Source organism: Kitasatospora sp. NPDC056076 (assembly GCF_042266305.1).
In the GTDB taxonomy this organism is placed as follows: domain Bacteria; phylum Actinomycetota; class Actinomycetes; order Streptomycetales; family Streptomycetaceae; genus Kitasatospora.
In genome coordinates, this window is the sequence record NZ_JBHJWG010000011.1 from 109776 (window position 1) to 165216 (window position 55441).

The 55441-nt window shown below is 75.1% G+C and carries 54 protein-coding genes (1 of these 54 running past the window's edge); 27 read left to right on the forward strand and 27 right to left on the reverse strand.

Translation table 11 applies throughout. From position 1 onward, the window contains the following. Positions 1-359: 359 nt before the first annotated feature. Entirely contained in the window at positions 360-1739 is a 1380-nt protein-coding gene (locus ACFC1T_RS11985) for a streptophobe family protein (RefSeq protein WP_375886888.1), read from the forward strand. A gap of 32 nt (positions 1740-1771) precedes the next feature. On the opposite strand, the gene ACFC1T_RS11990 is transcribed toward ACFC1T_RS11985, so the two are convergent. From ACFC1T_RS11990 to ACFC1T_RS12005, 4 genes are all read right to left on the reverse strand, one after another. Beyond that, positions 1772-2146 carry a DUF1304 family protein gene (locus tag ACFC1T_RS11990; protein WP_375886891.1) on the reverse strand — a complete coding sequence of 125 codons (375 nt, stop codon included), beginning with the start codon at positions 2144-2146 and terminating at the stop codon, positions 1772-1774. After that, on the reverse strand, positions 2143-3234 hold the full coding sequence (locus ACFC1T_RS11995) for a serine/threonine-protein kinase (protein WP_375886894.1): 1092 nt from the start codon (positions 3232-3234) through the stop codon (positions 2143-2145). The genes ACFC1T_RS11990 and ACFC1T_RS11995 overlap by 4 nt, the downstream gene beginning before the upstream one ends. Beyond that, a complete protein-coding gene (locus ACFC1T_RS12000) occupies positions 3231-3827 on the reverse strand; it encodes a hypothetical protein (RefSeq protein ID WP_375886896.1) in 597 nt (198 codons plus the stop codon). The genes ACFC1T_RS11995 and ACFC1T_RS12000 overlap by 4 nt, the downstream gene beginning before the upstream one ends. A 108-nt stretch (positions 3828-3935) precedes the next feature. Further along, entirely contained in the window at positions 3936-6329 is a 2394-nt protein-coding gene (locus ACFC1T_RS12005; RefSeq protein ID WP_375886898.1) for an FHA domain-containing protein, read from the reverse strand. Positions 6330-6466: 137 nt separating this feature from the next. Here ACFC1T_RS12005 and ACFC1T_RS12010 point away from each other — a divergent pair, with 137 nt between their 5' ends. Further along, on the forward strand, positions 6467-7816 hold the full coding sequence (locus tag ACFC1T_RS12010; RefSeq protein WP_375886901.1) for an acyltransferase: 1350 nt from the start codon (positions 6467-6469) through the stop codon (positions 7814-7816). Between the two features lie 184 nt (positions 7817-8000). Here ACFC1T_RS12010 and ACFC1T_RS12015 read toward each other — a convergent pair whose 3' ends face one another. The 11 genes from ACFC1T_RS12015 to ACFC1T_RS12065 all read right to left on the reverse strand — a co-directional run bounded on the left by ACFC1T_RS12015 (position 8001) and on the right by ACFC1T_RS12065 (position 18927). Further along, a complete protein-coding gene (locus ACFC1T_RS12015) occupies positions 8001-8969 on the reverse strand; it encodes an alpha-ketoacid dehydrogenase subunit beta (RefSeq protein WP_375886904.1) in 969 nt (322 codons plus the stop codon). Further along, entirely contained in the window at positions 8966-9955 is a 990-nt protein-coding gene (locus ACFC1T_RS12020) for a thiamine pyrophosphate-dependent dehydrogenase E1 component subunit alpha (protein WP_375887049.1), read from the reverse strand. Before ACFC1T_RS12020 ends, ACFC1T_RS12015 begins: the two co-directional genes overlap by 4 nt. Positions 9956-10011: 56 nt before the next feature. Then, positions 10012-10926 (reverse strand): phytanoyl-CoA dioxygenase family protein, encoded by a 915-nt coding sequence (locus ACFC1T_RS12025; RefSeq protein WP_375886906.1) that lies wholly within the window; start codon positions 10924-10926, stop codon positions 10012-10014. A 26-nt stretch (positions 10927-10952) separates the two neighbouring features. After that, positions 10953-11963, reverse strand: a complete 1011-nt coding sequence (hppD, locus tag ACFC1T_RS12030) for a 4-hydroxyphenylpyruvate dioxygenase (RefSeq protein WP_375886909.1) — start codon at positions 11961-11963, stop codon at positions 10953-10955. A gap of 80 nt (positions 11964-12043) precedes the next feature. Next, on the reverse strand, positions 12044-13309 hold the full coding sequence (locus ACFC1T_RS12035) for a beta-ketoacyl-[acyl-carrier-protein] synthase family protein (RefSeq protein WP_375886912.1): 1266 nt from the start codon (positions 13307-13309) through the stop codon (positions 12044-12046). Further along, complete coding sequence (locus ACFC1T_RS12040; RefSeq protein ID WP_375886914.1) at positions 13306-14937, reverse strand: class I adenylate-forming enzyme family protein; 1632 nt, start codon at positions 14935-14937, stop codon at positions 13306-13308. Before ACFC1T_RS12040 ends, ACFC1T_RS12035 begins: the two co-directional genes overlap by 4 nt. Before the next feature lie 217 nt (positions 14938-15154). After that, positions 15155-15673 carry a beta-ketoacyl synthase N-terminal-like domain-containing protein gene (locus ACFC1T_RS12045; protein WP_375886915.1) on the reverse strand — a complete coding sequence of 173 codons (519 nt, stop codon included), beginning with the start codon at positions 15671-15673 and terminating at the stop codon, positions 15155-15157. An 18-nt stretch (positions 15674-15691) separates the two neighbouring features. Then, on the reverse strand, positions 15692-16888 hold the full coding sequence (locus ACFC1T_RS12050) for a beta-ketoacyl synthase N-terminal-like domain-containing protein (RefSeq protein WP_375886918.1): 1197 nt from the start codon (positions 16886-16888) through the stop codon (positions 15692-15694). Further along, a complete protein-coding gene (locus ACFC1T_RS12055; RefSeq protein WP_375886919.1) occupies positions 16885-17166 on the reverse strand; it encodes an acyl carrier protein in 282 nt (93 codons plus the stop codon). Before ACFC1T_RS12055 ends, ACFC1T_RS12050 begins: the two co-directional genes overlap by 4 nt. Further along, positions 17163-17438 (reverse strand): acyl carrier protein, encoded by a 276-nt coding sequence (locus tag ACFC1T_RS12060; RefSeq protein WP_360243150.1) that lies wholly within the window; start codon positions 17436-17438, stop codon positions 17163-17165. The genes ACFC1T_RS12055 and ACFC1T_RS12060 overlap by 4 nt, the downstream gene beginning before the upstream one ends. Before the next feature lie 55 nt (positions 17439-17493). Next, positions 17494-18927 carry a class I adenylate-forming enzyme family protein gene (locus ACFC1T_RS12065; RefSeq protein ID WP_375886922.1) on the reverse strand — a complete coding sequence of 478 codons (1434 nt, stop codon included), beginning with the start codon at positions 18925-18927 and terminating at the stop codon, positions 17494-17496. Between the two features lie 188 nt (positions 18928-19115). On the opposite strand from ACFC1T_RS12065, the gene ACFC1T_RS12070 reads away from it, so the two are divergent. From ACFC1T_RS12070 to ACFC1T_RS12085, 4 genes are all read left to right on the forward strand, one after another. After that, the gene (locus tag ACFC1T_RS12070) at positions 19116-20216 is read left to right on the forward strand and encodes an alpha-hydroxy acid oxidase (RefSeq protein ID WP_375886925.1); all 1101 of its coding nucleotides are present in this window, start codon (positions 19116-19118) and stop codon (positions 20214-20216) included. A 42-nt stretch (positions 20217-20258) separates the two neighbouring features. Further along, positions 20259-21065: a methyltransferase domain-containing protein gene (locus ACFC1T_RS12075; protein ID WP_375886928.1), complete on the forward strand. Its 807-nt coding sequence runs from the start codon at positions 20259-20261 to the stop codon at positions 21063-21065. A gap of 107 nt (positions 21066-21172) precedes the next feature. Further along, positions 21173-22108, forward strand: coding sequence for an alpha/beta hydrolase (locus ACFC1T_RS12080; protein ID WP_375886930.1), 936 nt, complete (start codon positions 21173-21175; stop codon positions 22106-22108). Further along, the gene (locus ACFC1T_RS12085; protein ID WP_375886932.1) at positions 22105-23469 is read left to right on the forward strand and encodes a PLP-dependent aminotransferase family protein; all 1365 of its coding nucleotides are present in this window, start codon (positions 22105-22107) and stop codon (positions 23467-23469) included. The genes ACFC1T_RS12080 and ACFC1T_RS12085 overlap by 4 nt, the downstream gene beginning before the upstream one ends. An 80-nt stretch (positions 23470-23549) precedes the next feature. On the opposite strand, the gene ACFC1T_RS12090 is transcribed toward ACFC1T_RS12085, so the two are convergent. From ACFC1T_RS12090 to ACFC1T_RS12105, 4 genes are all read right to left on the reverse strand, one after another. Next, on the reverse strand, positions 23550-24314 hold the full coding sequence (locus ACFC1T_RS12090) for an ABC transporter permease (protein WP_375886935.1): 765 nt from the start codon (positions 24312-24314) through the stop codon (positions 23550-23552). Positions 24315-24356: 42 nt separating this feature from the next. Then, a complete protein-coding gene (locus ACFC1T_RS12095; RefSeq protein ID WP_375886937.1) occupies positions 24357-25331 on the reverse strand; it encodes an ATP-binding cassette domain-containing protein in 975 nt (324 codons plus the stop codon). Positions 25332-25492: 161 nt separating this feature from the next. Then, positions 25493-26677 (reverse strand): glycosyltransferase, encoded by a 1185-nt coding sequence (locus ACFC1T_RS12100; RefSeq protein ID WP_375886939.1) that lies wholly within the window; start codon positions 26675-26677, stop codon positions 25493-25495. Next, positions 26674-26973, reverse strand: coding sequence for a hypothetical protein (locus tag ACFC1T_RS12105; protein ID WP_375886941.1), 300 nt, complete (start codon positions 26971-26973; stop codon positions 26674-26676). The genes ACFC1T_RS12100 and ACFC1T_RS12105 overlap by 4 nt, the downstream gene beginning before the upstream one ends. 233 nt (positions 26974-27206) lie before the next feature. Here ACFC1T_RS12105 and ACFC1T_RS12110 point away from each other — a divergent pair, with 233 nt between their 5' ends. From ACFC1T_RS12110 to ACFC1T_RS12130, 5 genes are all read left to right on the forward strand, one after another. Next, positions 27207-28139, forward strand: coding sequence for a 3-oxoacyl-[acyl-carrier-protein] synthase III C-terminal domain-containing protein (locus ACFC1T_RS12110; RefSeq protein ID WP_375886944.1), 933 nt, complete (start codon positions 27207-27209; stop codon positions 28137-28139). A 94-nt stretch (positions 28140-28233) separates the two neighbouring features. Next, a complete protein-coding gene (locus ACFC1T_RS12115; RefSeq protein ID WP_375886946.1) occupies positions 28234-28524 on the forward strand; it encodes a phosphopantetheine-binding protein in 291 nt (96 codons plus the stop codon). A gap of 4 nt (positions 28525-28528) precedes the next feature. Beyond that, positions 28529-29359 (forward strand): hypothetical protein, encoded by an 831-nt coding sequence (locus ACFC1T_RS12120; RefSeq protein ID WP_375886947.1) that lies wholly within the window; start codon positions 28529-28531, stop codon positions 29357-29359. Beyond that, positions 29356-30033: a 4'-phosphopantetheinyl transferase family protein gene (locus ACFC1T_RS12125; RefSeq protein ID WP_375886950.1), complete on the forward strand. Its 678-nt coding sequence runs from the start codon at positions 29356-29358 to the stop codon at positions 30031-30033. Before ACFC1T_RS12120 ends, ACFC1T_RS12125 begins: the two co-directional genes overlap by 4 nt. Positions 30034-30133: 100 nt before the next feature. Further along, the gene (locus ACFC1T_RS12130; RefSeq protein WP_375886953.1) at positions 30134-32053 is read left to right on the forward strand and encodes a condensation domain-containing protein; all 1920 of its coding nucleotides are present in this window, start codon (positions 30134-30136) and stop codon (positions 32051-32053) included. A gap of 29 nt (positions 32054-32082) precedes the next feature. On the opposite strand, the gene ACFC1T_RS12135 is transcribed toward ACFC1T_RS12130, so the two are convergent. Beyond that, a complete protein-coding gene (locus ACFC1T_RS12135) occupies positions 32083-32751 on the reverse strand; it encodes a hypothetical protein (RefSeq protein WP_375886956.1) in 669 nt (222 codons plus the stop codon). Between the two features lie 95 nt (positions 32752-32846). Continuing rightward, positions 32847-33479 (reverse strand): RNA polymerase sigma factor, encoded by a 633-nt coding sequence (locus ACFC1T_RS12140; RefSeq protein WP_375886958.1) that lies wholly within the window; start codon positions 33477-33479, stop codon positions 32847-32849. A gap of 223 nt (positions 33480-33702) precedes the next feature. Here ACFC1T_RS12140 and ACFC1T_RS12145 point away from each other — a divergent pair, with 223 nt between their 5' ends. From ACFC1T_RS12145 to ACFC1T_RS12170, 6 genes are all read left to right on the forward strand, one after another. Beyond that, entirely contained in the window at positions 33703-34506 is an 804-nt protein-coding gene (locus tag ACFC1T_RS12145; protein WP_375886961.1) for an SAM-dependent methyltransferase, read from the forward strand. A 126-nt stretch (positions 34507-34632) separates the two neighbouring features. Beyond that, positions 34633-35520, forward strand: coding sequence for a hypothetical protein (locus ACFC1T_RS12150; RefSeq protein ID WP_375886963.1), 888 nt, complete (start codon positions 34633-34635; stop codon positions 35518-35520). A 79-nt stretch (positions 35521-35599) separates the two neighbouring features. Beyond that, the gene (locus tag ACFC1T_RS12155; RefSeq protein ID WP_375886965.1) at positions 35600-36406 is read left to right on the forward strand and encodes an SDR family NAD(P)-dependent oxidoreductase; all 807 of its coding nucleotides are present in this window, start codon (positions 35600-35602) and stop codon (positions 36404-36406) included. After that, complete coding sequence (locus tag ACFC1T_RS12160; protein WP_375886966.1) at positions 36403-37182, forward strand: polysaccharide deacetylase family protein; 780 nt, start codon at positions 36403-36405, stop codon at positions 37180-37182. Before ACFC1T_RS12155 ends, ACFC1T_RS12160 begins: the two co-directional genes overlap by 4 nt. 65 nt (positions 37183-37247) lie before the next feature. Beyond that, positions 37248-37445, forward strand: coding sequence for a hypothetical protein (locus ACFC1T_RS12165; protein ID WP_375886969.1), 198 nt, complete (start codon positions 37248-37250; stop codon positions 37443-37445). A gap of 206 nt (positions 37446-37651) precedes the next feature. After that, a complete protein-coding gene (locus tag ACFC1T_RS12170) occupies positions 37652-38155 on the forward strand; it encodes a hypothetical protein (protein ID WP_375886972.1) in 504 nt (167 codons plus the stop codon). Between the two features lie 7 nt (positions 38156-38162). Here ACFC1T_RS12170 and ACFC1T_RS12175 read toward each other — a convergent pair whose 3' ends face one another. The 3 genes from ACFC1T_RS12175 to ACFC1T_RS12185 form a co-directional block, all read right to left on the reverse strand. Continuing rightward, positions 38163-39242: a hypothetical protein gene (locus ACFC1T_RS12175; RefSeq protein ID WP_375886974.1), complete on the reverse strand. Its 1080-nt coding sequence runs from the start codon at positions 39240-39242 to the stop codon at positions 38163-38165. Positions 39243-39255: 13 nt separating this feature from the next. Next, positions 39256-40200 (reverse strand): NAD-dependent epimerase/dehydratase family protein, encoded by a 945-nt coding sequence (locus ACFC1T_RS12180; RefSeq protein WP_375886976.1) that lies wholly within the window; start codon positions 40198-40200, stop codon positions 39256-39258. A gap of 63 nt (positions 40201-40263) precedes the next feature. Further along, positions 40264-41388 carry a DegT/DnrJ/EryC1/StrS family aminotransferase gene (locus ACFC1T_RS12185; protein ID WP_375886979.1) on the reverse strand — a complete coding sequence of 375 codons (1125 nt, stop codon included), beginning with the start codon at positions 41386-41388 and terminating at the stop codon, positions 40264-40266. 391 nt (positions 41389-41779) lie between these two features. Here ACFC1T_RS12185 and ACFC1T_RS12190 point away from each other — a divergent pair, with 391 nt between their 5' ends. The 4 genes from ACFC1T_RS12190 (at position 41780) to ACFC1T_RS12205 (ending at position 47096) form a co-directional block, all read left to right on the forward strand. Beyond that, positions 41780-43996, forward strand: coding sequence for an MMPL family transporter (locus tag ACFC1T_RS12190; protein ID WP_375886981.1), 2217 nt, complete (start codon positions 41780-41782; stop codon positions 43994-43996). Between the two features lie 200 nt (positions 43997-44196). Then, on the forward strand, positions 44197-45660 hold the full coding sequence (locus ACFC1T_RS12195) for a sensor histidine kinase (RefSeq protein WP_375886982.1): 1464 nt from the start codon (positions 44197-44199) through the stop codon (positions 45658-45660). Further along, complete coding sequence (locus tag ACFC1T_RS12200; protein WP_375886984.1) at positions 45657-46331, forward strand: response regulator; 675 nt, start codon at positions 45657-45659, stop codon at positions 46329-46331. Before ACFC1T_RS12195 ends, ACFC1T_RS12200 begins: the two co-directional genes overlap by 4 nt. A 117-nt stretch (positions 46332-46448) precedes the next feature. Further along, on the forward strand, positions 46449-47096 hold the full coding sequence (locus tag ACFC1T_RS12205) for a hypothetical protein (protein WP_375886986.1): 648 nt from the start codon (positions 46449-46451) through the stop codon (positions 47094-47096). Between the two features lie 86 nt (positions 47097-47182). Here the strand turns inward: ACFC1T_RS12205 and ACFC1T_RS12210 are convergent, their stop codons facing one another. Both ACFC1T_RS12210 and ACFC1T_RS12215 read right to left on the reverse strand, forming a co-directional pair. After that, positions 47183-47932 carry a DUF4097 family beta strand repeat-containing protein gene (locus tag ACFC1T_RS12210; protein ID WP_375886988.1) on the reverse strand — a complete coding sequence of 250 codons (750 nt, stop codon included), beginning with the start codon at positions 47930-47932 and terminating at the stop codon, positions 47183-47185. Positions 47933-48109: 177 nt separating this feature from the next. Then, positions 48110-48940 (reverse strand): SAM-dependent methyltransferase, encoded by an 831-nt coding sequence (locus ACFC1T_RS12215; protein ID WP_375886990.1) that lies wholly within the window; start codon positions 48938-48940, stop codon positions 48110-48112. Positions 48941-49184: 244 nt separating this feature from the next. On the opposite strand from ACFC1T_RS12215, the gene ACFC1T_RS12220 reads away from it, so the two are divergent. The 6 genes from ACFC1T_RS12220 to ACFC1T_RS12245 all read left to right on the forward strand — a co-directional run bounded on the left by ACFC1T_RS12220 (position 49185) and on the right by ACFC1T_RS12245 (position 54687). Then, positions 49185-49532: a PRC-barrel domain-containing protein gene (locus tag ACFC1T_RS12220; protein WP_375886992.1), complete on the forward strand. Its 348-nt coding sequence runs from the start codon at positions 49185-49187 to the stop codon at positions 49530-49532. Between the two features lie 99 nt (positions 49533-49631). Continuing rightward, positions 49632-49898, forward strand: coding sequence for a metal-sensitive transcriptional regulator (locus ACFC1T_RS12225; RefSeq protein ID WP_030553044.1), 267 nt, complete (start codon positions 49632-49634; stop codon positions 49896-49898). A 316-nt stretch (positions 49899-50214) separates the two neighbouring features. Further along, positions 50215-51648 carry an endonuclease/exonuclease/phosphatase family protein gene (locus tag ACFC1T_RS12230; protein WP_375886995.1) on the forward strand — a complete coding sequence of 478 codons (1434 nt, stop codon included), beginning with the start codon at positions 50215-50217 and terminating at the stop codon, positions 51646-51648. 14 nt (positions 51649-51662) lie between these two features. Next, entirely contained in the window at positions 51663-53663 is a 2001-nt protein-coding gene (locus tag ACFC1T_RS12235; protein ID WP_375886997.1) for a phosphocholine-specific phospholipase C, read from the forward strand. A gap of 96 nt (positions 53664-53759) precedes the next feature. Then, positions 53760-54233 carry a VOC family protein gene (locus ACFC1T_RS12240; protein WP_375887000.1) on the forward strand — a complete coding sequence of 158 codons (474 nt, stop codon included), beginning with the start codon at positions 53760-53762 and terminating at the stop codon, positions 54231-54233. 4 nt (positions 54234-54237) lie between these two features. Further along, complete coding sequence (locus ACFC1T_RS12245; RefSeq protein WP_375887002.1) at positions 54238-54687, forward strand: SRPBCC domain-containing protein; 450 nt, start codon at positions 54238-54240, stop codon at positions 54685-54687. A gap of 54 nt (positions 54688-54741) precedes the next feature. Here the strand turns inward: ACFC1T_RS12245 and ACFC1T_RS12250 are convergent, their stop codons facing one another. After that, positions 54742-55441, reverse strand: the 3' portion of a protein-coding gene (locus ACFC1T_RS12250) for an aromatic acid exporter family protein (protein WP_375887005.1). Its footprint extends 539 nt past the window's final position; only the last 700 of its 1239 coding nucleotides appear in the window; the start codon falls outside the window, past its right edge; its stop codon occupies positions 54742-54744.

The following is a 55441-nucleotide window of genomic DNA, read 5'->3' on the forward strand; positions in this document are numbered from 1 at the left end:
GCCCCCGCCGCCCCTGCGGCCCCCCACGGCCCCGCGGGGGTGGGGGCCCCGTACGCCCCCCCGCCCGTGCCGCCACCCGACGGGGGGCCGGCCAGCGGGCCGGACGGGGGACCGGAGGGCGGGCCGTAGGGCGGCTCGCTCGGCGGGCCGGACGGGGGCGGTTGGGAACTCATCGAGGCTCCGTTTCGCAGGCGGCCGACAGGAACGGTCGGCACGGGAAGCTCCTGCCACTGGGTTCCATTTCTCCCCCGGTGCCCCGTTCGCCGCAACAGCAGGTGGCCCCGCCGTCGCCGAGCGTGCCCCGCGGCGGTCGGTCACCCTGGGAACGGACCAGGCCCGTTCGAGCAGAGGGAGGCGGCATGCAGCAGCCCACCACCGGGGCCGCCGGCCCGCCCGGAGCCGTCCGCGGCTGGCTGGACGCGCTCGCCGTGGTGCTGGCCGGACTCGTCGCGATGGCGGCGGTGGCCGCGCTGGGCCTCTGGCTGGCCGGGGCGAGCGACCTCCCGGAGGGCGGCTTCCCGCCGGTGCTCGCCGCGACGCTGGCGCTGGCCGTCGGCGGCTCGGTCCAACTCGACGGCGGCGCGGGCAGTTTCGCGGCGGTGGACGCCGGGGTCAGCGCGATGCCGCTGAGCGTCTCGCTGGTCGGCGCGGTGGTGATCGCCGAGGTGTTCCTGCGTCAACTGCGCTTCCGCGCGGTCGCGGGAGGCGGTGAACTGCTGGGCCGGATCGCCCGGACGGTGGTGCTCTGGCTGATCGCCCTGGTGGTGATCACCGTCACCGCCAAGCACACCTTCGTGATCCAGCTCGGCGGCAGCCTGGTGGAGACCATCGGCGGCGCGCTCGGGCTCACCCCGGAGGTCGGCTTCCACGCGGACGGCGCCACCACCATCGGCGTCGGGCTGGCCTGGCTGCTGCTGGTGTTCGCCGCGGTCTTCGCGGTCTCCCGCCGGGCGCCGCTGCCGCGCGGCCTGTTGCGCTACCAACTCGCCGTCCGCCCGGCCGCGTTCGCGCTCTGGACGGTCCTGCTCGGGTACGTCGCGATCGGCGCGGTGGCCGGGGTCGTCACCGCGCTCGTGCACGGCAACGCCCGCTCGACCATGGCGGTGCTGCTGCTGGCCCTGCCCGACCTGGTCTGGCTGGCCTTCGGCCTCGGCCTCGGGGCCGTCTGGCACGGCCGGCTGGTCGGCGCGCTCGGCCTGCCCGTGCCCCAACCGCTCAGCGCGGTGCTGCGCGCCCCCGGTGGGGGGTCGGCGACCATCGACCTCGGCACCCTGGCCGAGCACGACGCGCGCAGCTGGTGGCTGCTGCCGGTGGCCGCCGTGCTGCTGACCGCCGCCGCCTTCCTCGCCGCCCGCCGCTCACCGCGCCGCGTCCGGCTCTGGCAGCACTCCGTCCGCTTCGCGCTGGCCACCGCCGTCACCGTGCTGCTGGTGGGCCTGTGGACCCGGATGGACGCCGACTACGGGCTGTCCGTGCTGGGTGTCGGCCTCGGCCAGGGCGGACTGGGGGACCTGCTCGGCGCGGTGCTCGGCGGGGACAACCCGGTGTCGGCGCTGGGCAGCGGCAGCCTGACGCTGCGCCCGGAGCTGTGGACGGCGGTGCCGCTGGCGGCCGGTTGGGGACTGCTGACCGGACTGCTCGGGGCGCTGTTGGCGGCCCGGGTGCGGCACCCCGGGGAGGTCACCGGGGAGCTCGCCGGGGAGGGCGCGGAGAGTACCGGAGCGGGCACCGGCGGCTGAACCCGGAGCGGATACCCGTACCCGCCCCGGCCTCAGAGCAGTTCGGCGAGCAGGACGGCTGCCGCCGGGACGGCCTGGGCGAGCGCGCCGCGCCACAGCTTCGGCTCCGAGACGAACAGGGTGGTCCCGCCGGCCACCATGAAGGCCGCGATGTAGAGGATCACCGGCCGCCCCGCCCCGGAGTGCCCGGTGTGCAGCAGGACCAGCCCGGCGACCAGCCCGAGGGCCAGGAACAGGTTGTAGAAACCGACGTTGAACCGCCACAGCCGGACCTCCGGGGCGTCCGCCGTGCTGCCGGTGAGCAGGTAGCGCACTCTCGGGTGCCCGTACAGGTAGCTCTCCAGCGGCCACACCACGAGGTGGATCGCGGCGGCGAGCATGGCGAAGACCTGGCTCACGGCGTTCATGGTCGACGGCTCTCCAGAGCTTCCTGGGACGGGCCCTGACGGCCCCGGTACGGCGGGTGGACGACCGGGCCGGCCCAGGCGGGCGGGTCCGGCACCGGGGTGGGGCCGGGGGCGCGGGCGACCGCCGGGACGACCCGGGTGGGCGGGCCGTCCGCCGTCCAGGGCGCGGGCCCGGTGGACGCGCGCAGCTCGGCGACGAACTGCAGGCAGCTGTCGTAGCGCTCCCCGGGCGTCTTGGCGAGCGAGCGGGCCACCACGGCGTCGACCGCCTCGGGGAGGTCGGGGCGGTGCCGGCGCAGTTCGGGCGGCGGGTCGTTGAGGTGGGCCCAGAGCAGTGCGAGGTCGCTCTCCCGGCGGAACGGCGGGGTGCCCGCGAGCATCTCGAAGACCACGCAGCCGAGCGCGTACTGGTCGCAGCGCCCGTCCAGCGGTCGGCCGGAGATCTGCTCGGGCGCGGCGTAGTCGAGGGTGCCGACGATCTGGCCGACGCTGGTCAGCCCGCTGAGCGAGAGGGACTTCTTGGTGAGGCCGAAGTCCGCCAGGTAGAGGTGCTCGGGGTGCTCGCTGTCGGTGCCGGCGGCGACCAGGACGTTGCCGGGCTTGACGTCCCGGTGCACCAGGTCGTGGTCGTGCGCGGCGTCCAGGGCGGAGGCGATCTGCAGGGCCAGCCGGGTGGCGCGCTCGATCGGGAGCGGGGCGTCCCGGTTGATCAGCGCGCGCAGGTCGCCGCCCTCGACGTAGCGCATCGCCAGGTAGAGGATGCCGTCGTGCTCCCCGGCCTCGAACACCGGGACGATGTGCGGGTGGTCGATGCCGGCGGCGGCCTCGGACTCGTGCATGAAGCGCTGCCGGAACACCTCGTTGCGGGCCAGCTCGGGGGCCAGCAGCTTGACCGCGACGGTCCGGCCGAGCCGCAGGTCCTTGGCCCGGTAGACCACGGCCATCCCGCCGCGCCCGATCTCCTGCTCCAGCCGGTAGCCCGCCACCCTCCGCCCGACCAGGCCGGCGGGCAGCCCGCCGGTCGAGGGCGAGGCCGAGTCGGAGGCCGGGGTGGAGGCCGGGGCCGGGGGTGGTTCGGCCGGGGTCACGGCTCACCCGTCCGGGTGGGCGCGTACGGGCCCTGCGTCTGCGGGTCGGGCACCGGTGCCGCTCCCGGCGCGTCCGCGGACCCGACGGCTGCCTGCCGGTCGGTGGCCGGTGGCCGGTCGGTGGCCGCGTACGTCTGCAACTGGAGCCCGTCGCAGTAGCACCAGCGGTCGTGCACCGGGTCGAACACCCAGAGCGCCTCGCCGTCCGCGACCAGGCCGATCCGCAGGCCGCGGGTCCGCTCCCGGAAGGACTCCAGGTCCAGGGCGCCCGTGGCGAGGTCCTCCAGCAGGGCGCGGTGCCGGGCGAGTGCGGCCCCGGCCTCGGCGAGGGCGGGCCGGGGGTCGGCGGTGCGGGCGGGCGGTCCGTCCGCGGCGGGGGGCGGCTGGGGGAGCACGACCAGCAGCCGGGCGTCCACCCAGGCGGTCCAGCCGTTGGAGCAGAGCACCTGGGCCCAGTCGCCCTGCCGGGCGATCAGCCGGACCGGGAGCAGCGGGTCGAGCCGGGCGGAGGGCCGTGCCGGGTCCGGCGCCGTCCAGGTCGCCAGGCCGTCCGGCGGGGCGACGTGGGTGGGGCGGAACGCGAACTCGTCCATGGGCGGGTACATTCCCTCCGCCGCGCCGACCGGTGCCGGGGGGCAGGGGTCGCGAGCGGCATTCGCACCGCAGTTCGTCTCCCACTCTACCGGCGGGGCCGGGGGCGGCTACTTGCGCATGACGCTCGGCTCGTGCCGCCGCAGCAGGGCGAGCACCGCCAGCCCGTACGCCGCCGCGAGGGCGGCCAGCGCGCCCATGGAGACCAGCCAGCCGGTGCGCTCGGGGCGGAACATCGGGTCCGCGGTGATCGGGCTCGGTACGGTGAGCCGGTTCAGGTCGACGGTGCGGGCCATCGCCGACAGGCCCCACCGGGACGGCACCAGCCAGGCGAACTGCTCCAGGCCGGGCACGCCGTGCAGCCGGAGCATCAGGCCGCTGAACACGACCTGGACGATCGCGAGGAGCACCAGCAGCGGCATGGTGGTCTCCTCCTTGGCGACCAGCGCGGACACCACCAGGCCGAGCATCATCGAGGTGAACGCCAGCAGCGCGACCGCGATGATCAGCTCCGGCAGCTGGGGCATCAGCACACCGGTGGTCACCGGCGGCGGGGCGTTCGGGCGGGGCTGCGCGGTGAGCGCGACCCCGGCCAGGCCGACCACCGTCAGCACCGCGGCCTGCGCCACGGTGACCGCGCCGAGCACCACCACCTTCGACACCAGGTACGCCGACCGGGACAGGCCGACCACCCGCTCCCGCCGGTAGATCGCGCGCTCCTTGACCACCTCGCGCACCGCGTTGGCCGAGCCGGTGAGCACCCCGCCGAGACAGAGCGTGAGCAGGCAGTTGATGGCGTTCTCGTCGCTGAGGCGGCTGCCGGCCATCGCCCGGCACATCAGGCCGATGACGAACGGCAGCACGATCATCACGGTCAGGAACAGCCGGTCGGCGGCGAGCACCGCGGCGTAGCGGCGCACCAGCGTGCCCAGCTGGGAGAACCAGCCCTGCGGCTTCTCCCGGCCGACGGGCCGCGCGGCCGCCCCGGCCGCCCCGGCCGACTCCGGCGGGCGGGCCGGGGGCACCGGGTGCGCCGCCTCGGCCGCCACGTACCGCTGGTACTGCGGCGAGGCGCGGAAGCGCTGCCGGCAGAGCCCCTCGGCGTCGTTCTCGAAGGCCTCGAAGGCCTCCGGCCACTCCGCCTCGCCGAAGTACGCCAGCGCCTCGGTCGGCGGCCCGTAGTAGGCGGTCCGCCCGCCGGGGGCGAGCACCAGCAGGCGGTCGCACACGTTGAGGCTCAGCACGCTGTGCGTCACCACGACCACCGTGCGGCCGTCGTCGGCCAGCCCGCGCAGCAACTGCATCACCGAGCGCTCCATGCCCGGGTCCAGGCCGGAGGTCGGCTCGTCCAGGAAGAGCAGCGAGGGCTTGGTGAGCAGCTCCAGCGCGATGCTGACCCGCTTGCGCTGGCCGCCGGAGAGGCTGGCGATCACCTGCTGCTCCCGCGCCTCCAGGCCCAGTTCGCCGATCACCTCGGAGACCCTGCCCTCCCGCTCCTCCTTCGCGGTGTCCCCGGGGAAGCGCAGTTCGGCGGCGTACGACAGGGCGCGGCGGACGGTCAGCTGGGTGTGCAGGATGTCGTCCTGGGGGACGAGGCCGATCCGGCGGCGCAGCTCCGCGTAGTCGCGGTAGAGGTCGCGCCCGTCGTACAGCACGGTGCCCTCGTCGGCGGGGCGCAGCCCGGTGAGGGCGTTGAGCAGGGTGGACTTGCCGGCGCCGCTCGGGCCGGCCACCGCGAGCAGGGCCTTCTCGGCGAGCGGGAAGCCGACGTCGTCCAGCAGCACCCGGTGGTCCGGGCCGACCCGGACGACCAGGTGCTGGACGTCCAGCGAGACCTCGCCGGTGTCGGTGTACTCGACCAGCCGGCCGTCGGCCAGGCAGAGCGAGGAGTGGCCGATGCCCACCAGGTCGGCCGGGCCGACCGGGGCGCGGCGGACCGGTCGGCCGTTGAGGTAGGTGCCGTTGTGGCTGTCCAGGTCGACGATCTCGTGCCCGCCGTCGGGCAGTTCGCGCAGCTCGGCGTGGTGCCGGGAGACCACCAGGTCGTCCAGGACCAGGTCGTTGTCGGGGGCGCGGCCGATCCGCAGGGCGCGGCCGGGCAGTTCCAGCACGGCGCTCGGGCTGCGGAAGGTGCCGGAGCTGCGCGGGGCGAGCAGCACCGTGCGCTCGCCGGGGGCGGGGCCGGGCAGGCCGGCGAAGGTCGCGGACGGGCCGGTGGCCGGGTCGCCGAAGCGCAGCCGGGTGCCCGGGCCTACGTCCTCGTGGTCGATCCGGTGGCCCTGGTCGTAGGTGCCGTTGGTGCTGCCGACGTCCTCCAGCAGCCAGTGGCCGTCGGTGGCGCGCAGCACCGCGTGGTGCCAGGAGACCCGGGGGTCGTCCAGCACGATCTCGCTGGTCGGGTCCCGGCCCAGGTGGTAGGCCCGGGTGGGGTCGATCAGCCGGGATTCGCGGTCGGTGACCAGGACGAGGGGCGGCGCGGTGGGTGCGCCGGGGCGCTGTCCCATGCTCGGCATTCTATCGTCGGCGGGCCCGAACGGCCTTTCCGGATCCTGACATTGGACTGGACCACTGCCTCGGCACAGCACTATCGTTCGGCGTGCCCGCAGGCCGGACCACCGGCCGGACCACCGGATGGGAACCCATGACGATCTGGCCGCATCCGCGCAGCTCCCGGACCGTCCGCGCCGGCCGGGCCGACGGCCGGGTGCTGCGCCTGGGCCTGATGGACACCATGCTCGCCGACCTCGCCGTCTCCGTCGTGCTCTGCTTCGACCGGCCGCTGGACGAGGACCGGCTCGCCGCCGGACTCGCCCTCGCCCTGGAGCGGGTGCCGGTGTTCGCCGGACGGCTGCGCACCGAGGACGGCGCGCTCCGGGCGGTCTGCGACGACTCCGGGGTGCCGCTCGCGGTCTACACCGTGGACGGCACCCTCGCCGAGGCGATGGGCCGGGTGGTGGCGGCCGGCTCCGAACTGGTCGACCCGGTGGACGCCGTCGCCGCGCGCACCGGCGGTGCCCCGCTGTTCACCGTACGGATCACCCGGACCGCCGACGGCGGGACGGTGCTCGGCTGCTCCTGGCACCACGCGATCGGGGACCTGCACAGCTTCGTGCTGCTGCTGCGGATCTGGTCCGCGGCGGTCGAGGGCGAGCCGCTGCCGGAGGCCGAACTCGTCGACGACCAGGACGCGTTGCTGGCCGCCGTACTGCCGGCCGAGGACTGCGGACGCCCCGGCTTCCGGCTGCCGGAACCGGCGGAGGCGGAGCAGCTGGCCCGCGAGGTCGCGGCCGGACCGCGCGCCAACCGGACCGTCCAGATCGCCTTTACCGAGGCCGAGGTCGACCGGATGCGCGAGGAGTTCGGAGCGGCCGCCGGGCGCCGGCTCTCCGCCGGGGACGCGCTCTGCGCCCATGTGCTCGCCACCCTGCGGGAGTTGGACGGTGACCAGGCCGAGCGGATGCTCACCGTGCCGGTCAACGCCCGTCGCTGGCTGGGCCTTTCGCCCGCCCTGGTGGGCAACCTGCTGAGCGAGGTGCACGTGCCGCACCGGCCGAAGGACGGCCCGGCGGTGCTGGCGGCCGCGCTGCGGACGGCGGTCGAGGAGTTCCCGACCGCCCACCTCAACCTGCGCTCCAACCTGGACTTCCTGGCGGGGCTGGGTCGTTCACGGATGGGGGAGTGCGTGCCGCTGGGCTTCGACCCGCAGCAGCGCCGGTTCAGCTTCTCCAACTGGAGCCGCTTCGGCACCTATCGGGTGAACTTCCAGGGCTGCTCCCCGGTGTTCGTCAGTCCGGCCGCCAACTACCCGCTCCCCTGGGTGAGTTGGACCATCGAGGGGTACCGCGGCGAGGGATGGCTCAGCACCGTGGTGCTGCCCGCCCGGCTCGCCGCCCGGGTCCGCGGGGCGGACGGCCGGGCGGCGCTGCACCGGTTCCGGCTGGCGGGCGACGAGCCGCCCGTCTCGGCGGCGGTGCTGCCGAAGGTGCTGTGAGCCCCTCCGGTGCGGCCCGGCAGGCCTGCTCGATCGCCCGGCAGCGCCAGGAGGTCCGCCACCGGGCGGGGGTCGGCACCCGCCCGGCGCATGCCCTCGACCCGCCGTCACGGTGGTGGCCGGGGGGCCGTGACGGCGGGTCGGAGGTGTCGGGGCCGGGGGCCGGGGGTGTCGGGGGCGGCGGTCAGCGGGCCTTCACGACGGACCGCAGTGCGTGCCGCAGCTGCTCGCGGCCGGGCTGGACGGCCCGGTCGAGGGCGGGGGCGAAGGGCAGCACTGCGCCGTCCGGGCGGGTGATCCGGCGCGGCGGGGCGATCAGCCGCATCTCCTCGGCGGCGGTGGCGAGCACCTCGGCGCCGAAGCCGCAGCTGCGGTTGGAGTCGTCCACGACGACCAGCCGGCCGGTGCGCTCCAGCGACTCGGCGAGCGCCGGCCAGTCGAAGGGGTGGACGGTGCGCGGGTCGAGCACCTCGACCGAGAGCTCCGGTGCCAGCTCCTCGGCGACGGCCAGGGCGTCGTGCACCAGGTGCCCGAGGGCGACCAGGGTGACGTCCGTGCCGGGTCGGTGGATCCGGGCCCGGCCGAGCGGCACCGGGGCGAGTTCCCAGGTCACGGTCTCGCGCACCGCCAGGGCGGCCGCCGGGGCGAACACCACCACCGGGTCCGGGTCGCGGATCGCCGAGCGCAGCAGCCCGTAGGCGTCGGTCGGGGTGGCGGGCACCACGGTCTTCACCCCGGCGTGCGCGAACAGGCTGTAGGGGTGGTCGGAGTGCTGCCCGGCCCAGCCGTCCCGGGAGCCCGAGCCGGGCACCAGGCAGGTCAGCGGGACGGCCGCCTGGCCGCCGGTCATCAACGAGAACTTGTGGGCCTGGTTGACGAGTTGCTCGAAGACCAGGAAGAGCAGCGAGGGGATCTGGAACTCCAGCACCGGCCGCCGCCCGGCCAGGGCGGCGCCCATCGCCATCGCGGTGAAGGCCTGTTCGGAGAGCGGGGTGTCCACGATCCGCTCCGGGCCGAAGCGGTCCAGCAGGCCCAGGGTGGGGCCGGCCAGGCCGGCGCCGATGTCCTCGCCGAACACGCAGACCGCCGGGTCCTCGGCGAGTTCGTCGGCCAGGGCCCGGTTGAGCGCCTTGGTGTACGAGAGCCTGGTCACGCCGACACCCCCGCCCGGGGCCGCAGGCCGTCGGCGTACAGGTGGTCCAGCGCGCCGGCCGGGTCCGGGTGGGCCGATGCCAGGGCGAACTCCTCGGCGGCGGCGAGCTGTTCGGCCACCGAGCGGTCCAGTTCGGCGACCGCGGCCCGGTCCAGCGGGGCGGCGGCCCGGGCCAGCGGGTCGCGCTCGCGCCAGGCCGCGACCTCCTCGGGGGTGCGGTAGCGCAGTTTCATCCGGCGTTCCATGGTGTGGTGGCCTTCGTAGCGGTAGGTGCGGCACTCCAGGAAGCCGGGGCCGCCGCCCGCGCGGGCCCGCTCGACCGCGCGCAGGGCGGCGGCCCGGACGGCCTCGGTGTCCATGCCGTCCACCTGCTCGGCGGGGATGCCGAAGGCGGCGGCCCGGCCGGTGGCGGTGCCCGCGACGGCGGTCGCGGCGGGCAGGGTGGTGGCGTAGCCGTTGTTCTCGCAGACGAAGAGCACCGGCAGCCGCCACATCGCCGCGAGGTTGAGCGACTCCAGCAGCACGCCCTGGTTGAGCGCGCCGTCGCCGAAGAAGGACACCGCGACCGGGCTGCCCTCGGTCCCGCTCTCGGCGTGCGTGGCGTGCGTGGCGTGCGTGGCGTGCGTGCTGTGCTTGGCGGCCCAGGCGGCGCCCACCGCGATCGGCGCCCCGGCGCCGACGATGCCGTTGGCGCCGAGGATGCCCAGCGAGAGGTCGGCGGCGTGCATCGAGCCGCCCCGGCCGCCGTTCAACCCGTCGACCCGGCCCGCGAGTTCGGCGAGCAGCCGGTCCGGGGCGGCGCCCCGGGCGAGCACGTGGCCGTGGCCGCGGTGGGTGCTGGTCAGCCGGTCGGCCGGGCCGAGCGCCGAGCAGACGCCGACCGCGACGGCCTCCTGCCCGATGTACGGGTGGATGCCGCCGGGGATCGCGCCGGACTTCACCAGGCCGAGCGCCAGCTCCTCGAAGCCGCGGATCAGCCGCAGCATCCGGTAGCGCTCGGCCGGGGCGGCCAGCGGGGCGATCGCGGCCGCGGGCGGTGCCGTCACAGCGTTCCCCGCCAGACCGTCGGGCAGAACGCCGGGTCGGCGTAGTCCGGTCGGCCGTCGGCGGTGCGGCGCACCAGCACGTCGTGGTTGTACACCACCGGGCCGCCGTCCGGCCCTTCGTGCCGCCGGTACTCGTTGGCGCCGTCCTGGAGGTGCAGCGAGACGGCCCGGCGGGGGAAGGAGGCCAGGTTGGGGCCGCTGCCGTGGTAGGTGCGGCAGTGGTGGAAGGACATGTGGCCGCGCGGGATCAGCATCGGGACCTTCCGCACCCGCTGCCCGTTGAACGCGGCGTTGGCGTCCAGGATGGCGTCCAGCTCGGAGTTGTCGCGGTCGGCGAAGTGCCGGGTGGAGTCCTCGCCGGAGGGCATCTCCCGCCAGCGGTGGCTGCCGTCGACCATGGTGATGGTCCCGTTCTCCTCCCGGCAGTCGTGGAACGGGATGAAGGCGGTGAGCATGGACTGGGAGGTCGAGGTCTGCCAGTAGTGCTTGTCGAAGTGCCAGGGCACGTGGTTGCTGGGCTCCCCGGGCACCGGGGGCTTGTAGATCAGGGTGGCCTGGAAGATCCGGATCTCCTCGGCCCCGGCGAGCAGTGCGGCGACCGCGCCGACCAGCGGCTTGCGCAGGATCGCGCCGATCGCGTCGCTCTCGTGGTGGACGTAGTCGTTGTGCCGCTGGACCGGCCCGTGCGAGGGCTCCCAGGCGGCCAACCGGGGCGGGCGGACGGGCAGTTCACGGTCCCGGTGGCCCGCGTAGTACAGCTCGGTGGCGGCCTGGAGGGTGTCCAGCTCCTCGTCGGTGAACAGCCGGCGGGAGAGGTACCAGCCGTGCTCGCGGTAGTGCGCCACCTCCTCGGGCGTGGGCAGCAGGGCGTGCTCGGCGTCGGTGAGGCGGAACTCGGTGGCAGTGGTCATCGGTGGTGCTTCCCTTCTGGGGGCGGTCAGCGGGCGGCGGCGGAGGTCTGTCGCTCGACCGCCTCGTAGAGCGCCTTGATGTTCGCGGTGCCGAACGTGCCCGCGCCCTGGCGCTCGATCAGTTCCAGGAAGGAGGTGCGCCGCGGGTGGGTCGAGCGGGCGAAGATCTGGAACAGCTGGCCGCCGTGGTCCTGGTCCACCAGGACGTGCAGGTCGCGCAGGGTCTCCACCGGGATGGCCGTCCCGCCGAGCCGCTCGGTGAGCGTGTCGAAGTAGGCGCCCGGAGTGGTCAGGAACTCCACGCCGCGGGAGCGGGCGGTGCGTACGGCGGTGGTGATGTCCTGGGTGCTGAACGCCAGGTGCTGCACCCCGGCGCCGCCGTGGGCGGACAGGAACTCGTCGATCTGGCCCGGGCGGCGGGCGGTGTCGGGCTCGATCAGGGTGAAGGTGACCAGGCCGGAGGAGCTCTGCACCACGGTGGAGTCCATGGCCTGCTCGCCGACCTCGATGTACTCCTCGAAGATCGCGTGGAAGCCGAGCGCGGCCTCGCAGAACCGTACGGCGTCGGCGAGTTCGCCGCCGGGCAGGCAGATCGCGACGTGGTCGAGGGCCTCCAGCAGCCCGGGCCCGGCGGTGCCGGTTGCCCCGTCGGCCCGGTCCGTCCCGGCCGCGTGCATCGAGGTGAACCGCAGGGCGGTGTCGCCGAATCCGGCGATCAGGCAGGCCTCCCGGTCCAGCACCCGGGCGCCGTGCCGTTCGGCCCGCTCCAGGGCGGCCCGCGGGTCGGTGCAGCCGAGGGCGAGCGCGGCGACGCCGTCGCCGTGCCGGGCGACGTAGGCGGACACCGGGTGGCCGGGGTCGGCGGCGGCGGTCAGGCGCAGCCGGATCGAGCCCTGGGTGAGGTCGACGGTGCGGGTGCCGTCCGCCGAGGTGGTCGGGGGTGCGGCGGTGAAGTCGTAGTCGGCGTGCAGTTCGGCGGCGGTCTTGTCGGCGTCCGCGCAGTGGAACTCGACGCGGGCGATGGTCTGGATGGACAACGGGATCTCCCCCCGGAGGGATGGTGGTTCGAGGAGCGGCGCGCTGCCGGGCGGCGCTGCCCGGCGAGGACCCGCGGGAGCTAGCGCGTGGCGTCGACGGGGCGGACGGAGGCCGGGCCGAGGATCAGGCTGAGGTTGTGGCCGCCGAAGGCGAAGGCGTTGCTCAGTGCGGCGCGCACCGGGGTGGACCGGGCGGCGCCCCGGACGTGGTCCAGGTCGCAGGCCGGGTCCGGGTCGACCAGGTTGAGCGTCGGCGGCAGCGTCCCCCTCGCCACCGCCAGGGCTGTCACCGCCGCCTCCAACGCGCCTGCGGCGCCCAGGAGATGGCCGGTGGAGCCCTTGGTGGAGCTGACCGCCGGCCGGTGCGCGCCGAAGACGGCGTGCAGGGCGGCGGTCTCCGCCACGTCACCGAGCTTGGTGCCGGTGCCGTGGGCGTTCACGTAGTCGATGTCCTCCGGGGCCAGGCCTGCGTTGGCGAGCGCGGCGCGCATCGCGTCGGCGGCGCCGGCGCCGTCCGGGCGGGGCATGGTCGGGTGGTGGGCGTCGGTGGAGGCGCCCCAGCCGAGCACGTCCGCGTAGCCGGTGGCGCCGCGCGCGGCGGCGTGGCTCGCGCTCTCCAGGACGAGGACGGCGCTGCCCTCGCCCAGCACGAAGCCGTTGCGGCGGCTGTCGAAGGGTCGGCTGGACTGTTCCGGATCCTCCCAGCCCTGCGCCAGGGCACGGGCGTTGGTGAAGGCGGCGGCGATGGTCGGGTGCAGCGAGGACTCGGTGCCGCCGCACACCACCACGTCGGCGTCGCCCGCGCGGATCAGCCGCAGCCCCTCCGCGATCGCCTGGGCGCCGGCCGCGCAGGCCGTCACCACGGCCGAACTGTAGCCCCGGATGCCGTACTTGATGGCGATCCGGGCCGCGGCCATGTTGGAGAGCATGCCGGGCAGCAGGTACGGGCTGACGCCGGGGCGGCCGCGCTCCAGCCGGCGGTGCGACTGCTGCTCGAAGGTCTCCAGGCCGCCGCCCCCGGTGGCCAGCACCACGGCGGTGCGGTGCGGGTCGGCGTCACGGCCGACCACCAGGGCGGCGTCGGCGAGCGCGTCGTCGGCGGCGGCCAGGGCGAGTAGCACGAAGCGGTCCACGCAGCGGGTCTCGGTGGGCGGCAGCACCTCGCGGCCGTCCACGGCGGGGGCGATCCCGGCGGCGGGCAGCCAGCCGTGCGCGGGGTGGTCCTCGGGGACGGCCCGAAGGCCGGAGTGGCCGGCGGCCAGCGCCTCGAACACCTCGGCGGGCCCCCGGCCGAGCGGGGAGACCAGGCCGATGCCGGTGATGACGGCGGCTTCGCGGTCGGTCATCGGGCGCTCACCGCCGCCAGGTGGCGCTCACGCAGCAGGACCTTGCGGACCTTGCCGGTCGGGCCGAGCGGGATGTCGTCCCCGGTGACCACCAGGACCTGGCGGACGGTCGCGGCGGTGGCCTCGTCCAGGGCGGCGACGACGGCCTCGGCGCGGTCGGCCTCGGCGGCGGCGCCCCGGTCGGCGTCCTCGCCGAGGAGCAGCAGTACGTCGGTGACCACCTGCTCGCCGTCCCGGACGGCGACCACCGTGCAGTCCAGCACCTCCGGGCGGGCGGCCAGCACCCGCTCCTCCGACATCGCGGTGAACAGCCGCTTGCCGTCGGCGAGTTCGAGCGAGTCCACGGCCCGGTCGACGTGGTAGTAGTAGCCCTCCTCGTCCCGGTACATCAGGTCCCCGGTGAGGAAGCGGCCGCGCAGCCGGGTGCGGAAGGTGGTGGCCGAGTCGTTCCAGTAGCCGAGGGCCAGGGTCGGTGAGGCGGTGGCGAGTTCGCCGACCTCGCCGGGGCCGAGCGGTTCGCCGTCCGGGCCGACCACCTCGCAGTCGACGAAGGCGTGCGGGCGGCCGACGCAGCGGCCGTAGCGGTCGGTGCCGGGGCCGTGGGTGATGAAGAAGTGCGAGTGGCCCATCTCGGTGGAGCCGAGGCCGTCCACGAACAGCGAGCCGGGCTGCCGGGTGCGGCCCTGCCGGGTGACGGTCTCCCGGCTGCCGGTGGCGATCAGTCGGCGGATGTGCACCTCGTGGGCGCAGTCGCCGGTGTTCCACCAGAGTGCGACGGAGGCCAGGTCCCGTGCGGCCAGGTCGTGGTGGGCGAGGTCGGCCCAGGTGGCGGCGAAGCCGATCACCCCGGTGGGGTGCCACTGCTCGATCGCGTCCAGCACGCCGGCGCCGGACTGGCCGGACAGGCAGGCCAGTTCGGTGTGCGAGCTGAGCGCGAGGTTGAGCGCGATCAGGGTCGCGGCGTGCGGGGCGGGCAGGGCGCTGAGCATCCGGTCCTGGCCCTGCGGGCGGGGCAGCCGCAGCCGGTGGCGGATCGCCGCGTACAGGCCGGCGTGGGAGTGCACGACGGCCTTCGGCATGCCGGTGGTGCCGGAGGAGTGGGTGATCGCCACCGGGTCGCCGGACCAGTGCCGGTAGGGCTCCGGGGCGGCGTCCGGGTCGCCCGCGCTGAGGGTGGAGATCTCCGGCAGCAGCGGTGCGCCCGGGTCGTACTCGGCCAGGGCGGCCAGGTGGGCCGGGTCGGCGAGCACCCCGACGGCGCCGAGCCGGGCGATGTAGCGCGCGGCGCGCTCGGCGTCCAGGTTGGGGTTGAGCAGCGCGGGGACGGCGCCGAGCCGGGCCAGGGCGAGGAAGGCGAGCACGTGCTCGGCGGCGTCGCTCGCGTGGACCACGACCGGGTCGCGCCGGGTGACGCCGAGGCCGTGCAGGGCGGCGGCGCGGGCCCGGACGGCGCGGTCGAGCTCGCGCAGGGTGAGCGGCTGCCAGGCGGGGTGGCCGTCCACCGGGGTGTCGAAGGTGAGCAGCGGCTCGTCGAGCTTCTGGCCGAGGGCGATCCGGGCGGTCAGCACGTTGCCGGCGCCCACGTCGGGGTCGTCCGCGAGCTGGGTGCGGAGACTGCGGATGGTCACGGGGGTGGATCCCTCCCTCGGGGCCGGGGCGGCCCGGGCGGCTGATCGGGTGTCGGGGTGCGGCCGGCGCGGACGGCGGCCGGGCAGGGGTGGGGCGTCGGCCGTGGCGGGGCGTCGGCGGTGCGAGGGCGGGCCGGGCGGGTCGCTGGTGTGCCGGGTACGGCTGCGTCAGGCGGCGGGCCTCATCGATGGCTACGGGCGCCGCCGGCCCGCGGGTTCAGTCGGCGGGCCCGGCGAGCAGCACGGCCACGGCGTGGTCACCGTCGGGGCCCTGCTCGGCGGCGATCACCAGGACGTGGTCGGCGTCCCCGTCGGCCAGCAGCAGTGCGGCCAGCTCGTAGGCGTCCGCGGGGACGGTGCCGGGTGCGGCCTCGGCCGGGCTGATCGCCACGACGGGGCCGGTCAGGCCCCAGCGGGCGGCGATGTGCCCGAGGACGGCGTTGGGGTTGGACTGGAAGAACAGCAGCGGGGCCGGGCGGTGTCCGGGCTCCGCGCTCCGGTCGATGGCGCGCGCGGTGGCGAGGTCGCCACCCGCGCTGGCGAGCAGCAGGGCGGTGCGCCCGGGGGCGGGCGGCGGGCCGTGGTGGGCCCGCAGGCAGTGGTCGGCGGTGTCGGCGATCAGCGGGGCCAGGCCGGCGGGGGTGAAGCCGGGCAGCGGTGGCGGGGGCCCGGGGAGGTCCGGGCCGGGGCGGCGGGCCTCGGCGAGGACGCGCGGGGCGGCGGCAGGGGTGGTCATGGTGTGTGGGTGTCCGGGTCAGGCGGCGGCCAGCAGCAGGGCGGTGTTGGCCCCACCGAAGGCCGAGTTGAGGGTGAGCGCGTAGTCGGGGCGGGTGGTGTGCGGGCCGTCCAGCACGAGGTCCAGCCGGACGTCGGGGTCGGGGCCCAGCCAACCGGCGTTGACCGGGGTCAGTCCGCTCTCCAACGCGCCGACCGTGACGGCGAGTTCGAGCAGGGCGGAGGCCTCCAGCGCGTGGCCGTGCACCGATTTGCTGGAGCTGACCGGCAGTCGGTCGGTGTGCGGGCCGAACACCGTGTGCAGGGCGGTGGCCTCGGCCCGGTCGGCGAGCTCGGAGCCGGTGCCGTTGGCGTTGACGTAGCCGACCTGGTCCGGGGTGATGCCCGCGCGGCCCAGTGCGGCCTCGATCGCCCGGGCGACCCCGGTGCCGTCCGGCTCCGGTCGGCAGACGTGGTGGGCGTCCCCGGTCCGGCCCCAGCCGGCCAGCCGGGCGAGTGCGGGAGCCGAGCGCCGTTCGGCGGCCGGGGCGGACTCGACCAGGACGGCGACGGCCGCGTCGCCGAGCAGGGTGCCGGTGCGGCCGGCGCTGAACGGGCGCAGTTCGCCGTCCCGGGCCAGGGCGCGTCCGGCGTCGAAGACGGCGAACACCCCGGGCTCTACCAGGTGGCCGGCCGCGACCAGGACCCGTTCGTGCCGACCGGCGGCGACCAGGGCGGCGGCGTCGGCGACCGCGGTGGCGGCCGCCACGCAGGCGCCGGTGTACACCCGGGTGACGCCCGGCGCGCCCCAGTGCGCCCGGACCCCGGCGGCCACCGCGTCGGCGGTGGCGCGGGTGCGCCCGTCGCTGTGCAGGGCGAGCAGGACGGGCAGCGCGGCGCCCTCGGCGGCGGTCAGCCCGGCCTGCCGGCCGGCCTGTCCGATCGCCTCCAGCACGGCCCTGGCCAGCGGGAAGGTGCTGGCCAGCGGTACCGTCCCGGGCAGCAGGGCGGCCCGGGTGGTGCGCCGGCCGGTCACGTCGAAGCGGGTCACCTCGGTGAACGCGGCCTTGCCGTGGGCGGCGGCCTCGGTCAGCGCGGTGAGCCCGCGTCCGGCGGCGCTGAGCACCCCGACGCCGGTGACGACCGGGCGGGCGGCGACCGCCACGGGCCCGGGTGCGGCGGGCCGGGGCGGCGGGCCGGGCGTGCCGGTGCCGGTGTCAGTGTCGGTGCCGGTCACGGCCGCGCTCCGGCGCGGGCGGCCAGCACCGTCGAGCGCAGCAGCTCGGTGGCGTCGTCGACCGTCCGCACGGCGCCGAAGTGCTCGTCGTCCAGGTCCAGCTGGATTCCGTAACGCTGCTCGAACTCGGCGATCAGCCAGGTCAGTTCGAGCGAGCCGAGTTCCTCGGGCACGGTGTCGGCGGCGCGCTGCCCGAACGCCGCCAGCATCGTCATGACCTCGGCCCGGTCGGGGAGCGCCCCGGGGGCGGAGTCCGCAGGGCGGGCGGAGTCGGTCACGCCGCGCTGCCGGTGGCGGCGGGGAGGGCGTCGATCCGCTTGACCACGTCGGCGGTGAACTCGTCCAGGGTCATCATCGCGGTGGTCTCCATCTCGTCCAGGTCGAACTTGATCCCGAACTCGTCCTCGACCTGCACCGAGAGTTCGGCCAGGGCGAGCGATTCGAGGTCCAGTCCGGCCGGGCCGAGGTCGGTGTCCCCGGTGACCTCGGAGACGTCGTACTGCATCTCGGTGAGGGCGGCCAGAACGAACGCGCGGATGCGGTCCTGCATGAGTGGGCTCCTTGTCGGGGTTGTCCGGAGGGTGTCCGGCGGGTGGTGCGTCCGGTCAGCGCACGGTGGCCGCGGCGGTGTCGCGCAGGGCGGCCGGGTCGCGCAGCAGCTTTCCGGTGGCGGTGCGGGGGAGGGCGGGCAGCAGGACGAGGCGGCGCGGCCGCTTGTAGGCGGCGAGCCGGCGGGCCAGCCCGTCCTGGACGAGGGCGGGTTCGGCCCCGGCCTCGACGGACAGGTACGCCTCGATCGCCCCGTCGTCGAAGACGACGACCGCCTCGCGGACCTCGGGCAGCGCGGCGAGGGTCTGCTCGACCTCGGTGAGGTCGACCTTCAACCCGCCGATCGAGACCTGGGAGTCGAGCCGGCCGTGCACGGTGACCAGGCCGGTCGCCTCGTCCAGGGCGGCGGCGTCGCGGGTGTGCAGCCAGCCGTCCGACCAGCGGCCCGGGTCGTCCAGCCCCGGGTACGGGGAGGTGGCGGCGCCGAGCTGCAGCTCGCCGGCGACGAGCCGCATCCGCATGCCGTGGACGGGGCGCTTGGCGGGGTGCAGCGTTCCGTCGAGGTCGGTGGCGATGACCCCGGTCTCGGTCATGCCGTACATGGTGCCGAGCGGTACGCCGTACCGTTCGGTGAACAGCGCGGGCAGGCCGGGGCGGACCAGTTCGCCCGCGACGACCATCCGGCGCAGCTGCGGCAGCGCCGGGGGAGTGACCGTCCCCGCCAGCAGCTCGGCGTGGAAGGGCACTCCGACGACGGTGGTCGGCCGCTGGTCGGCGGCGACCGCGGCGAGGATGCCGGCCGCCGTCATCCGCTCCGGGACAGTGAGCACGGCCCGGGCGTGCAGGGCGTTGAGCAGCCCGCCGACCAGCCCGAGCACGTGCACCACCGAGGACAGCAGGACGACCCGCTCGCCCTCGCCGGGGAACTCCACCAGCCTGCGGTAGCAGTCGAGTTCGCGCAGCAGGTCGGTGGCGGTGCGGGCGATGACCTTGGCCGGGCCGGTGGACCCGGAGCTGAGCTGGATCAGGGCGTGCCCGGTGCGGGCCGGGAGCCCGTCCGGCAGCGGGACGGCGACCGGCTCGACCTCGGAGAAGCCGCGCAGCGCCGCGGCGGGCCGGTGGGCGGAGCCTACCAGCACCTGCGGAGCCAGCCGGGCCACCGCCGCGTCCACTTCGTGGTCGGTCAACCGGTGGTCGAGCAGTGCGACTTGGGCGCCGAGCCGCCAGCAGGCCAGCAGTACGGCGACGAAGGCCACCGAGGGCGGCAGCCGCAGCGCGGCGGTGCCGCCCGGGCCGAGCCCGGCGGCGGTCAGTCGGTCGCACTGGTCCTCGACCAGGGCGCGCAGGGCGTCCCGGTCGAGGGGTGCGCCGAAGTGCAGGCACTCCTCGCCGCCCGGCCCGGCCAGCAGCGACCGTTCGACCCAGTCCTGCGGGGCGTCGGCGTGCGGCGGGGCGGAAAGCGGAAGGGAAAAGCGGGAAAAGCCGGTCAACGCGGCTCCACAACAAGTGAGGGGATTTGACATGGACGCAATGGGCGTCGTTCTCAACCAATACGGTCAATTCCGTTGCCAGACCTTGGCACAGACGTTTGGTCAAATCAAGGTCTATACCAATGTGCTCGTTGCTCCTACGCTGCCGAACCGGGACCGGCCCGCGCGTGGCCGTCCGGGAAACGAGGATGCCCGTGGGAGCACTCACGCTGGCCGGGATCGAGCACGCCGCACGCGACCGACTCCCCCCGGAAATCTGGGACTTCATCGAAGGCGGCAGCGGTGCGGAACGCACTCTGACGGCGAACCGGGAGGTGTTCGGGCACTATGCACTGCGCCCGCGCACCCTGGTCGACGTCTCGGCCTGCGACCCCGCGCTGACCCTGCTCGGCGCCCCGCTGCGGATCCCGCTGGGCATCGCCCCGATGGCCTACCACCGGCTGGTCGACCCGGAGGGCGAGACCGCCACCGCGCGCGCCGCCGGGGCGGCCGGCGCCCTGCTGGTCGCCGGGATGTTCGCCAGCCGCACCCTGGAGGAGATCGCCGCGGCCGCCACCGGTCCGCTCTGGCTCCAGCTCTACTGGCTGCGCCGCCGCGACGCCCTGGCCGCCCTGGTGGAACGCGCCGAGGCGGCCGGCTTCCGGGCCCTGGTGCTGACCGTGGACGCGCCCAGGATCGGCCGCCGGCTGCGCGACCTGCGCAACGGCTTCGCCGTCCCGCCCACCGTCCGCGCGGTCAACCTGGACGAGACCCTGATGTCCGCCAGCCACCGCGCCACCGAGGGCGGTTCCGGCATCGCCGAGCACGCCCGCGAGCAGTTCGACCCCACCCTGAGCTGGTCCGACCTGGCCTGGCTGCGCGAGCGCACCCGGCTGCCGCTGGTCCTCAAGGGCGTGCTGACCGCCGAGGACGCCCGGCTGGCCGTCGAGTACGGCGTGGACGCCCTCCTGGTGTCCAACCACGGCGGCCGCCAGCTCGACGGCGCGCTGCCCGCCCTGGCCGCCCTCCCCGAGGTGGTCGACGCGGTGCCCGCCGAGCTCCCGGTGCTCCTGGACGGCGGCGTGCGCACCGGCACCGACATCGCCGTCGCCCTCGCCCTCGGCGCCCGGGCCGTGCTGATCGGCCGCCCCGCCCTGTGGGGCCTCGCCGTCGACGGCGAGGCCGGGGTGCACCGGGTGCTCCGCCTGCTGCACGAGGAACTCGACCACACCCTGGCCCTGTTGGGCCGCCCCCGGCTCGCCGACCTGGGCCGCGACGCCCTCGCGCGCTGGCCCCGCCCGGTCGGCTGAACCGCGCCGTACCCGCAGCCCGTTCCTCCAGAAGGAGAACCGATGACCGAACCGACGAGCAGGACCGACGACCGCTTCCCCGGCTGGGACTGGGACGACCCGGACGGGCTGGAGACCCGCCTGGACGCCTTCAGCGCCCAGGTCGCCACCTGCAAGACCCTCGAAGCCCGCCCCGGCACCCTGCCGCACGACCACCACGACTTCCGCGAACTCGGCCTCACCGGGATCGAGTTCGCCGCCTTCCGGACCGCCCACCCGGAAGGCCTCGGCACCGACCTGGCCACCCTGCGCGGCGCCGCGGCCGACGGCGGGCCCGGCCCCGCCACCGAGCCCGGCACCCTCTACCGGGTCGACGGCGACCGCTGGTTCACCCAGCTGGACGTCTCCCGCCCGCTGCCCTTCGCCGACGCCAGCGTCGACTGGGTCTACGCCGAGCACCTGATCGAGCACGTCACCCTGCCGGTCGCGGTCGGCTGGCTGCGCGAGGCCCGCCGGATCCTGCGCCCCGGCGGCGTCCTGCGCCTCACCACCCCCGACCTCGCCCGCTACCTGGTCGGCTACGCCACCGGCGACGGCTTCCTCGGCAAGCACCGCCGCCGGCTCGGCACCCTGGGCTTCGGCCCGCCGATGCCCGCCCGGCCGGCCTTCCTGGTCAACCAGATCTTCCGGTACTACGGCCACCAGTGGATCTACGACCTGGACGAACTGCGGCACGTGCTGACCCTGGCCGGGTTCACCCCCGACCAGATCCGGCACTGCGCCTACCGCCAGGGCCTCCGTTCGGACGTCGCCGACCTCGACACGGCCTTCCGCACCGACGAGACCGTCTACGTCGAGGCCGACCGCTGAGCCACCGCCGGATTTCCACCCGCCCAGCACCCGCCTGCTGAGCCACCGCCGAACCCCCGCCGAGCCGCCGTCCGGCCCCGGCCGGGCCACCGAACGGACCGCCACCCATGCCCCTGCACCCCCAGGCCGAGGCCTACCGCGCCCACCGCGCGCGCAGCGGCGCACCGCCGCTCTACACCCTCACCCTCGCCGAGGCCCGCGCCGCCGACCTCGCCGACATCCGCGCCGCGTCCGGTACCCCCGAGCCGGTCGCCGCCGTCGAGGAGCACCGCATCCCCGGCCCCGGCGGCGAACTCGCCCTGCGGCTCTACCGGCCCGAGCCGCCCGGCCGCCCGCTGCCCGCCCTGCTCTACCTGTTCGGCGGCGGCTGGACGCTCGGCTCGGTCGACACCAGCGACGCGATCTGCCGCCGCCTCACCAACGCCGTCGGCTGCGTCACCGCCTCGGTCGGCTACCGCTCGGCCCCCGAGCACCCGTTCCCCGCCGCCCTGCACGACTGCCGCGCCGCCCTGGAGCAACTGGTCGCCGGGGCCGCGGACTTCGGCATCGACCCGGACCGCCTCGCGGTCGGCGGCGACAGCGCCGGCGGCAACCTCGCCGCCGCCCTGACCCTGCTGCTGCGCGCCGAGGGCGGCCCGGCGCTGCGCCACCAGCTGCTGGTCTACCCCAACACCGACCACGCCGCCGACACCCCCTCGCTGCGCGAGCACGACGACCCGTTGCTGTTCAACCGCCGCTCGGCCGCCTGGTACTGGGGCCACTACCTGGCCGACCCGGCCGACGGCGCCTCCTCGTACGCCTCCCCGCTGCGCGCCGCCGACCTGTCCGGCCTGCCGCCCGCGACCGTCCTCACCGCCGAGTACGACCCGCTGCGCGACGAGGGCGAGCGGTACGCCGAGGCGCTCCGCGCGGCCGGGGTCCCGGTGGACCTGCGCTGCTACCAGGGCATGCCGCACGGCTTCTTCGCCATGACCGGCACCCTGGACGCCGCCGCCGAGGCCCAGGCCCACGCGGCGGCCCGCCTCCGGGAGGCCCTGCGGTGACCGACCACGACCCGACCGACCACGACCCGACCGGCGTCGACCGGATCGCCGACGGCACGATCGCCGACGACCCGGCCGACCTGGCCCTCGCCGACCTGCACGGCTCGCTCGCCGACCCGCTGCTGGACGCGATGACCTTCCTCAACGAAGTCACCACCCGCTACCCCGGCGCCGTCTCCTTCGCCCCGGGCCGCCCCTACGAGGGCTTCTTCGAACCCGAGGACGTCCCCGCCTACCTGGACGGCTACCTCGACCACCTGGCCGACCGCGGCCTCGACCGCGACGCCGTGCGCACCGCGCTGTTCCAGTACGGCCCCACCAAGGGCATCATCGCCGACCTGGTCGCCCGCACCCTCGCCAACGACGAGGGCCTCACCGTCGACCCCGCGGCCGTGGTGCTCACCGTCGGCGCCCAGGAAGGCATGCTGCTGGCCCTGCGCGCCCTGTGCGCCGGCCCGCAGGACGTGCTGCTGGTCAGCTCGCCCTGCTACGTCGGCGTGACCGGGGCGGCCCGGCTGCTCGACCTGACCACCCGGCCGGTCCCCGAGGGCCCCGACGGCGGCCCCGACCCGGCGGCCGTCCGCGCCGCCGCCCGGGAGGTGCGGGCCGAGGGCCGCCGCCCGCGCGCCCTGTACGTTGTCCCGGACTTCGCCAACCCCTCGGGCACCAGCATGCCGGTCGCCGCCCGCACCCGGCTGCTGGACGCCGCCGCCGAGGAGGGCCTGTTGGTGGTCGAGGACAACCCGTACGGCTTCTTCGCCCGCACCCCGGGCCCGCGGCCCACCCTCAAGGCGCTGGACCGCCGCCGCCAGGTCGTCTACCTGGGTTCCTTCGCCAAGACCTGCTTCCCCGGGGCGCGGGTCGGCTACGTGGTCGCGGACCAGCGGGTGGCCGGCCCGGGCGGGCGCCGCAGTCTGCTGGCCGACGAACTGGCCAAGGTGAAGAGCATGACGACGGTCAACACCCCCGCGCTCAGCCAGGCCGTCATCGGCGGCATGCTGCTGGCCCACGACTGCAGCCTGCGGGCCGCCAACGCCCGTGCCACGGCCCACTACGCGGCCGGGATGGACACCCTGCTGCGGGAGCTGGACCGGCACTTCCCGGCCTCCGAGCGGCGCCGGCTGGGGGTGGACTGGAACCGGCCCGAGGGCGGCTTCTTCGCCGTGCTGACGGTGCCGTTCCGGGCCGACGACGCGGCCATGGAGCGCTGCGCCCGGGAGTTCGGGGTGCTCTGGACGCCGATGACGCCGTTCTACCCGGCGGGCGGCGGCGAGCACCGGCTCCGGCTCTCGATCAGCTCGCTGACGCAGGCCCAGATCATCGACGGTGTCGCCAAGTTGGCGGAGTTCATCCGCTCCTGAGCGGGGCGGAGACGGCAGCGGGGCCCGGCTCGCGGGTGCGAGCCGGGCCCCTTCCGTACCTCCGGGTCGGCGTACCCGCGTCAGCGCACCCGGGTGGAGAACAGCCGGGCCGACCAGTACACCGCCAGGACGGTCATCAGCACGACCACCAGCAGGCCCTGCCAGACCGCGGGGTCCCCGGCGTGCCCCGAGAACAGCGCGCGCATGCCCTCCACCGCCCAGTAGAAGGGGTTCCACCGGGCGAGCTGCTGTTGCCACTGCGGCGCCAGGGTGAGCGGCAGCAGCACCCCGGAGAGCAGCGCGATCGGCTGGGCGATGGTGTTCACCACCGGCGACATGGCGGCGTCGGTGGGCACCATCAGCGCGATCCCGTAGGAGATCGCGGAGGTCATCAGCGCCAGCAGGGCCAGCAGGACGTAGGCGAGCAGCAGGTTCAGCGGGCTGACCCGCAGGCCGAACGGCAGCGCGATCAGGGTGATCAGCACGGCCTGCACCAGCAGCGCCACCATCTCGCGCAGGGCCCGGCCGAGCAGCAGCGCCAGTCGGCTGACCGGGGTGACCCGGGAGCGCTCGATGATCCCGGCCCGCAGTTCGCCCAGCAGGCTGAAACCGGTGAACAGCCCGCCGAAGATGCACAGCACGGCCAACAGGCCCGGTACGTACACCTGGTAGGTGTCGGCGTAGCTGCCGGAGCCGTCCGGGGTGAGCACCTTCTTCAACAGCGGGGCGAACAGCACCAGGTAGAACAGCGGCTGGATGATGCCGACGGCGATCCAGATCGGGGTGCGGATCATGAGCAGCAGCTGGCGCTGGAGGATCAGCCAGGTGTCGCGGGCGAGCTTCACGGTCTCCCCAGGGGGTCGGGCAGGCAGGGCGGTGGGGCTGGATCAGGACTGCTGCAGCGAGCGGCCGGTGCGGGCCAGGAACACGTCGTCCAGGCTGGGCCGTTGGAGCTGCACGGTGCCGGGGGTGACGCCTGCTGCTTCCAGGGCGCGCAGCAGCCGCGGGATGGCGGCCGCGCCGTCCTCCAGGTAGAGCCGCAGCCCCTCGTCGCCGTTGGCCTCCAGCCGGTGCAGGTACGGCTGCGGGCGGAGCACCGCCGCGGCGCGTTCGGCGACGTCCTCGCCCGGGAGGAGCCCGAGCAGCACGACGTCGCCGGAGATCTCCCGCTTGAGCGCCTCGGGCGTGCCCTCGACCACCACCTGGCCGTGGTCGACGATGGCGACGCGGTCGCAGAGCGCGTCGGCCTCGTCCAGGTAGTGGGTGGTGACGACCACGGTCATGCCCTCGGTGCGCAGTCGGCGGATCTCCTCCCAGACGTACGCCCGGCTGGCCGGGTCCAGCCCGACCGTGGGCTCGTCCAGGAACAGCACCTGCGGCTGGTGGATGACCCCGAGGGCGATGTCCACCCGGCGGCGCTGGCCGCCGGAGTAGGTGGCGCACGGCCGGTCGCCGAAGTCGCCCAGGTCGAAGGCCTTGAGGGCGTCCTCGGCGGCCTGTACGGCCCGGGCCTTGCCCGCGCCGTACAGCCGGGACTGGAGCACCAGTTCCTCGCGGGCGCTGACGGTGTCGGTGGTGCCGCCGCCCTGGGCGACGTAGCCGATCCGGCGTCGGACCCCGGCGGGGTCGGTGAACAGGTCGGCCCCGGCGATGGTGGCCCGTCCGCCGTCGGGGCGGATCAGGGTGGCCAGCATGCGCAGGGTGGTGGTCTTCCCGGCGCCGTTGGGGCCGAGGAAACCGTAGATCTCGCCGGCGGCGACGGACAGGTCGATGCCGCGCACGGCGTCGACGGTGGAGTCCTCGCCGCTTCGGCGGGAGGTCTTCTTGCGGTAGGACTTGCGCAGTCCCGCGGTCTCGATCAACCGGAACTCCCGTACGGGGATGGGCTGCCACGGCACCCGGGAAAGGGCGGGCTCGGCGCCTGGGAAAGGCGGTGTTGCTGCGACACCCTAGAGGCGGACCAGGCCCGGAGACAATGGCCTAGACCAATGGACGTGTGATCACCTGTTCTGCTAAGGGGCGGTCACGGGGCGGTCACCGGGGGCTGCGGCCGAGGGCCCAGCGCCTCGAGCCGGTCCGCGGCCGCCGTCGCGCCGCCGCCCGCCAGCAGGTCCCGGCCGACCTGAACCGCGCGGCCCCGGTGCTCCGTGGAGTCGAGTACGGCGGTGAGCGCCGCCGCCAGCCGCTCGGGCGTGACCCGGGCGAACGGCACCCGCAGGCCCGCCCCGGCCGCCGCCACCTGCGCGGCGACGAAGGGCTGGTCGTGCCGGATCGGCGCGGTCACCAGCGGCACCCCGTGCGCCAGCGCCTCGCCCACGGTGTTCATCCCGCCGTGGCAGAGCACCGCGTCCAGCTCGCCGCGTGCCAGCAGCTCCAGCACCGGCGCCCGGTCCACCGCCACCGCGTGCGGGGGGAGTTCGGACGGCGGGGGCAGCAGCTCGCGCGGCGCCGCGAACACCGGCTGCACCTGCGGGCCACACAGCTCCAGCGCCCGGACGGCCCGGGCGAGGAAGTCGGCGCCCAGCTCTCCGGCCAGCGTGCCCATGGTGACCAGCACCCGCCGCCGCCCGGGCAGCAGCCGCTGCCAGGGGAAGTCCGGATCGTGCGGGCGCGGCGCGAGCACCGGCCCGACCTGCGCGTGGTGCGGCGGCGCGGCGCCGCCGGTCAGCGCCGGCCCGGTGGTGGCCAGCACCAGGGCGGGGGAGAAGCGCGGGTCCAGGTACTCCTCGGCGGGCAGCCCGGCCCGCTCCCACAGGCCGCGCAGCAGCCCGGTCATCCAGGCCTCGACCTGCGGCAACGCCCGGTAGGGGCGGCCCAGTTCCATCGCCCCGGGCGCGAAGGACGCCCACGGCAGGCCGTGCCGGTGCGCGACCAGGGCGCCCGCCGGGGTGTGCTGGTCGACCAGCAGCACGTCCGGCCGGTACTCCCGCACGAGGGTGTCCAGCGGCTTCGCGGTGAACCGGGCGTACGGGACGATGAAGCCCTCCCAGAGCGAGCGCAGCGCCGCCAGGCCGTGCCCGCCCTGGGCCCGGAAGGCCCGGGTGCCGGTGCCGAGCACCCGTGCGTCCGGGCCGAGCAGCGGGCGCAGCACCGACTCCGTGCCGGTCCAGGCGACTTCGTGACCGCGTGCGGTCAGTTCGGCGGCGATGCCCGCGGCCGGGTTGACGTGTCCGGTGAGCGGCGGCATCACCAGCAGGAACCGGGTCATCGGCGGTCCTCCTCGGGGAGCAGGGCCTGGAGGTCGGCGACGGTCAGCGCCTCCAGGGCGGCCAGGTCCAGTCCGGCCCGCAGGGCGGCCAGGTCGGCGGCGGGGCCGAAGCGTGCGGGCAGTCGGACGGCCAGCTCGGCGAGTTCGCACTCGTCCAGCAGCAGGTCGCCGTCCAGGCGGGCGTCCGGGGTCAGCCGGTCCGCCCAGGCGGGCGGCGCGCCGGCCACCTCGGCCAGCAGGGCGGCCAACACCCGGTTCAACGGCTGCGCGGGGAGGGCTGGTTCACGGTCTGACATGGGAGGTTCTCCCGTCCGGTCGACGGTGCGGAGTGGCGTGCGGAGTGGTGTGCGGGGTGGCGTGCGCAAGGGCGGTGCGGAGTGGGGTTGCGCGGCGGCCCCGGTGGAGCGGCCCGCGCGTGGCGCCGGCGGCCCGGGGAGGGCGGCTCCGAGGGCGTCCGAGGAGGCGGTCGCGCAGGAGAAGCGCCCGAGATCACTTGTGCGACCAGGCGGGCGTCGGAATACTAGCCCGGGTGACCGCACTGGAGGCAGTGGCCGTTCACCTCCCCCCACACGCCGTGCCCATCGAGGCGGTGGGCGAGCGCATCGGCCTGACCCCACGTCAACTCCGTCTCTTCCGCCGCTTCCACGGCCTGGACCAGCTGCGACTGGATCCGGGCGGGACGCTGCCCGACCTGCTCGACGCAACCCTCGACGACCTGCCGGAGCTGCGCGGACGCGAACAGCACGTCCGCTTCGTGATCCACGCCCGCAGCATGCCGGTGGCCGTGCCCTACCCGCTCAACCCCCTGCACGAGGTGCTCGCCGGCCGTGGGCTGGCGCACGCGAGCGCCTTCACCGTGACCCACCACGCCTGCGCGGTGGGCCTGTTGGCCATCGACCTGGCGGGCCGACTGCTGGCCGGCGATCCCGACCCGCAGGCCCTCGCCCTGGTGCTGGCGGGGGAGAAGACCTTCACCAAGGACGCCCAGGTGGTGCCGGAGACCGGGATCTTCGCCGAGGGCGCGGCCGCCTGCCTGGTCAGCGCGGACGGGCCGCAGCACCGGGTGCGCTCCTTCGCGGTGCGCCAGCGCCCGGAGTTCGACGGCCGGCTGGCCGAGGACGCGGAGCTGCTCGCCCGCTACCAGCGGGAGTACCCGAACGTCATGGTGGAGGCGATCGAGGCCGCCCTCCAGCAGGCCGGTCTGGACCTCTCCGACCTGGCCGCGGTGCTTCCGCACAACGTCAACCAGGCGTCGTGGCGGATGATAGCGCGGCGGATCGGCTATCCGCTCGACCAGGTGGTGCTGGACAACGTGCTGTCGGTCGGGCACAGTTTCGCTGCGGACAGCCTCATCAATCTTCACACCGCCACCACGCGGGGGCTGATCCGCCGCGGCGACCACTACCTGATCGCCGCCGCCGGTATCGGGGCCACCTTCTCCGCGATGGTGATGCAGTACTGACGATCCGTCAGTCGACCGCTCGAACCACCGGGCGCGTTTCCCACGTTGTCAATCCAGAGCACACTTCCCACACGCACGACGGGACGGGACACCCATGTCAGAATCACTGGTCCAGACCACTGACCCCGAGCTGCGCGAGCGGATCCTGCACGGCATCGGCGAACTCCTGCCACGCGTGCTCAAGCGCGAGCTGCCCGAGATCCCCGCGGACGCCTGCCTGTTCGACGACCTCGGCCTCACCTCGGCCGGCACCATCGAGCTCATCCTGGAGCTGGAGGAGTCGCTCGACATCCAGGTGGACGTGGAGCAGATCACCGAGGACGACCTGCGGTCGGTCACCAAGCTGGCCGACTACGTCGCCGGGCACCTCATCGCCGAGGACTGACCGGGTGCCCGTCGGTCCCCCCGGTTCCCCTGTCGGCGCTCCCGCTCCGGCCGGTGCGCCCGCCCCGGCCGGACTGCGGATCACCCGGGCCCTCGCCCGGTGCTCCGACGGCCGTTCGGAGGCCTCGCTCGACCCCGACCTGCGGGTCTTCGTCTCCGACCTGGTCCGCCCGTACGGCCTGCCGCTGCGCGAGGACCTGCTGCGCGAGGGCGTCGGCCACTCCTACGAGGAACTGGCCGCCGGGCTGCTGCGCGAGGCGGTGGGCGAGGACGAGCCGGTGGACCTGCTGATCCTCGCCTTCGACATCCCGGACGTGCGCCCCGGCGCACCGTCCTCGCTCGCGCTCAGCCGGTCCGTCCCCGGCGGGCCGCTGGCCTTCGCGGTCTGCGACCAGGGCAGCGCCGCGGCGTTCACCGCCCTGCGGCTGGCCGCCGAGTACCACCGCACCGGAGCCTGCCGCCGTGCGGTGGTGGTGCTCGCCGAACAGACCGCGCTGCACTACGAGCCGGCCGAGCCGGTGGCGCTGCCCCGGCGGCACGCCGTGGTGGTGCTGGTCTGCGAGGAGGAACCGGGCGAGGGACTGACCGTGCGGCAGCAGCACCACCCCGCCGACCGCCCGGCGTCCGCCGTCCGGGCCCGGACGGCGGAGCTGGGCCCCGGGGCGGCGGTGCTGGACGCGACCGGCGCCGACGACGGGCGCGCCGCGCAGCCGTTCACCGGCCCATGGGCGGAGCTCGCCGAGCGGCTGCCCGAGTGGCGGGCGCAGCGGCGCCCGCTGCTGGTCGCCGGGCTGGACCGCCGGCTCGGGGTGCTGAGCACCCTGGCCCAGCCGTGACCGCCGTCGACCTGCGGCTGATCGACGCCGATCAGCCGGCCGAGGTGGTCGCCCGGCTGTGGCGGACGCTGGACGCGGAGGAACGGGCCCGCGCGGTGCGGGCGGACGCCGTGCGGCGGAGCCGGTTCACCGTGGTGCGCGGCGCCGTCCGGGAGCTGGTCGCCGAGCGGCTCGGCATCCGCCCGGCCGAGGTGGTCTGGCGGCGGGGCCGGCACGGCAAGCCGGAGCCGGTGGGCGCGGGCGGGTTACGGGTGAACTGGTCGGCCGCGGAGTCGCTGGCGGTGCTGGCCCTGGCCGAGGGCCGGGCGGTCGGCGTCGACGTGGAGCGGCTGCGGGAGGCCCGGCTCGCCGAGCGGATGGCGGCCCGCTGGTTCCCCTTCGAGGAGGCGCGCTTCGTCGCGGAGGCGGCCGAGCCCGCCGAGCGGGCGGCCCGGTTCACCGTGCTCTGGTGTCGCCGGGAGGCTTGCGTGAAGGCGTACGGCGGGCGGCTGGTCCAGGCGCTCGGGGTGTCCGTGGCGGGCCCCTCCCCGCTGTCGGTGGCGGATCCCGGCCCGCTCGGGGCCGGTCCGGTGGGGCTGCGCGACGTGTCCGTCCCGGAGCAGTACCGGGCTGCCGTCGCTCTGCTCGGAGACTGTCCTGATCAGGTCAACTCCCTTGCCTGGTCAGCGAGTTGATTGACCGTCGGCTCGCCTGGACGATCACCGGCGGCCGCTGGTAGCGTCCGCCCGTACTCCCCGCTGAGACCTTCCCGGCGAGCCGAAGGGCACGTACGACGTGACTGCGCACCACGCTGCACCGCGAGCTGCCGACCCGCACGAGACCGACCCACACCAGACCGACCCGCACGACGCCGACCCGCGCGAGGCGGCACCGCACGGCCCGACCCGGGCGCACCGGCGGATCACCGTCCGCTTCGCCGCGACGAGCGGCGGCTCGGGGCCGCTCACCCGGGGCCAGGACAACATGATCCGGTGCATCCGGCGCGACGCCCCCGAGGCGATCAACAAGGAGTCGGTCTGGCCCGTGCCGCCCGGCGCCTCGCTCGCCGCCGGTCTGGACGCGCTGCGGCTGCTGGTCGAGCGGCACGAGTCGCTGCGCACCTCCTTCCCGCCCGGCCCCGGTCCGGACGCCTTCCCGGTGAGCCAGGTGGTGCGCGGGGACGGCCGGTTCGCCGTCACCGCGGTCGAGGCGGGTGGTCTGGATGTCCGTGAACTCGACGCACTGGCAGCCGAGTTGGGGCAGGCCGACGTCGCGGTGCCGGTCCCTCTGGACATCGTGCCGAGGATCCGCTTCACCCTGCTCGTCGACGGGCAGCAGCTGCTCCGGCTGATCGCCGTGGTCTGCCACGCCGGTGCCGACGGCGCGGCCACCGCCCTGCTGATCCAGGACTGGTACGCCCTCGCGGCCGGGAAGGAGCTCCCGCCCGTCACCGCCCCGACGCCGATCCAGATCGCCGCCGCCGAACAGAGCCCACAGGGCCGCCGCCGGGCGGCCGGTGCGTTGCGGCACTGGGCCCGGGTGCTGGGCAGCGGCCCGCAGGTGGTGTTCGCCGACTCCCGGATCACCGGCCCGCCGAGCGGCCCCGCCGCCCTGATGGTGCGCTCCCGCACCGCGGCCGCCGACCTCGCCGCGGTCTGCCGCCGCACCGGCGCGAGCCCCTCCGTCGTCCTGCTCGCCGCCTTCTCCGCCCTGGTCGCCCACCGGGCCGGGCGTGCGGAGCTGGCCGTCTCGGCGCTCTCCGCCAACCGCCAGCGCGCCGCGCTGCTCGACCACGTCGGCACCCTCGCCCAGGACGCCCTGATCCTGCTCGACACCGGCACCGCCGACCTCGACCAGCTGATCGGGCGTACCAAGTCGGCCTCGCTGAGCGCCTACTGGCACAGCATGCTGGACGCCGAGCAGGTCTGGCAGCTGGTGGAGGACGCCGCACACGTGCGCGGCTCCCGGTTCGCCCGCCAGGTGGTCGTCAACGACCTGAGCCTCACCATCCCGGCCGCCGTCGCCGACGCCCAGCCGGCCGCCACCGCCGACCCCGAACTCACCCCGCTGCCGGCCCCGCCGCTGCCCGTCCGGCTGATGTTCACCATCCTGCGGATCGCCGGGAGCCTCGACTTCGCCCTGATCTCCTGCCCCCAGGTGCTCGACCCCGAGGAGACCGAGCGCTTCGCCCGGGCCCTGCTCGACCTGCTCGCGAAGGCCGCCGTGGGGCCCGTCCCGCTCGCCGAGCTGCACGCGGCCCCCGGCCCGCCCGCTGCTGCTGCCGGCGGCGACGCGAGCGGCGGTGACTGGCAACTCGTCGACGGGGCCCGGATCGACCTGGCAGCCGTCCGCGGCCTGGTCGGTGCCGCACTCGACACCGCCCTGGACACCGGCCTGGACACCGGCCTGGACGCCGGCCTGGACACCGGCCTGGACACCGGACCCGGCGGCGGCCCCGACCCCGCTCCGTCCTTCCGCCCCGACTGTCGGGTCACGGTCGAGGACGGCAGGTTGACCGTCGACCTGACCACCGCCGACCCCCACCTGACCCCCGCCGACGTGCACCGCGCGGTGGTCGCCGCGCTCCCCGGCCGGGACACCGCGATGGCGCCGCAGCACTACCGGATCCACCACCTCGGCCCGGACGGCGAGCGGCTCGCCGCGGGCAGCGGCCGTGACCCGGAGGTCGTCGCCCGGTTCGCGGCACTCACCTGAACGTGGGACCGCGGGGCCGGCGGGGGTCGTCACCCCAACGGGTCCCGCCGGTCCTGCGGTTCCTCCTCGCCGAACGCCCGGGAGGGGTCCCAGGAGCACGCCGAGGTCGCGCCGGAGGTGAGCCCCCACGGGTTCGGCACCTCCTCCTCGTCCCCGTCCTGCAGCGGCAGCCGGTCGATCACCGCGACCAGCGCGGGCGGCAGTTGCGGGGCCAGCCCCCGGTGCACCCGGGCGAGGATGTCCCGCCGCGCGTCCTCCGGCAGCAGCGGCCGGCTCATCCGCAACGGCCGCGGCCCGGGTGGGCGTTCGGCCGTCGACAGCTGTTCGGACCAGGCCCGCCAGTAGTCGGCGTCGTCGGTCTCGCCGAGCATCAGGTGGTGCAGGTGGAGGCAGTACGCGGCGGTCCCGCTGCCCGAGCCGGCCGCGAAGCGCCACCAGAACTCGGCGCCCTCCTCCTTGCCGGTGGCGTACAGCAGGGCGCCGAACACCTCGGCCCCCTCGGGCTGGATCCGGCGGGCGTTGACCAGCAGGTCCAGCCCGCGGGAGGCACAGGGCGCGCCCAGCACCAGGGCGACCACCAGGCCGAGTTCGAAGGCGGCCTGCTCGTGCTCGGTGGGCAGGTGGGCCGGGGCGGCGGTGATCCGGGCCTGCCGCAGGGCCGCGATCCGCTCGGCGTGGGCACGTTCGGACCGGGGCACGTGGAACACCGCGCGCCCCCCGTCTGCCGTACGCTCCCCGCTCACCCCGTCGGCCGCACCCGTCCCGTCCCCACGTCGCTCCACCCCGTCGGCGTTCACGCTTCGCCGCCGCGGTCCGGCAGTTCACCCACCCCGAGCCGGCGGGCCAACCGCTCCCGGGCGTGCCGGAGGTTGGAGTGCACCGTGGCCACCGGCCGCCCCAGGTACGCCGCGATCACCTTGGCGTGCAGGCCCAGCAGGTAGCGCAGGATCACCACGTCCCGCTGCCGGTCCGGCAGTTCGAGGATCGCCGCGTACAGCCGCACCTCGTCCGCCTCGCTGTGCAGCAGCCCGTCGGCGACCTGCTTGAACGCCCCGATCACCGCCGCGAAGGTGACCGCCTCCACCTCGACCGGCTCCTCGGCCGAGACCCAGTCCCCGACGTGCCGGTTCGCCAACCGCCAGGCGTACGCGGCCGGTTCCTCGAACCGCAGCACCTGGGGCCAGCAGCGGGCCAGGTCGGCCTTGACCGCCTCGACCACCAGTACGGCGTCGGTCTGGCTGCCTATCCTGGTCAACGCGAGGGCGTGCCAGGCGGGTTCGTGGGTCTCGCAGAAGGCGGCGTAGGTGAGGTCCAGTCGCAGGCCCGGCTCCATCACCGCCATCCGCTCCACCCCTGCGGCACCGGCGTGCTCCACTGCCGTCCCGCCCCGGTACCCGCGCGCGGGGGCACCCCTGTCGATCGTCATCGAGCCTGCTTTCCGTGGCCGTCGGCTGCGCACCGGGCCACCCGAGGGTCGGGCTGTCCGCGCCCATCCTCATTCCATCAGGCTCGTCACTCCAGGCTGCAAAGCGAATACAGATTGTCATCCCATCCGATTCCATGCGAATTCGGGCCGGCCGGGGGACGATTGGCCCCCGGACGCGGTGGGCAGCAATCGGACGGTGTCCACGGAGCCGAGGGGGAGGGCCATGAGCCTCTACGACGGGGTCGACCTGCGGCTGAACGTGCCGCACTCGGCCCGGATGTACGACTACTACCTGGGCGGCTTCACCAACTTCGCCGCCGACCGCGAGGCCGCCGGCCACGTCCTCGCCATCGCCCCCTGGGTACGCGACGCCGCCCGGGCCAACCGCGGCTTCATGCACCGCTCGACCCGAGCCCTCGCCCAGGCCGGCATCGACCAGTTCCTCGACATCGGCACCGGCATCCCCACCTCGCCCAACCTCCACGAGGTGGCCCAGGGCATCCACCCCCACGCCCGGGTCGTCTACGCCGACAACGACCCGATCGTGCTCACCCACGCCCAGGCCCTGCTCACCGGCACCGCCGAAGGCCGCACCGCGTACGTCGAGGCCGACGTCACCGACGTCGCCGGGCTGCTCGCGGCGCCCGGCCTGCGCGAGACCATCGACCTCACCCGCCCGCTCGCGCTCTCGCTGAACGCGCTGCTGCACTTCGTCCCCGACGCCCGCGGCGCGTACGAGCTGGTCGAAGGCCTCAAGGCGGTGCTCGCCCCCGGCAGCGCGCTGGTGATGACCCACCTGACGCCCGACTTCGCCCCCGAGGAGACGGCGCGCATCGTCGGGGTCTACCAGGCCGCCGGCACCGCCCTCCAGGCCCGCACCCGGGTCCAGGTCGCCCGCTTCTTCGACGGCTGGACCCTGCTCGACCCGGGTGTCGTCCCGCTCCAGCACTGGCGGCCCGACCCCGGCGAGGCCCCCGTCCCCGCCGCCGACGCGGCCGGCTACGCGGGCGTGGCGCTGCGGCCCTGATCCCGCGGTTCGCCCCGGGTCGAACCAGGGCGAACCGGGACGGTCGGGACGCCGTCCACCCGTGCACCCCCGCCGCGCCGGGCCCAGACTGAGTGGTGAACCGCTGCCGCCCCGCGAGGGAGACGCATGCTGCTGGGACTCACCACCGCGCTGGTCGCCACCGTCTGCTTCGGCTTCGGGGCGGTGTTCCAGGCGCGCGGGGCGCGGTCGGCGCCGCGCGCGGACCGGGTGCGGGCGGGCCTGCTGGCCGCGCTGCTGCGGTCCTGGCAGTTCATCCTCGGGACGCTCCTGGACATCCTCGGCTTCGTGCTGAGCATCGTCGCCCTGCGCAGTCTCCCGCTGTTCCTGGTGCAGGCCGTCACCAACGCGAGCCTCGCCGTCACCGCCCTGGCCGCCGTCTGGCTGCTGGGCGCACGGCTGCGACGCGGCGACGCGGCGGGCATCGCCGCCGTCGTGGTGGGCCTCGGCCTGCTGGCCCTGGGCTCCGGCAAGGAGGGCCGGGAGTACGCCCCGGCGGCCTTCCACTGGGCGCTGCTGGCGACCACCGCCGTGATGCTGCTCGCCACCCTGGTCCTGGTCCGCCGGGAGGGCACCCCGGCCGCGGCCGGCCTCGGCCTGCTGGCGGGCGTCGGCTTCGGGATCACCAGCCTCGCCGTGCGGGTCCTGGACGCCTCCACGCTCACCGCCGTGCTCACCGATCCGGCCGCGTACGCCCTGGCGGTCGGCGGACTGGGCGGCTACCTGGCGTACGCGCTGGCCCTGCAGCGCGGCACGGTGACGGCGGCGACGGCGGCCGGGACGGTGGCCGAGACCTTCGGCCCGGCCCTGGTCGGGGTGGTGTCGCTGGGGGACTCCGCGCGCCCCGGCTTCGCCTGGTGCGCGCTGACGGGCTTCGCGGTCGCGGTGGGCGGCACCTTCCTGCTGTCCCGCTTCGGCGAACTGGAGGGCGGCCCGGCCGAACTGTCGGCCCCGCACCCGGACGCCGAGGCCCAGCCGGCCGTACCGCCCCGGTAGCCCGGACGGCTCCTCCGTGCGAAGGTGACGTGCCGGACAAAACGGACGGCAGAACGCCCACGGACCCGGCAGGTGCGCGATGACGGAGGAAGCCGTGACGTCGGAGGACGCCCAGGCCCGGCCCCGGCGCTCGGGGTCGACCGACCGCCCCGTCGCCCTGATCACCGGCGCCTCCTCGGGCATCGGCCTGGCCACCGCCACCCGACTGGCCGACGCGAACTGGCGGACCCTGCTCTCCGGCACCGACCGCACCCGCCTCGACGCCCTCGCCGAACGCACCGGCGGCGTCGCCCTCCCCGAGGACCTGAACAAGCCGGACGGCGCCGCCCGCCTCGCCGAGGCCGCGCTCGCCGCCGCCGGGCGGGTGGACGTCCTGGTCGCCAGCGCCGGCCTCGGCTGGCGCGGCCCGTTCGCCGACACCCCGTCCGACACCCTCGACCGGATGATCGAGGTCAACCTGGCCGCCCCGCTGCGGCTGATCCGGCTGCTGCTGCCCGGGATGCTGGAGCGCCGGCACGGCCGGATCGTGCTGCTCGGCTCGATGGCGGGCCAGGTCGGCGTGCGCGACGAGTCCGGCTACTCGGCCACCAAGGGCGGACTGACGATGTTCGCCGAGAGCCTCTGGTACGAACTGCGCGGTACCGGGGTCGGCGTCCGCCTCGTCCTGCCCGGCGCGGTGGACACCCCGTTCTTCGACCGCCGCGGCACCCCGTACCAGCGCGAACGCCCGCGCCCGGTCTCGGCGGAGCGGGTCGCGGACACCGTGGTCGCGACCATCACCACCGAGCGGGACCGCCTCTACGTCCCGCACTGGCTCGGCTTCCCGGCCCGGATCCACGGGGTCGCGCCCGGCGTGTTCCGCCGGATGGCCGCCCGCTTCGGGTGAGACCCCCGGCTCCGCCGGCCCCCCTGGCGACCCTGGCCCGTCGGGCGGGCACCGGCCTCGCCCTCGCGGCCGGCCTGGAGTTCCTGCACCTCGCCCCGGCAGCGGTCCGCCTCCCGCCGCTGCGCCGCACCCTGGCCCGCGGCACCGCCGGGTACGGCACCGCCCCGGGCCACCTCGCCCTCACCTTCGACGACGGCCCCGACCCGCGCAGCACCCCGTACGTCCTGGACGCCCTCGACGCCCTCGGCGCCCGCGCCACCTTCTTCCTGCTCGGCGGGATGCTGGAACGGGCCCCGGACCTCGGCCGGGACCTGGTGCTGCGCGGCCACGAGGTGGCCGTGCACGGCTGGCACCACCGGCAGCAGTGGTACCCGGCCCCGGCCCGCGACCTGCGCGAACTGCGCCGCGCCGCCGAGGCGGTGACCGACCTGTGCGGCGTCCGCCCGCACTGGTACCGCCCGCCGTACGGCGTACTGACGGCCGGTCCGGCGCTGGCCGCCCGCCGGCTGGGCCTGCGCACCGTGCTGTGGACGGCCTGGGGGCGGGACTGGACGGCCGAGGCCACCGGCGAGTCCGTCTACGCCACCGCCCGCCCCGGCCTCACCGCCGGCGCCACCCTCCTGCTGCACGACTCCGACTGCACCTCCGCCCCGGACTCCTGGCGCGCCACCCTGGCCGCCCTCCCGCTGATCGCCGCCCACTGCCGCGCCCGCGCCCTGACCCTCGGCCCGCTGCGGGACCACGCCGTCCCACCCCTTGCCCACGGCGCACGGTAGTTGGGACCATCGACGAGGTCGCGCCCACCACGGGGGCGGGCGCGCCGACAACGGGGGAGGCAGCCATGCCCGACTGGTCAGGCGGACTGGCGCACGCGATCGCGGCGGCCGGCATCGTCACGGCGGCCCTGAGCGGAGCCGTCGCGCCGGACGCCGACGCCCAGGCCCAGGCGGGCCCGGACCGCTACGGCACCGCCACCGCCACCGTCCAGGGCGCCCAGGACATCCGGGACACCCAGGGCCCGACCTACATCCCGGCCTAGGGTTCGCGCCCGGAAGTGCCCGGAAGCGCCCGGAAGCGCCCGGAAGCTCCTGGACCAGGGCCTTGCCGACGCTTTACCCTCCCTTGAAGCCGTCCGACCGCACCCGATGCGGTCGGCAATTCCAGGTGGGGGTCGGAGAGTTGTCGAAGCGGGTCGGTACCCGTGTCGGGCCGGCGGCCCTGGCGTCCGTGCTGCCGGTGGCGGTCGTGGGGGTGCTCGTTGCGGGGGCGCTGGTCTCGGGCTGCTCGTCGGCCGGCGGGGACGGTCCGGCCACGACCGCCCCGACCCCGGCCCGACTCCGCTCGGACACCGAGCCGTTGCAGCGCCGCTTCCCGGAGCTGGGCCCGCTGTCCGGAGCGACGTGGGTCGGCGCGGTGCTGGGCGGCGGGCCCGGTGACGCCCGGGCGGCGGTACCGGGCCCGACCGATGTGCGCGTGGACGGCTTCGCCGGGATCGAGCCCGCCACGCTCGCCGCGATCACCGGGAGCGGGAGCGGGGGCGGCAGCTGGCAGCCGGGGCCGCTCGGCTGCCCGGGCCTCCCGGACGTGCTGGAAAGGGAGTTGGGCGACGGCCGGCAGGCGACCTGGCTGCACAGCGAGGACTACGACCGCTCGGTCACCCACGGCCGGTACACCGGGTCGTTCTTCTTCGACCGGGAGCGCAGCCGGGTCTTCTTCTGCACGGTGAACCCCGAGGCCCACGGCGGCTGAGGGCCGCTCACCCCAGTCCCACCCGCTCCAGGGCCGCGCCGAAGCCCTTGCTCCAGGCGTCCGGGGTGGCGCCGGGCGAGGGGTCGGGCTCGGGTCGGCCCAGCGCGGCCAGCGCGTTGCGGACCACCTCGGCCGGGCGCGCGGTGGCCACGTCGGCATGGCCGAGCTCCAGTTCGTGCTGGAGGTTGTCCCGCCCGTGGCCCTGGACGACGTCGAGCAGCAGCAGCCGGCGCCCGAGGGCCCTGGCCTCGCTGCAGGTGTCGCCGGAGCTGGTGACGACCAGGTCGGCGGCGGCCATCAGGGCCGGGATCCGGTCGGTGTAGCCGAAGGCGTGCAGCCGCGGTTCCCGGCGGGCGGCCGCCCGCAGCCGCAGTTCCAGCTCCCGGTTGCGCCCGGCCACGGCGAGCACGTGCGGCCCGGTGGCGGCCAGCGAGGCGGCGGTGCGGGCGATCGGCCCGAGCCCCCAGGAGCCGGACATCAGCAGCACGCACCCGGCGTCCGCCGGCACACCCAGGTCGGCCCGGGCCTCGGCCCGGCCGGGCGGCCGGTAGAACGGCTGCCGCAGCGGCGCGGGCAGCACGGCGACGTCGGCGTCGGGCCGGTAGCGGCGCACGGCGCAGGCGGCGACCTCGGAGGTGACCAGGAACAGGTCGGTGCCCTCCTGCACCCAGAGCCGGTGCGGGGTGACGTCGGTGCAGAACACGAAGTGCCGGAACTCCCGCCCCGGCAGCCGGTTGACCGCCGAGCTGGCGGTGGCGAACACCGAGACCACCAGCTGCGGCCGCTGCGCCTCGACGAGCGCGCCGAGCGCTGGGACGAGTCGGCTGCGCGCGGCCGCGTCGGCGAGCAGGGCGAGCCGGGCGCCCGGGCGCAGCGCCGAGAAGTGGAACGCGTCGTAGACCCCGGGCAGGTCGAGCAGCCGCCGGAAGACGGCTTCCCCGGCGGCGCCCGACCGCTGCCCGAGCAGCGCCATCGCGTCCACGGTGGCGGTGCTCCAGCCGCGCTCGCGCAGGGTGTCGGCGCAGGCCTGGGCCATCACGTCGTGGCCCTGGCCGAGCGAGCCGGAGACCAGCAGGGCGTGCGGCATCGGGCGTTCCGGGTCAGCCGGCGGCGGGGGCGGCGGCGCCGGCCCGGTACCAGTCGGCGTAGCGGTGCACGCCGTCGGCGAACTGGGTCCTCGGCGACCAGCCGAGCAGCCGTTTGGCCTGGGCGGAGGAGATCCGCCGCCCGGTGTAGTCGGCCTTGCGCCCGTCGATGTGCTCGATGGTGACCGGCCCGAGCAGCCGGTCGACGGTGTCGGCGATGTCGCGCACCGAGACGGCCGTGGAGCCCTCCAGGGCGAAGGTCTGGTCCTCGGCGGCGGGGGAGAGGGCGCGGACGTGGGCGTCGGCGAGGTCCTCGACGTAGACGAAGTTGCGGCTCTGCCGGCCGTCCCCGGCGATGGTGATCGGCCGCCCCTCCAGCGCGGCCTGGACGAACCGGGCGACGACCAGTTCGTCGCGCATCCGCGGCCCGTACGGGATGCCGTAGCGCAGGATGGTGAAGTGCTGCCCGTAGAGCTCGCGGTAGCTGTGCACCAGCATCTCGGCGGCGAGTTTGGTGGCCACGTACAGGTGCCCGCTGTGTTCTAGCTCGATCGGTACGTGCTCGTCCAACTCCTGTTCCCCGCCGTCGAGTTGGTCGTCGGTGAGGGCTGCTCCGTAGACCCAGACGGTGCTCGCCAGGACGGTGCGGCTCAGTCCGCTGCGCCGGGCGGCCTCCAGGACGGCCTCGGTGCCGTCGATGTTGGTCCGCACCGCCCGGACGGGGTCGGCGGACACCTGCTCGACGTCGGCCATCGCGGCCAGGTGGTAGACCACCTCGCTGCCGGCCAGCGCCGAGGTCAGCGCGGGCAGGTCGAGGATGTCGAGGCGGGCGTGTTCGGCGTCGGGGTTGAGGTACTTGTCGGTGGTGTCCACGGCGAGCACCTCGTGGCCGGCCGCGATCAGGTGGTCCACGACGTGTGAGCCGATGAACCCGCAGCCCCCGGTGACGGCTATCCGCACGGTCTTGCTCCTTTCGGTCCGGCTGTCCGGTCTGTCCGGCTGTCCGGCTACGCGGCAGGCCGGCTAGCCGGCCATCCGCCGGTGCACGGTGGAGACGGCCTCGACGACCAGCTCCGTCTCGTCCTCGGTCATGTCGGAGTGCACCGGCAGGCAGACCTGCCGGGCGCAGACGTCCTCGGCCACCGGCAGCGGACCTCCCCGGTAGGGGGCGAGGACGGGCTGGAGGTGCAGCGGCAGGTCGTAGACCTCGCCGGACATCCGCACCCCGTACTCCTCGGCCACCGCCTTCTTGAAGGCGGCGCGGTCGACGCCGGGCGCCAGCAGCGCCACGTACTTGTAGTAGTTGCCGCGGCTGCCGGGCGGTTCGAGCACCGGCCGCAGGCCGTCGACGCCGGCCAGCGCCGAGTCGTAGCGGCGGGCGACGGCCCGGCGGGTCTCGATGAACTCCTTGAGCCGGCGCAGGTGCACGGCGCCGACGGCGGCGTGCAGCTCGCTCATCCGCCAGGAGTACCCGAGCCGGACGTGGTGGTTGGTGCCGAAGGAGCCCTTGCCCTGGTCGCGGTGGATCCGGGCCTCGTCGCGCAGCTCGGGCGACTCGGTGAGGATCATGCCGCCCTCGCCGCTGGTGGTGACCTTGGTCGGGTAGAAGGAGAAGGCCCCGGCCAGGCCGAAGGTCCCGGCGGCCCGGCCGCCCAGGCTGCTGCCGTGGGCGTGCGCGGCGTCCTCGACCAGCGGGATGCCGCGCTGGTCGCAGAGCTCGCGCAGGGCGTCCACGTCCGGCGTGACGAGCCCGCCGATGTGGACGAGTACGACGGCTGCGGTATCCGGGGTGAGGGCGGCGGCCAGGGTCTCCGGGGAGAGCGCCAGGGTGGCCGGGTCGACGTCCGCGAACACCGGGCGGCCGCCCGCGTGCACCACGGCGCCGGCCGTGGCGTAGAAGGTGACGGCGGGGACGACCACGTCGCGGCCGCGCACGTCGACACCGCGCAGGACGATCTCCAGGGCCGCCGTGCCGCTGCTCACCGCGACGGCGTGCGAGGCGCCGTGCTCGGCGGCGAAGGCCTGCTCGAACCGCTCGGTCCACGGGCCGAGGGTGAGGGCACCGGTGGTGAGCATCTCGGTCACGGCGTCGGCGACGGCAGCGCGGTCGTTCTCGTCGAACACGATGCGGGCGGCTGGCACGCCCATGGGGCACCTCCGGCGGCGGGCTGGGGTCAGCACCGATCGGGACGGGTCGGCCCGGACCGGGGCAAAACGGTCGGGCCAGTGGCCCATCACGCTACTGGGCCGGGGCGGTCGCGGCCCGTCGTCACCGGCCGGCCGGGTGACCCGGGACTGCTCCCGCCGCAGGCCAACGGGCTGCTCCCGGCTGCTCCCGGTGCGGGGCGTGCGCTCCTCCGTACGGGGGAGGGCCCTACTGCGTCCGCAGTACGCAAACGGCCTGCGCAGGGACGACGACGGAGCAGGGGTCGGCGATCAAGGATTGGTCATGCTGCGAGCGGACCGCCTCCGGGGGGCCCGTTCCCGCACCCGTCCCCTCCGCGCACCTGCTTCCGAATCCGAAGGAGCCCGTTCCCCCGTGGCAACGATCCTGTACCGCCTTGGCCGATGGGCCTTCGCCCGGCGCCGGCTGGTGACCCTGCTCTGGGTCGCCGTGCTGGCGCTCGCCGGAGTCCTGGCGGCGAAGGCGCCCGCCGCACCCGACGACGGATTCTCGATGCCCGGCACGGAGGCGCAGAAGGCCTTCGACCTGATGAACGAGCGCTTCCCCGGCGGTCACGCCGACGGCGCCTCGGCCCGCCTGGTGTTCGTCGCGCCCTCCGGGCAGAAGATCACCGCCGGGCCGAACCAGCAGGCCGTCGAGAAGACGGTCGCCGAGCTCGCCCACGGCGAGCAGGTCACGGCCGCGGTGGACCCGTTCAAGATGCCGGGCGCGGTCTCCAAGGACGGCTCGACGGCCTACGCGACGGTCAGCTACTCCGCCAAGGCGGGCGAGGTGTCCAAGGGCGCCACCGACGCCCTCCAGCAGGCCGCCCAGCACGGCCGGGACGCCGGGCTCAAGGTCGAGATCGGCGGCAACGCGCTGATGGCCAAGCCCGACGCGGGCGGCAGCAGCGAGGCGATCGGCATGGCGCTGTCCGCCGTCGTCCTGGTGATCACCTTCGGTTCGCTGGTCGCCGCCGGCCTGCCGCTGCTCACCGCCGTGATCGGCGTCGGCCTCGGCATGTCGCTGATCACCGCGTTCGGCAGCGTGCTCGGCCTCTCCTCGACCACCGGCACGCTCGCCATGATGCTCGGCCTCGCGGTCGGCATCGACTACGCCCTGTTCATCGTGTCCCGCTACCGGGCCGAGCTCGCCGAGGGCCGCACCCAGCAGGAGGCGGCCGGCCGGGCCATCGGCACCGCCGGCTCCGCGGTGGTCTTCGCCGGCCTGACCGTGGTGATCGCCCTCGCCGGGCTCTCCGTGGTCGGCATCCCGATGCTCGCCAAGATGGGCATGGCCGCCGCCGGGACGGTCGTCATCGCCGTGCTGGTCGCGCTCACCCTGGTGCCCGCGCTGCTGGGCTTCATCGGCCGCCGGGCGCTGCCCCGCAAGACCCGCAAGGCCCAGGCCGACGGCGACGGCGCGGCGCGGCCGGTCGGCGCCAAGGAGAACGGCGGCTCCCGCTGGGCCCGGTTCATCGTGCGCCGCCCGCTCGCGGTGCTGCTGCTCGGCGTGGTCGGCCTCGGCGTGCTCGCCGCTCCCGCGCTCGACCTGCGCCTCGGCCTGCCCGGGGACGAGGCCAAGCCCACCTCCACCACCCAGCGCCGCGCCTACGACCTGCTGTCCGAGGGCTTCGGCCCCGGCTTCAACGGGCCGCTGACCGTCCTGGTGGACGTCAAGGGCACCGCGGACCCGAAGGCCGCCGCCGGCGAGGTCGCCAAGAGCGTCTCGGCCGTGCCGGGCGTGGTCACGGTCACGCCGCCGATGTTCAACAAGGCGGGGGACACCGCCCTGCTCAACGCCATTCCGGCCACCGGCCCGGCCGAGAGCGCGACCAAGGACCTGGTCCACACCATCCGCGGCCAGGCGGCCGGCCTCAAGGCCTCCACCGGGGCGACGGTGCTGGTCAGCGGTACGACGGCGATGAACATCGACGTCTCGCAGAAGCTCAGCGACGCGATGCTGCCCTACCTCGCCGTGGTCGTCGGCCTGGCCGTCCTGCTGCTGCTGGTGGTCTTCCGCTCCGTCCTCGTCCCGCTCAAGGCGGCGCTCGGCTTCCTGCTCTCGGTGGCCGCCGCGCTCGGCGCGGTCGTCGCGGTCTTCCAGTGGGGCTGGCTGGCCGACCTGATCGGCGTGGAGCAGACCGGTCCGGTGATGAGCATGATGCCGATCTTCATGATCGGCGTGGTCTTCGGCCTCGCCATGGACTACGAGGTGTTCCTGGTCACCCGGATCCGTGAGGCCTTCGTCCACGGCGAGGAGCCGGGCGAGGCCATCGTCACCGGATTCCGGCACAACGCCCGGGTGGTCACCGCGGCCGCCTTCATCATGATCGCCGTCTTCGCGGGCTTCATCGGGATGAGCGAACCGATGATCAAGATGATGGGTCTGGGCCTCGCCGCGGCCGTCGCCTTCGACGCCTTCGTGGTCCGGATGACGATCGTCCCGGCCGTCCTCGCCCTGCTCGGCCGCCGCGCCTGGTGGCTGCCGAGCTGGCTCGACCGCCTGATACCCGACGTCGACGTCGAGGGCAGCAAGCTGCACACCGCCGCCCCCGAACCGGCACCGGCCAAGGAGCCGGTCACCGTCTAGGTCCTGTCCGGGCCTGGGCCCGGCGCCACCCGGCTCGGACAACGGTTCGAGCCCCACCCGTTACCGTTGCTGTCGGGGCCGCCGTCCGCGCGCAGGCCCCGGCTCGGCGTTCCGCACCCCGCACCGGGGCGCGGCGCGACACCGACTGGCAGAACCCGGCGAGGGTGCCGCCAGGGCACCCCGACCCGGAGAACAGGACGATGAGCGACACCTGGCAGCGCCTGCGCCGTGAGCACCCCCGGGCGTTCGACATCGCCGGCGGCACGGCCCTGATCGGGATCACCGCCCTCGGCGCCACGATCGACCAGAACAGCGGGCGCTTCGCCCCGGTCGACCTGCCCACCGGCCTGCTCGCCCTGATCGCCGCGGTGGTCGTGTTCTTCCACCGCCGCCACCCGCGCGCCGTGGTCGCCGTCACGCTGCTCTGCACGATGCTGCTCGCCGTGGTCAGCCCCCGGCTCACCCCGACGCTGGCGACCCCGCTGCTGCTCGCGCTCTACTCCCTCGCCACCCGTACCGACCGCGCCACCGCGCTGCGCGCCTCCATCGTCACCGCCGTCCTGCTCAGCGGGATATCGCTGTTCCTCGGCCCCGGCGGCCCGCTCGGCGAGCGGCTCGGCGTCCTCGCCTGGGCCCTGCTGCCCGGCGCCCTCGGCGATTCCATCCGCAACCGCCGCGCCCACCTCGCCGCCATCGAGGAACGCGCCGAGCGCGCCGAACGCACCCGCGAGGAGGAGGCCCGCCGTCGGGTCGCCGACGAGCGGATCCGGATCGCCCGCGACCTCCACGACGTCGTCGCCCACCACATCGCCCTCGCCAACGCCCAGGCCGGCATCGCCGTCCACCTCATGGACAGCCACCCGGTGCAGGCCCGCGAGGTGCTCAGCCACATCACCGACGCCACCGGTTCCGCCCTCCAGGAGCTGCGCGCCACCGTCGGCCTGCTGCGCCGCGCGGAGGAACCCGCCCCGCTCGAACCCGCCCCCGGCCTCGACCGGCTGCCCGAGCTGATCAACGCCTTCGAACGGGCGGGCCTGCCGGTGCGGCTCGCCGTCGAGGGGGAGGCCCGGCCGCTGTCGCCCGGCGTCGACCTCACCGCCTTCCGGATCGTCCAGGAGTCGCTGACCAACGTCGCCAAGCACGCCCACGGCGCCGACGCCGAGGTCACCCTCTCCTACAGCGGCAGCCGGGTCGCCGTCAGCGTCGCCAACAGCCGCCCGACCAGACCCGGGCGCCCCCGCACCGCCCTGCTGCCGCCGCCCGCCCCGGGCGAGAGCGGCTTCGGCCTGATCGGCATGCGCGAACGGGCCGGTGCCGTGGGCGGCCGCCTCACCGCCGACCGGCAGTCGGACGGCGGCTACCTGGTCACCGCCGAACTCCCGCTGCGCACCGGTGCCCGGGAGGACGTCGCGCCCCCGGCGGTGGACACCGCCCGGGCCGTGAGCACGCCCGGACCGGGCCACCCGGCCCCGAACGCCGCCAGGGACCGGCCCGCCCACGCCTTCTGGCGCGACTGCACCGTCCGGCCCGTCCGCCCCACCGGCTCCGGCCACCCCACGGACTCCGACCGCCCCACCGGCCCCGTCGGCTCCCCCGACCGGGCCGCCCCCGCCGACCCGACCCGACCCGATCACGCCATCCGGAAGGACAAGGACCGCGCATGACCATCCGCGTGCTGCTCGCCGACGACCAGGCCCTGCTGCGTGGCGCCTTCCGGATGCTGATCGACGCCGAGGAGGACATGGAGGTGGTCGGCGAGGCCGCCGACGGCCGGGAGGCGGTCGAACTCGCCCGGGCCACCAAGCCCGACCTCGTGCTGATGGACATCCGGATGCCCGGCGCCGACGGCCTCGGCGCCACCGCCGAGATCTGCGCCGACGAGGAGCTCTCCGGCACCCGGGTGCTCATCCTCACCACCTTCGAGATAGACGAGTACGTGGCCCAGGCGCTGCGCGCGGGCGCCGGGGGCTTCCTCGGCAAGGGCGCCGACCCGAAGGAACTGCTCGCCGCCGTTCGCACCGTCGCGGCCGGCGAGGCCCTGCTCTCGCCCGCCGCCACCCGCGCCGTGATCGAGCAGTTCCTCGCCCAGCCCGACCCGGCCGCCGCCGCGTCCGCCGAGCGGCTGGCCGTGCTCACCGCCCGTGAGCGCGAGGTGATGTCGATGGCCGCCACCGGGCTCACCAACGAGGAGATCGCCGAGCGGATGTTCGTCAGCCCGTTCACCGTCCGGACCCATGTGCACCGGGCGATGTCCAAGCTGGACGCCCGGGACCGCGCCCAGCTCGTCGCGATCGCCTACCAGTCCGGGCTGGTCCCGCCCGGCCGCCCGGCCTGACGCAACGTCAATCCTCCGTCGCGGAAGCCGTTCAAGATCCGGTCCTGGCCGAAAACCGACGCCGAACTGGTGTATCAGCGAGTAGTCTTCCGATGACTCAGAATGAGGAGGATGTTCGTGGAAACCAAGGACACGGCCGGCGAGGTGCGGATTCTCCAGCCGTTGCCCGAGCGCACGGGGGGCGGGTCGCAGGCGTTCGAGCTGCGGCTCGCGCGTCTGCTCCGCGTGCTCGGGGCCGAGGTCGCGACGGGGGCGGACTACGCCGGTGCGGCCCGATGGGAGGTCCACAAGGCGCTCACCGGCCGGTCCGAGCTGCCCGAGGAGTACTTCGAGCCGCTGTTGGAGGCGGCGGTCCACGACCCCAACCCGAGCTTCAACCGCCGCTTCGTCGAGCCCGCCCTGATCGCCTTCGGCCAGCGCCGGGTCCGGCTGGCCCTGCTCGACTACCTGCGGACCGGCACCAACCCGGAGCGGGCGGGCGCCGCCCGGGCCTGGTACTGGACGGCGCTGACGGTCCGCGGTGGCCGGCACGCGACCGCCGACGAGGGCGCCACGGTCCGCGACAGCTGGAACCGGGCCGCACTGCGGGAGTTCGTCGGCAACGAGGACCTGGACGTCCGCCGCTGCATCCTGCCCGGCCTGCCCCTGGTGCCGCGCGCCTACCCGGCCGACCTGCACACCCTGGTGGAGGCGGCGGTCACCATCGCCCGCTCCCACCCCGACGAGTACATCCGCCACCGCGCCGAGGTCCAGACCGCCCTCTGACCCTCCGGCCCTCTGCCCCGCCCGCTCCGGGTGCGCGCGGACCGACACGCGCCCCCGGAGCGCCGGCGCCCCCGGCCCGGGGCCGGTCAGCCGGTCTTGACGGTGATGTCGCCGATGTCCGTGCCCAGGTCCAGCTTGTACTTGCCGTTGGGGTCGTTCTGGACGCCGATGTGCTTCTCGCCGATGTCCGTCCCGGCGCTCACGTGGTAGGAGCCGGCGGGGACGGTGACGTGGATCTCGCCGTTGGAGGTGCTGGCCTTGATGTCCTGGGCCTTGCCGGGGGTGAGGTTGATCCCGCCGTTGTCGGTCTTGGCCTGGATCCGGTCGCCCTTGAGCGAAGTTCCCTTGATCTCACCGTTGTTGGTGCGCACGTCGACCGAGCCGGCGGCCTGGTCGACGGAGATGTCCCCGGCGTCGGTGTGGACGGAGACCTCGCCGATCTGGGAGAGGTGGATCCCGCCGGCGGAGGTGCCGCCGCTGACCGGCAGTCCGGCGGGCAGCTCGACGGTGTAGTCCACCGAGCAGTTGTGCCCGCAGCCGCCGAGGACCAGCACCCCGCCGTCGACCCGGGTGCTCGTGCCGGGCTTGCCGCTGTGGTACGTGATCTTCCGGTGGACGGAGACGCCCCCGGTGCCGGTCCTGCCGTGGACGGTGACGTCCCCGGAGGAGTTGTCGAGCTTGACCGCGGTGACCTTGTCGGACACGGTCGCGTCGTCGCTGAACGAGGTGCCGACCGGATCGCAGGCGGTGAGCACCGCGGTGGCGAGCCCGGCGGCCAGGACGACCCCGGCGTAGCGGTAGGTGAGTCGGTGGACGTGGCGGCGGTCGTGGACCATGGTGGTTCCCCCCAAGTCATGCGCGTGCGTGGCGTGCTGACCCCGTGCGACCGCCCCGCTCCGGAGCCGTCCCGACGACAGTAGCCGGGGCCCCGGGGCCGGGGCGGTGGTAAAAACCCCCCAATCGGCACTCCGGCCAGCACCACCCCGTTCCACCGCACCGCATGTGACGCCGGGTCAGGTCTTGCGCGCCACCGCGCCGTACATGCTCACCCGCTCCGCGCCCGGGGCCGGTTCCCCCTCCGGCCGCCAGAGCGGAACGGTGACCACCCCGGGCTCCAGCAGCTCCAGCCCGTCGAAGAACTCCCGCACCTGCTCCCGGCTCCGCCCGACCAGCGGCGCGGTCGCCTTGTCGTACACGCCGGTGACCCGGTCCCGCACCGCGGCGGGGATGAAGTCGGCCGTGCCGTGCGAGAGCACCAGGTGGCTGCCGGACGGCAGGGCGGCGAGCAGCGTGGCCACCGCCCGGTACGGCTCGTCCTCGTCGCGCAGGAAGTGCAGCACGGCGGCGAGCACCAGCCCGACCGGCCGGGAGAAGTCGAGCAGCCCCTCGGCCCGGACGGCCTCCAGCACCGCCGCCGGCTCCCGCAGGTCGGCCCGCAGCACGGTGGTGCGTCCGGGCCCGGAGCCCGCCATCAGCGCGCGGGCGTGGCTGAGCACGATCGGGTCGTTGTCGACGTAGACGACCCGGGCGGCCGGGTCCACGGCCCGGGCGATCTCGTGGGTGTTGCCGGCGGTGGGGATGCCGGTGCCGACGTCGAGGAACTGGTCGACGCCCAGCCCGGCGACGCAGCGCACCGCCCGGGTCAGGAAGCCCCGGTTGGCCCGGGCGGTGGAGCGGAACTCCGGGTTGGCGGCGAGCGCCTTCTCGGCGGCGGCGCGGTCGGCGGGGAAGTTGTCCTTGCCGCCCAGGTAGTAGTCGTACATCCGGGCCGGGTGGGGCGTGTCGGGCCGCAGGTCGGCCGGTATCCGGGGGTCGCCGGACTCCCACATGCTCGTGTACCCCATGCCTGCCGCCCCTCTGGCCGTCCCGGCCGGGGCGCTCCCCGGGCGGGCTGTTCCCGAACGTCGGCGGACAGCCTAAAGCCCAGGTCAGTGCCCTGGTGGCGGTTGGCCGGCTCGCCCCCGTATGTCCCTTTCGTGGTGCCCCGGCGGCGGTCCCGGCGGAGGATGGGAACTCCGGGGGCCGGCGGCAGGGGCCGACGGCAGTGGCAGCGCGTGACACGGGAGGTCCGGGTCCATGGGAATCGCTATGGCAGACATCCGCGAGTGGCGGGGCCAGGACGTGGTCGACGAGAACGGCAAGCGGATCGGCACGCTGGAGTCGGTCTACGTCGAGACGTCCACCGACGAGCCGTTCTTCGCCACCGTCACGATCGGCGTGATGGCCAAGCGCCGCCTGGCCTTCGTCCCGCTGGAGGGGGCGGTGGCCGGTCCGGCCTACCTGCGGGTGGCGCACCCGCGGAGCAAGGTCAAGGACGCCCCGGCGATCGGCACCGACGACATCCTGCCCGCCACCGACGAGCCCGAGGTGTTCGCGTACTACGAGCTGCCGTACGCGACGGGCGCCGCGGGCGAGCGGCGGCTGGCCCGGCGCTGATCCCGCCGCCCGCTGCGGGACGATCTTCGTCCAGCCGGGAATGAATACCCCACCGGGTACACTTGTCCATCGACAGTCGAGGTGAAAGGCGGCCCGGACATGCAGGTGGACGAGGAGGCGGTCGGCGCGGTCCTGAACCGACTGCGTCGGGCCCAGGGCCAGTTGGCCGGGGTGATCGCGATGATCGAGGCGGGGCGGGACTGCAAGGACGTGGTCACCCAGCTCGCCGCCGTCTCGCGCGCCCTGGACCGGGCCGGGTTCAAGATCGTGGCGAGCGGGATGCGCCAGTGCATGGCCGCCGCCGACGAGGACGGCGCGCCGATGAGCGAGGCCGAACTGGAGAAGCTCTTCCTCGCCCTGGCCTGATCGCCCCGGCCCGAGGCCCCGGCCTCAAGGCCGCCGCAAGGCCGCACCGCGAGCCCGCCCCCGAGGGCCGCGACGGATCACCCGTCGCGGCCCTCCGCGCATGTCCGGAGCCGGTCGCGCCACGGAGTTCCCGAACCGCCCGATGCCCCGTCACGCGCCGTTCACGTCCCGGTCGCTGACCTTCGGATGAATGAGCCCGCCCCTAGTTGTACAGCCAACTGCGGGCATCCTCCCTCCCAGCCTCCGTGACCAGCCGCGTGCGGCCCCGGCGCCGTCCCCCGGCGGACCGGGCCCGTCGGCGGCGGACAGGACAACCGTGGCCGCAGGCAGCGCCCTGACCCCGACCTCATCCGGCAGCCCCGCCGAAGGCGACCGGCTCACCTTCCACTGGACCACCGATGCCCCCGACGCCAAGAACTGGGTCGGCATCTACGACGGCAGCCGCCAGCCCGGCACCGGCTCCTCGCTGCTCTGGAAGTACACCCCCGGCACCTCCGGCGACGTCCAGCTCGACACCTCCGCGCTGACCGGCGGCCCGTACACCGCCTACCTGCTGGCCAAGGACGGTTACGGCGTCCTGGCCCGGACCGCCCCGTTCAGCTTCCGCCCCAAGCCCCCGGTGGTCCGCCCGCACGCCGTCGTCGACTCCTTCACCGCCACCCCGGTCGCCCCCGGCGCGGCCGTGCGGATCCGGCTCGGCGGCCTCTGGTCCCGCCCGGCGGGCAACGCCCCCGGCTCGGCCGCCTACCGCAAGCTCGGCGGCGCGGCCTGGGCCTCGGTCGCCGCCGACGGCACGATCACCGGCACGGCGCCCGCCGCCGCCCGCAACCCCGAGCTGGTCGTGGTCGGCGTCAAGGACAGCACCGGCGCCACCGACACCGTCACCGTGCTCGTCCCCGTCGTGGACCAGGCCGCCCCGCCGCGGCTCAAGGCCGCCAGCTGGAACCTGCACGACGCCGGCAACGGCTGCACCGACGCGCTGGAGAAGCAGCTGCGGGTCGTCCTCGCCCAGGGGCTGGACGTGCTCGCCCTCCAGGAGACGGCCGGCGAGCGGGCGAAGACCCTGGCCGACGCCCTCGGCTGGTACTCCCTCCAGAGCCCGGGCAGCGTCGGCATCCTCAGCCGCTACCCGCTCACCGAACCGACCGCGGCCACCGCCGAGTTGCCCGCCGTCGCGGCCACCGTCCAGCTGCCCGGCGGCCGCGCCGTCCGGTTCTGGGCCGCACACCTCGACGAGGCGGGCTACGGCCCGTACGCCGTGCAGGACGGTGCCACCGCCGCCCAGGTGCTGGCTGCCGAGAACGCCTCGCTGCGGCTCAAGCAGGCCAAGGCGCTGGCCGCCGCCGTGCGCGCGGACGCCGCCCGGCGCCTCCCGGTGGTGCTGGCCGGCGCGCTGTCCTCGCCCTCCCACCTGGACTGGACGGCCGCCACCGCCGCCGCCCACCAGGGCGTCGGCGCGCTCGCCTGGCCGGTCACCAAGGAACTCCAGGCCGCCGGGCTGACCGACACCTTCCGCGAGGAGAACCGCGACCCGGCCAAGGTCCCGGGCGCGACCTGGTCGCCCACCCGCAAGCGCCGCGGCGACCGCCCCGAGCCGCAGGACCGGATCGACGTCGTCCAGTACACCGGAGCGCTGAAACTGGTCGAGGCGCACACCCTGGTCGCCGACTGGCCCCAGCCGGAGCCGAACACCGCCGCCAACGAGTGGCCCTCCGACACCGCCGCCGCCGTCGCCACCTTCCAGCTCTGAGAGGCCAGTTCGTGATGTCCGAGCTCTCCCGCCGCACCTTCGTCGGCGCCTCCGCGGCCGTCGGCGCCACCGCCCTGACCGGCCTGGCCGCCACCCGGGCCGACGCCGCTCCGGCGGCCCCCGCCCCGGCCGCCGCGCCCGCCACCGCCCTGACCGGCACCGTGAAGGACGTCAAGCACGTCGTCGTCCTGATGCAGGAGAACCGCAGCTTCGACCACTACTTCGGCACCCTGAGCGGTGTCCGCGGCTTCGGCGACAAGCAGGCGCTCCAGTTCCCGGACGGCACCGACGTGTTCCGTCAGCCCGATGCCCGCCGCAGCGACGGCGGGGCGATGCTGCCGTACCGGATGGACACCTCGAAGTACAACGCGCAGAACGCCGGCGGCCTCGCCCACGACTGGGCGACCGGCCACCAGGCCATCAACAACGGCGCGATGAACAAGTGGATCGCCGCCAAGGGCGAGCGCACCATGGGCTACTTCACCCGGGAGGACATCCCCTTCCAGTACGCCCTGGCCGACGCGTTCACCCTCTGCGACGCCTACTTCACCTCGCTGGCCGGCCCCACCGACCCCAACCGGCTCTACCTGTGGACCGGCACCTCCGGCCCCGGCCGCGACGGCACCACCGGCCCCTGGATCGACAACACCCCGGTCACCGACAACCCCGTCGCCGACTGGACCACCTACGCGGAGCGCCTCCAGACGGCCGGCGTCAGCTGGCGGGTCTACCACAACCCCAGCAAGGACGACCGCACCGGCGACTACGACGACAACGCGCTCTCCTACTTCAAGCAGTTCCACAACTTCCCGCAGGACGACCCGCGTTACGTCAACGCGATGACCAAGTTCGACCCCACCGACTTCGACCGCCACTGCAAGGACGGCACCCTGCCGACCATCTCCTGGCTGGTCGCGCCGTACCTGTTCTCCGAGCACCCGGAGGCCGGCCCGGCCTACGGCGCGCACTGGGTCAACCAGGCGCTGCAGTCGCTGATGTCCAACCCCGAGGTCTGGCAGCACACCGTCTTCCTGGTCATGTACGACGAGAACGACGGCTACTTCGACCACGTCGTCCCGCCCACCCCCGAGCCCGGCACCCCCGAGGAGTTCACCCAGGGGCGCGCCATCGGCCTCGGCAACCGCGTCCCGCTCTGGGTGGCGTCCCCCTGGTCGCGCGGCGGCTGGGTCAACTCCCAGGTGTTCGACCACACGTCGGTGCTGCGCTTCATGGAGGTGGTGACCGGCGTGGCCGAGCCCAACATCTCCGCCTGGCGCCGGGCCGTCTGCGGCGACCTCACCAGCTGCTTCGACTTCGCCGCCCCGGACACCTCGATCCCGAAGCTGCCGGACACCAACGCCCTGATGGCCAAGGCCGACGCGGGCACCAAGCTGCCCGGTGTCGCCCTCCCCGCCACCGGTGCCCAGGCGATGCCCGTCCAGGAGCGCGGTGAGCGCCCGCACCGCCCGCTGCCCTACCAGCCCTGGGCCGACGTCGCGGTGGACCGCAGGAGCGGCAAGGTCACCTGCACCATGAGCAACGACGGTTCGGTGGCCTTCCCGTACACCGTCTACCCGAACATCCTGCTCCCGTTCGCGGGCACCCCGTACACCGTCGCCCCCGGCGCCAACGCCACGTACGTCTGGGACGCGGCCGCCACCGACGGCCGTTACGACTTCACCGTGCACGGCCCGGACGGCTTCGTGCGCCGCTTCGCCGGGACGGTCGTCCGGGACGGGCAGGACGGCCAGAACGACATCGGCGTGCCGATCGTCACCGCCGACCTGCACGGCAGCCTCAAGCTCACCCTCCAGGTGGCCAACGACGGTCTGACGGACGTGGCGTTCACCGCCGCGCCCAACGACTTCGCGGGCAGCCCGCAGACCGTCTGGGTCAAGCCCGGCAAGCAGGTCGACCTGTCCTGGCCGCTGGACAAGCAGGGCCGTTACGACGTCGTGGTCACCGCCCACACCGGCCAGCGCTTCGTCCAGCGCTACGCGGGCTGGGTGCACTGACCCAGGGGCGTGCCGAGACCGGCCGGGGGCGCCGAACCGGTGACCCCCGGCCGTGGCTCGGCCGCGCTGTCGGAGCCCGCCGCTACCGTCGGGCCCATGCAGAAAATCACCACCTTCCTCTGGTTCGACGACCAGGCCGAAGCCGCCGCCGCCCTCTACACCTCGCTGTTCCCCGGCTCCGCGATCACCAAGGTCACCCGCTACGGCGAGGGCGCCCCCGTGCCGGCCGGCACGGTGATGACCGTCGAGTTCGAACTCGCCGGCCGGCCCTACACGGCGCTGAACGGCGGCCCGATGTTCCGTTTCACCGAGGCGATCTCGCTCCAGGTCGAGTGCGAGGACCAGCAGGAGGTCGACGACCTCTGGACCAAGCTCACCGCCGACGGTGGCGAGCCGGGCCCGTGCGGCTGGCTCAAGGACCGCTACGGCCTCTCCTGGCAGATCACCCCGCGCATCCTGCTCGACCTGGTCGGCGGCGAGGACCGGGCCAAGGCCGACCGGGTGACGGCGGCCATGATGCGGATGGGGAAGATCGAGATCCAGCAGCTGCTCGACGCGGCCGGGGGCTGAGGCCGTGACCGCCTTCCGCCACCGCAGCACCGTCTACCTGCGCGCCACCCCGGAACGGGTCTGGCACGCGCTCACCAACGCCGACGAGTCCGGCCTCTACTGGGGCCACCGCAACGTCTCCACCTGGCTGCCCGGCGAGCCCTGGGAGCACCGGCGCACCGACGACTCCGGGATCGCCGACGTGATCGGCACCGTCGAGGTGGCGGACCGCCCGCACCGGCTGGTCACCACCTGGGGCGGACCGGAGGGCGAACGCCCCGGCGGGCCCTCCCGGGTCACCTTCGAGCTGCGGCACTGGCAGGACCTCACCCGGCTCACCGTCACCCACGAGGACCTCGCCGACGAGCCCGAGCGCGCGGACGCCGAACGGGGCTGGTCGGCGGTGCTGTCCAACCTCAAGACCTACCTGGAGACCGGCCACCCGCTGCCGCAGCAGCCTTGGCTGATGCCCTGACCGCAGCCGCCTCCCCGTCGCCCCCTTGCTCCCTCGCCGCCCCCTCACCCCCCATCAGCGCCCGGCCCCCGCCGCCGGGCGCTCCCGTTCCTCCCGCCGCCGGCCGCGGCGCAGCCCGGTGAGGCGGGAGAACCGCTCCCGGCCGGCCAGCGACGCCCGGTCCAGCTCCTCCATCAGCCGCCGACTGCGGTGCTCCAGGTCCAGTTCGTCCAGGATCCGGTCGACCTCGGCCAGTATCGCGCCGTGCAACTGCCAGGCCTCCGGGTGCTGTTGGACCTTGCGCAGCAGGACCTGGGCGACGTTCTCCCGGCAGGTCCAGGCCGCCGCCAGCTCGGCGGTCAGCCGTTCCTCCGCCTCCTCGGCGTTGCGGCTCACCTGGGTGGTGACCAGCACCGCGAAGCTGACCATCGCCCCGCCGACGTGCGCCAGCAGTTCCTCCAGCCCGACCGCGACCTCCGGCGGGAACAGCCGCTCCGACGGTCCGCGCCGCTTGGCCAGGTCGGTGACCGAGCGGGCCAGCACCCGGATCACCACCACGCAGATCTCCAGGGTGTCCAGCCCGGTGCGCAGCACCAGCCGGGAGAGCAGGCCCTCGCTGATCCGGGGGTTGAGGCGCAGGCTGTCCTCGGCCTGGCGCAGCGCCGCGTCCACGTCCGCGATCGCCTGGTCGAGCCGCCGGGCCTCGTGCAGCCGCTCGGCGGCCCGGGCCACCGGGGTGGGGCGGCCCAGCTGCTCGGAGATGTCGACCAGCAGC

Bases quoted from the DNA above. Each gene is read 5' to 3' on its own strand.
- ACFC1T_RS12150 (WP_375886963.1), top strand. From the start codon at position 34,633: ATGCTGCTGGGACTCACCACCGCGCTGGTCGCCACCGTCTGCTTCGGC.
- ACFC1T_RS12005 (WP_375886898.1), bottom strand. From the start codon at position 6,329: ATGGGACAGCGCCCCGGCGCACCCACCGCGCCGCCCCTCGTCCTGGTC.
- ACFC1T_RS12195 (WP_375886982.1), top strand. From the start codon at position 44,197: ATGAGCGACACCTGGCAGCGCCTGCGCCGTGAGCACCCCCGGGCGTTC.
- ACFC1T_RS12025 (WP_375886906.1), bottom strand. From the start codon at position 10,926: ATGACCACTGCCACCGAGTTCCGCCTCACCGACGCCGAGCACGCCCTG.
- ACFC1T_RS12060 (WP_360243150.1), bottom strand. From the start codon at position 17,438: ATGCAGGACCGCATCCGCGCGTTCGTTCTGGCCGCCCTCACCGAGATG.
- ACFC1T_RS12010 (WP_375886901.1), top strand. From the start codon at position 6,467: ATGACGATCTGGCCGCATCCGCGCAGCTCCCGGACCGTCCGCGCCGGC.
- ACFC1T_RS12080 (WP_375886930.1), top strand. From the start codon at position 21,173: ATGCCCCTGCACCCCCAGGCCGAGGCCTACCGCGCCCACCGCGCGCGC.
- ACFC1T_RS12000 (WP_375886896.1), bottom strand. From the start codon at position 3,827: ATGGACGAGTTCGCGTTCCGCCCCACCCACGTCGCCCCGCCGGACGGC.
- ACFC1T_RS12210 (WP_375886988.1), bottom strand. From the start codon at position 47,932: ATGGTCCACGACCGCCGCCACGTCCACCGACTCACCTACCGCTACGCC.
- ACFC1T_RS12220 (WP_375886992.1), top strand. From the start codon at position 49,185: ATGGCAGACATCCGCGAGTGGCGGGGCCAGGACGTGGTCGACGAGAAC.
- ACFC1T_RS11990 (WP_375886891.1), bottom strand. From the start codon at position 2,146: ATGAACGCCGTGAGCCAGGTCTTCGCCATGCTCGCCGCCGCGATCCAC.
- ACFC1T_RS12105 (WP_375886941.1), bottom strand. From the start codon at position 26,973: ATGTCAGACCGTGAACCAGCCCTCCCCGCGCAGCCGTTGAACCGGGTG.
- ACFC1T_RS12175 (WP_375886974.1), bottom strand. From the start codon at position 39,242: ATGCCGCACGCCCTGCTGGTCTCCGGCTCGCTCGGCCAGGGCCACGAC.
- ACFC1T_RS12165 (WP_375886969.1), top strand. From the start codon at position 37,248: ATGCCCGACTGGTCAGGCGGACTGGCGCACGCGATCGCGGCGGCCGGC.
- ACFC1T_RS12035 (WP_375886912.1), bottom strand. From the start codon at position 13,309: ATGACCGACCGCGAAGCCGCCGTCATCACCGGCATCGGCCTGGTCTCC.
- ACFC1T_RS12100 (WP_375886939.1), bottom strand. From the start codon at position 26,677: ATGACCCGGTTCCTGCTGGTGATGCCGCCGCTCACCGGACACGTCAAC.
- ACFC1T_RS12155 (WP_375886965.1), top strand. From the start codon at position 35,600: ATGACGGAGGAAGCCGTGACGTCGGAGGACGCCCAGGCCCGGCCCCGG.
- ACFC1T_RS12070 (WP_375886925.1), top strand. From the start codon at position 19,116: ATGCCCGTGGGAGCACTCACGCTGGCCGGGATCGAGCACGCCGCACGC.
- ACFC1T_RS12140 (WP_375886958.1), bottom strand. From the start codon at position 33,479: ATGACGATCGACAGGGGTGCCCCCGCGCGCGGGTACCGGGGCGGGACG.
- ACFC1T_RS12115 (WP_375886946.1), top strand. From the start codon at position 28,234: ATGTCAGAATCACTGGTCCAGACCACTGACCCCGAGCTGCGCGAGCGG.
- ACFC1T_RS12185 (WP_375886979.1), bottom strand. From the start codon at position 41,388: ATGGGCGTGCCAGCCGCCCGCATCGTGTTCGACGAGAACGACCGCGCT.
- ACFC1T_RS12215 (WP_375886990.1), bottom strand. From the start codon at position 48,940: ATGGGGTACACGAGCATGTGGGAGTCCGGCGACCCCCGGATACCGGCC.
- ACFC1T_RS12235 (WP_375886997.1), top strand. From the start codon at position 51,663: ATGTCCGAGCTCTCCCGCCGCACCTTCGTCGGCGCCTCCGCGGCCGTC.
- ACFC1T_RS12225 (WP_030553044.1), top strand. From the start codon at position 49,632: ATGCAGGTGGACGAGGAGGCGGTCGGCGCGGTCCTGAACCGACTGCGT.
- ACFC1T_RS12200 (WP_375886984.1), top strand. From the start codon at position 45,657: ATGACCATCCGCGTGCTGCTCGCCGACGACCAGGCCCTGCTGCGTGGC.
- ACFC1T_RS12020 (WP_375887049.1), bottom strand. From the start codon at position 9,955: ATGCTGCGGCTGATCCGCGGCTTCGAGGAGCTGGCGCTCGGCCTGGTG.
- ACFC1T_RS12240 (WP_375887000.1), top strand. From the start codon at position 53,760: ATGCAGAAAATCACCACCTTCCTCTGGTTCGACGACCAGGCCGAAGCC.
- ACFC1T_RS11985 (WP_375886888.1), top strand. From the start codon at position 360: ATGCAGCAGCCCACCACCGGGGCCGCCGGCCCGCCCGGAGCCGTCCGC.
- ACFC1T_RS12145 (WP_375886961.1), top strand. From the start codon at position 33,703: ATGAGCCTCTACGACGGGGTCGACCTGCGGCTGAACGTGCCGCACTCG.
- ACFC1T_RS12045 (WP_375886915.1), bottom strand. From the start codon at position 15,673: ATGACCACCCCTGCCGCCGCCCCGCGCGTCCTCGCCGAGGCCCGCCGC.
- ACFC1T_RS12075 (WP_375886928.1), top strand. From the start codon at position 20,259: ATGACCGAACCGACGAGCAGGACCGACGACCGCTTCCCCGGCTGGGAC.